Here is a 57,671-nt window from a genome sequence, read left to right as displayed (position 1 = left end):
GCTTACAGTACACACGAACAACACGACCACAGTACCCAAATCGGGCTGTAATAGGATCAACACAGCGAACAAACCGTAAACGCCAATCGGTTTGTAAAAGCCTTTACGGTTTTCACGCAATTCACCATGACGACGAACTAAGTAACCCGCCATGTAAACAATAAATACAAACTTGGCCATTTCGGCGACTTGGATCCTAATGGGACCAATAGACAACCATCGACGCGCACCATTTACCGATGTGCCAATAAACAGCACAGCGATCAATAAGACCAGTACTCCAAGCATCAGCATGCCGCTATTTTTTTCCCAATAGCTGACTTCGAACTTAAGCACCACAAATGCAATCACCACACAGCCAACAAGATAGAGCACATGGCGGTACATAAAATAAAATGGATCGCCTGTCAGCTTAGTTGCTTCAGGCATTGACGCGGACATCACCATGACAAAGCCAAAACACATCAAACCGACTATCGCGACGAGAAAACTACGGTCGTACAATGGCATATCAGGTGTTTGTTCACCTGATAATAACGAGGGTAAAGTCCAATTAAGGCCCCGTTTAAACAAGCTCAGTTGCTGCTCGTTATTCGCCATCGGCTAATGACTCCACACATTTTCTAAAATCATCACCGCGAGCCATAAAATTCTTATACATATCTAGACTGGCACACGCCGGAGACAATAATACGATATCACCAGACGATGCTAACTCAGCGGCTTTTGCAACGGCCTCAGCCATCGATGTGACCTCAATAGCTCCTGATTTTAATTTGGCTATTTTGCGCCCATCTCGGCCCAAGGTAATCAATTGAGTAATATTGGAAAGCGGTTCTGCAAGGGGACGAAAATCGCTGCCTTTACCATCGCCGCCAGCGATCAAGTATAAATCGCCTAAATGCGAGTTAAGCCCTTCCAGTGCGGCAACTGTTGCGCCAACATTAGTCGCTTTGGAGTCATTGATGTACGTCACACCTTGTTTCACACCGACAAGCTCACAACGATGGCTTAAACCAGCAAAGGTTTTAGCCACTTCAATCATGGACTCTTTACCAACCCCGCAAGCATCCGCTAATGCCATTGCGGCTAATAAGTTAGCGTGATTATGACTGCCAATTAAGGTCACTTCATTTAGATTCATAATTTCGCTATCACCATGAAAAATCTTGCCATCACTTAATCCCCACGCATCACCTTCAGGCACGCCTAAACCAAAATTATTTTGATTCATTGGTTCAATTGGATAAGTTAATTCATCATCGCGGTTATACATGACAAAACGGCTTTGTGGATATAAACGTAACTTTGCTTCGCGGTAGGAGTTTAGGTCGCTATAGCGATCCATATGATCTTCGCTAATATTAAGGCATGTAGCCGCAATACAATGTAACGAAGCAGTGGTTTCAAGTTGAAAACTCGACAGTTCAAGTACAAAAAAATCAGCATTTTGAGGCAATAAATCCAGCGCTGGCGTACCAATATTGCCGCCAATAGCCACCGACTTACCGGCCGTTAGCAGCATGTCATATACTAAGGTCGTTACTGTAGATTTACCATTTGACCCAGTGATACCAACAACACACGGTTTTCTATCCGCTATCTCTCGGGCAAATAACTCAATATCACCAATCACTTCAATGCCCATGTCTAATGCCGCACGCACTTCAGGCGTATCAACAGGCACACCTGGGCTAATGATAATTTGGCTAGCCTGAACTAAATAACGACAATCAAACCCACCGGCTAATAACTCAATATCGGCAAACTCTTGCGCCAAGGTATCTGCACCAGGCGGATGACGACGACTGTCCATCACTAAAGGTTTGATGCCTTTAGTCGCTAAAAAACGCACGACCGAGAGCCCTGTAGCCCCCAAGCCTAAAACAATGTGCGTGTATTGAGTTTGCATAATACTGACCTTTATTAATTGCTTAGCGTAATTTTAACGTCGCAAGACCTAGTAACACTAAAAACAACGAGATAATCCAAAAACGCACAATAACCCGCGGCTCTGGCCACCCTTTTAACTCATAATGATGATGGATCGGCGCCATACGAAAAATGCGTTGGCCGCGTAATTTATATGAGCCCACCTGCAGGATCACCGATACGGTTTCCATAACAAAAACGCCACCCATAATCACCAGCAAAATTTCTTGGCGAACTAAAATAGCAATCACACCTAAAGCTGCGCCCAGTGCTAATGAACCCACATCGCCCATAAACACTTGCGCTGGATAAGTGTTAAACCACAGAAAACCTAAACCTGCGCCTACCATTGCGGTACACACAATCACTAACTCACCCGCTAAAGGTAAATGAGGGATATGTAGATAACTGGCAAACTGAGCATGACCAGATAAGTAAGCGATTAATGCAAAAGCTGCGGCGACCATTACGGTTGGCATAATCGCTAGGCCATCTAAGCCATCTGTTAAATTCACCGCATTACTCGCACCAACAATGGTGAAGTACGCTAAAACAATAAACATCATGCCTAACTGAGGCATAATATCTTTAAAAAACGGCACCACTAATTGGGTTTCCCCACCCATGGTCGAGGAGCTATATAAAAACACTGCCACCACTAACGCAGCGATAGACTGTAGAGCATATTTCCAACGAGCAATCAGGCCTTTAGTATCTTTTTTTACCACTTTACGGTAATCATCAATAAAGCCAATCGCACCAAAAGTGGCTAATACGAATAAGGTAACTAACACGTAACGGTTAGATAAATCACCCCATAACAGCACACTGATAAAAATACCCGCAAGGATCATTATGCCGCCCATGGTCGGCGTACCACGTTTGCTAAAGTGTGACTCAGGGCCATCACTTCGAACCACTTGGCCAATTTGCAGCATTTGCAGGCGCTTAATTAATATCGGCCCCCACCACAAACTAAACACCAATGCGGTTAACAAGCCTAAAATAGCCCGAAACGTTACATATGAAAAAACGTTAAACCCAGAATAAAACTGGGTTAAATACTCGGCTAGATAAACCAGCATTTACACTAACTCCCCACGCCCATAGGCATCTAATAAACTGTCCACAACTCGCTCCATGGCGGCGCTGCGGGAACCTTTAACTAAAACTGTGATATGACCTGTGGTGCTTGCTAACTGTTTTTTTAATGCCACGATCAATGCTTCTTGAGCTGGAAAATGCTCACTACCGAATGCTTCACTGGTATTGGCCGATAACTGACCACAACAAAACAGCGCCTCGATTGTTGCATTTTTAGCCTGCGTTCCAATGCTAGCGTGCAAAGGGGCGGCATTGTCGCCTAATTCGCCTAAATCTCCCAGCACTAAACAACGATATCCATCACGTTGTTGCAACCAATCAATTGCTGCACTCACGGATGTTGGATTAGCGTTATAACTATCATCAATTAATAACACTCGGCCAAGTTCATGTGGCTGCATACGCCCTTTTACGGGAATGAGTAAATAAAAGCCTTGGGCAATGTTAGTAAGCGATAATCCCAACGCAATCGACATTGATGCCGCGGCAAGAGCATTACTCACTTGATGCATTCCAGCCAATGGCAAATGTACCTGCACATGCTGGCCGTTAAACGTCAATGTAAATTGATAACAACCATTGGCATCGGCCACGATATTTGTCGCGGTAACGTCTGCATCAACATTCATGTCACATGAAAAACGTAATTGTTTATGGTCTTTGGAGCGTTGCAGCATAAAATCGGCAAACTTATCGTCAGCATTAATAATCGCTGTGCCATCTTGTGAAAGATGATTAAATATCTCCGATTTTGCCTGTGCAACGCCTTCAAGCGACCCAAATCCTTCAAGGTGAGCACTGCCGACATTATTCACCAGTGCGACTCGTGGATGGACTAATGATGAGGTGTAATCAATCTCACCACTATGATTTGCACCAAGCTCAAATACCCCGTATTCGTCGCCTTCACTTAAACGCATCAAGGTTAATGGCACGCCAATTTCGTTATTAAAATTACCTGCAGTAAATAACACTTTATGGTGCTGAGCTAAAATAGTGGCTAGCATTTCTTTAACACTGGTTTTACCGTTTGATCCGGTCAATGCCACGCAAATAGGTGCCACAGCTTGACGAACAAATATGCCTATCTGACCCAGCGCCTTTTGCGTATCGGCGACCACAATTTGCGGGATATCGGCGCCAAAAGGGTGATCCACTAATAAATGATCAACCAAAAGCGCTTCTGCACCATTGTTTATGGCTGTTACGGCAAAATCATGGCCATCAAAACGCTCGCCTTTTAAAGCAACAAATAAGCATTGCGCGCTAATATTACGGCTGTCAGTACTGACATTGTTAATCAATCTATCTTGGCCTGCTAACATGCCATTAAGATGCTGAGCCAATTCCGACAAAGTGACGCTAATCATGATGCCTCCTGAGACAAGGTTAATGCTAACGCACGTTCATCGTAGTCAATTCGCTCACCAGCCACTTCTTGATAGGTTTCATGGCCTTTTCCAGCAAGCAGTACAATATCGTCAGCTTGTGCCAATGACACTACACGGGTAATCGCTTCAATACGGTCAACCTGGCTAAGCACATTTTGCGGTTGACTAATGCCCTGCAAAATATCATCGATAATAGTTTGCGGATCTTCACTGCGAGCATTATCGCTAGTGATCATGACTTTATCTGCATACTGTTCTGCGGCTTGTGCCATTAAAGGCCGTTTACCTTTATCACGATCGCCGCCACAACCAAATACACACCATAATGTGCCTTTGCAGTGCAGTCTTAACGCTTTTAGTGCTTGTTCAATGGCATCTGGAGTATGAGCGTAATCGACCACTAAAGTAGCCTTATTCATTGAGGCAAAACGCTCCATACGACCAGCCACAGGCACCAGTTTTGGAATGACGGCCAATATCGATGCCATTGCCATTCCTTGAAGGTACAAAGCAGAGATCGCGGCCAAAAGATTCGATAAATTAAAGGCACCTAATAACGGTGAACTAAACGGCGTACTTACTCGTTGGCCGCTATCGATCTCGACAAAATGTAGCGTTGCAGTAACACCAGCATCATGATATTCAATAGCGTCACAGTAAAAGTCGGCTGTAGTATTACCCTTAATACTGAAAGATTTATGCTTATCATTTGCCAGTTCAGTCAGCCATTTTGCGCCAACAGCATCATCAATATTAATCACCCCGTGTTGGACACTAGGAAATTGAAATAGGCGTTTTTTAGCCGCAGCGTAGGAGTCCATATCACCGTGATAATCTAGGTGATCACGGCTTAGGTTAGTAAACACAGCAATCTCAAACGGCGCCGCTTCGACACGCCCTTGGACTAAGCCATGGCTTGAGACTTCCATGGCACACACTTCTGTGCCTTGAGCAATAAATTCACCAAGCTGACGCATAATGGTGATCGCATCGGCAGTGGTATTACCGCTGTCAACAAGTTGCCCCCACAAACCATTGCCTAATGTGCCCATAACAGCGGCTTGATGACCAAGTAAGGCAACTATTTGCGCGATAATTTGGCTGACCGAAGTTTTGCCATTAGTTCCTGTGATACCAATTAATGACAACGACTGACGGTTGGACAAATAAAACTGCGCGGCAACGGCCGATAACTGCCGACCTAATTGAAAAAAATACACTAATGGCACGTTATACTGAAGGCGATCGACTAAGCCATGTTCATCTGGATTATCAGTATGGATAAGTATTGCTGTAGCGCCTGCTTGAACCGCTTGAGAAATGAATGATCGACCATCAACTTTATAGCCAGGCAGGGCCACAAATAAACTGCCAGCTTGCACTTCACGGCTATTTAGGGTTAAACCACTAATCGATTCGCGACCAGAGTAATGGAACCATGGCGCTAATAAATCATTTAATAACATTGGTCTGCGCTCCTCGCGCAGTAGCCAAATGAACGGCTTCCTGCTCTGAAATAGGTTCAACATTAAGCATTTGTAAAGCACCAGACATAATTTTAGCAAAGGCGGGACCCGCTACGTCGCCACCGTAATACTTGTCACCTTTTGGTTCATTAATGACCACAGAAATCGCTAAACGAGGGTTATGAACTGGAGCCACACCGGCAAATAAAGCAACATAATCATCGCCATAACCACCCGCTACCGCTTTACGGCTAGTACCGGACTTACCGGCTACAGGGTAGCCATCAATATGAGCTTTAGTTCCCGTGCCTCCCGTTTCAGTAACCCCAACGAGCATTTCCATAACGTCATAGGCGACTTTACGTGAAATAACCTGCTTACCTTCGGGCGCCTGTTTCAGTTTTAAAATAGACACAGGATACAATATTCCACCACTGCCTAAGGTGGCGTACATACGGGCAATTTGTAACGGAGTGGCAGTAAAACCATAACCAAAAGACAGAGTGGCACGCTCAAAGTCAGACCAACGATGACGATTATGAATTAACCCAGCACTTTCACCGGTTAAATTGATCCCTGAATAATTGCCGACCCCCATAGATTGGTAAGTGCCTAATAATTGTTCAATGGGCATAGACAAGGACAGTTTACTAATTCCTACGTTACTCGACTTCACCAGAATTTTGGCTAAGGTCATGTCACCATAATTACTCGAGTCACGCACTTGACGCCCGCCAATGCGCATCCAACCAGGCGATGTCGATATCAATTCATTGACTTTCACTGTGCCAGCTTCAAGCGCGGCAGCAACAACAAAAGGTTTAATTGTTGACCCTGGCTCAAATGTGTCAGTTAAGGCACGGTTACGCATGCGGTGTGGCTGCAAATTATCACGGGCATTAGGGTTATATGAGGGAGTATTGACCATCGCCAACACTTCACCGGTATTGACGTCTATCACCACCACAGACCCAGATGTCGCTTGGTATACTTCTGTTGCACGCTTTAATTCACGGTAGGCTAATTGCTGAATACGCTGATCGATACTGAGCACTAAATCGTTAGAGCTTTCGCCCTCTTGGACCATATCTAAACGCTCAACCACGCTGCCATCGCGAGATTTACGGACTTTTTGCTTAGAGGGTGTGCCTGTTAACCAGGTATTATAAGTATTTTCAATGCCTTCAATGCCGACATCGTCGATATTGGTAATACCGATTAACTGAGCGGCAATTTCACCTGAAGGATAATAACGGCGAGATTCTGCTTTAAGGTAAATGCCACCGATTTTCAACTGCTCAATGTAGTCTGCAACGGCGGAGGTTACCTGACGTTTTAAATATACAAAGCGCTTATTCGGGTGATTTTTAACTTTATCCACCAGCTCATCGACTGGCTCTTGCAGTACATCGGCAAGAGCTTGCCAACGGCGCATATCTTTAAATGCATCTTGGTCATGAGCGTGCTTAGGATCGGCCCACACCGCTTGCACAGGTACACTGACTGCGAGCATATCGCCATTGCGATCAGTGATTAAACCTCGCTGAACTTGGTTACTGGTTGTGCGTAGGGTGCGCATATCACTTTCGTGACGGAGTTTATCTGGCTCAATAATTTGAATATAGGCTGCACGGGCAACTAAACTGCAAAATAATAGCAATACGAATCCCACCACAACGTATAAACGCCATGGGATGAGTTCGTGACCTAATTTCTGCTTCGCTTGTCTAGCCATATTCCCTATGCTCACTGGACTCGAATGATAACTTCCTCCTTAGGAAGCGGCCGAGACATGTTTAGTTCTTTGGTTGCAATTCGAGTCACACGACTGTGCTCTGATTGCGATTGTTCTTCTAATAATAAGTTTCGCCATTCAATATCTAAGCGATCTTGCTCTTGCAACAATTGATCCCACTGAGTGATCAATTTACGCGTTACATGACTGGTATAAACTACGGCTACACCATTGATTACAATTAATAAAATAAGAAGCAACACCCATTTGTGCTGCCACATATCGAGTAATACAATTCGAGGTAAATTTAATGGTGATTGGCTCACATTACCCTCGATAGTTAGTAATCCAGACGCTCTGCAACTCGTAACACTGAGCTGCGCGCGCGTGGATTTAACTCTAATTCTGCATCAGAAGGCTTTAGTGCTTTACTCACCGCCTTTAATTTACGCGATTTATTAAGCTCGGCCTCCATGATAGGTAATCCATGTGGCACGCTTTCACCTTGGCTATGGCGGCGTATAAAACGCTTAACCATACGATCTTCTAAAGAATGAAAACTGATCACTGATAAGCGACCTTGGGGAGCTAGCACAGCTAAAGCACCTTCAAGCGCTTGATCTATTTGCTCTAATTCACTGTTGATATAAATGCGGATAGCTTGAAACACTCGCGTGGCAGGATGCTTATTTCGCTCTTTATTTTTGGTGATCCGCGCGATCAAATCAGCTAAGTCTTTCGTGCGTAAAAAAGGCGTTTTTTCACGATCGGCTGCAATGCATCGTGCAATATGGCGCGAATTTTTTTCTTCACCATAAGTTTTAAATACCCATGCCATGTCTTCAATTTCTGCACGTGCTATCCACTGGGCTGCAGTTTGACCTTGGCTATTGTCCATACGCATATCGAGCGGGCCATCGCGTAAAAAACTAAAGCCGCGTTCTGCATCATCTAATTGTGGCGACGACACGCCAAGATCAAGCAATACACCATTGATTTTGCCCGTCAGGCCAAGTTCTTCGACATATTCAGCTAATTGACCAAAGCCACCGTGAACAATTTGAAAGCGTGGATCATCAGCAAACTGTTTAGCTGCCTCAATCGCTTGCGGATCTCTGTCAATCGCAATTAGGCGACCGTTTTCACCCAAATGGCTTAACACATGACGCGAATGCCCACCACGGCCAAAAGTGCCATCAATGTAGATGCCATCACTTTGGATGTTGAGTCCGTCTACGGTCTCATTGAGTAATACAGATAAATGGGCAAACTCTTGGCTCATTGGGTTCTTCTAACCTTTTAGATAACTACAGTGAAAAGTGTGCCAAGCGTTCATTGCTGGCTAAATCTTGGCTTTGAATGAGCGTATTGCCATCATCCATTTGTTGTTGCCAAGCTGACTCTTCCCATAATTCAAATTTATTCAGTAAGCCCACCAGCATGGTTTTCTTTTCTAAGCTGGCGAAACTTCGCAATGCCGGCGGAATCACAATACGTCCGTGGCTGTCTAGTTCACAATCTTGTGCATGACCTAGTAATTTTCGTTTAAAGGATCGCTCAAGTGGATCAGTGTCAGAAAGCAGTCTCAACTTTGCTTCAATCTGCTCCCATTCGTGTAACGGATAAATCAACAAACAAGCGGCATCAATATCAACGGTCATAATCACAGTGCCGGCATGCTCCACACGTAACGCATCACGGTATCTCGCTGGAATTGCGATCCGTCCTTTTGCATCCATGTTGATTGCACTGGCGCCACGAAACACGTTATTTAGCCCTTATTGTTATCATTTGATCCACAATGATCCACTTCTTCCCACAAATGCTAAGTTTAGGGACTCTATGCAAGTGTTGTCAAGCAATGGACAGATATATTAAATCCATACCCCAAGCGGGTTAGCAGCAAATTAATATCAAGCGGGATGAATGACAGAGCCGTCTGAAAAAAACAGCTAAAAATCAGGGTAAATGAGTTAAACCAGAGACATAACGGTCACTTTATCGGCTAAAATAGACTGGAGATCTTTTTTATTAAACTTACTTTATGGTTCGAATACTCCATCTTTATATCGTAATACTGCTCAGCTACTCGGTTTTAAGTTCATTAAAAATTAACAAATAGTCGACTGGGTCTACTTTATATGGCTAAAAAACCACTTAATCTTACCTTTATATCTACCCATTGCTCTCGATAGCAGTATGTAACGCGCAGTTTGTAAAGCACACAAACTCATGATTAACCTTAATAGACATTTTGCTTAAATAAGCAGGGTCGCAATACTTAAGCAATTAATCATCATCAAATTATGGTTAACATCCACGGTTAAATATCACAATGTTGGACATTAAAGGCCCTATGTTAAGGGCAAGCATTTTATCAATTCATCTCGTAATCACAGTTAATTTTTCTTAATGCCTCAAAAGGTACAAGGTTGAATTAGCTCAATGGATAAATAGTAAAAAGCGCTCATGAATGCAAGTGAACGACAAGGTGAATACGCAAAGACTACATCCAGCTCGCGCTTAATACCTGGCTGAGTTGAAGTAGGAAAGTGTCGCGATGTTGGTATTATTCTGCTAGCGTGGGGTAATGGTTGAACAAATTTAAAGCAATTGAAGATTAACATGGCTCATCATATCTACTTTCGGCAGTGGGTAGCGATAACGCCAATGATCCACCTGATAAAAGCGCTTCCTAAATGAGCTTCTATCTAAAAGATTACATTTTAATCAATTTGTGCCGATAAACAGTTAAGGTGGTTAACAATCACATTCATTTAACCAATATGGGAGAGCATCATGAGTATCGATAGCATTTATGCCATGTTGGCTAGGCCAGTACAGGCGGTGAGTGAGCGTAAACGGATTGTTGAAAACGTCAAACATACCAGTGCTATCAGCGCCGACAGCCACGAGGCGCCACAGTCACAATTGCCACCTAATATTGCTCATAAAGTCCCGATTCAACGCCAAGAGGCCCCTCGTCAAGAAAGGCGTTCTAAACCGAGAACCGTTAATGAGAAAAAAAATGGCGCTAGCCGAATTAGACCAATGAAAACGGATAAGCGATTCTCCACCCGTGGAGAAACCACCAGCCAGCATATTGATATTGAAGTGTAATGCTTACTTCGTTAAGCAAAGTTACCGTTTGGGCTGACTTGCGACACAGCTTGCTTCCACCCCTGGTACAACTTTGCTCGAGTAGCTTCGTCCATAGTTGACGTAAACTCGCGCTCAGTAGACAACATAATCTGCAACTCATCAGTCGACTGCCATACCCCAACAGCTAAACCCGCTAGAAATGCAGCCCCCATAGCAGTCGTTTCAGTGACCCGAGGACGAATAACCGTTGCACCTGTAATATCAGCTTGAAATTGCATTAAAAAGTCATTTGCCACCGCACCACCATCGACTCGAATTTGTGTTAACGGCACATTAGAATCTTTACTCATGGCATCCAGCACGTCACGAGATTGATATGCAATGGCTTCTAATGCGGCTCGAATAATATGGTTTCGATTAGCGCCGCGGGTTAAGCCTATGATGGCACCTCGGGCATCAGCATCCCAATAAGGGGCTCCTAAACCCACAAATGCTGGCACCAAGTAGACGCCATTCGTGTCATCCACTTTGTCGGCAAAATATTGGGTGTCACACGCATCGGCAATAAGACCTAACTCATCACGGAGCCATTGAATAATAGCGCCCCCCATAAATACCGAACCCTCTAGGGCATAATTCACTTTTGTGTCAGCCCCAATCGCAATGGTCGTTAATAAACCATGAGTTGACTCAACGGCTTTGTCACCGGTATTCATTAACAAAAAGCAGCCAGTACCATAGGTATTTTTTGCCATACCAGGCTCAATACACAATTGGCCAAATAATGCCGACTGCTGATCGCCAGCCATCCCAGCGACAGGAACTGAGTTGCCTGCAAGTTCGGTATAGCCATAAATGGCGCATGAGGGTTTCACTTCAGGTAACATCGAACGAGGGATATTAAACAGATTGAGTAACTCTTGGTCCCACTGTTTAGTGTGAATATTAAATAACATGGTTCTAGATGCATTGGTTGGTTCGGTCACATGAACTTCACCTTGGGTGAGTTTCCACACCAGCCAAGTATCAACCGTGCCAAACAATAGATCACCGGCTTCAGCTTGTTCACGGGCCCCTGCAACATTATCTAAAATCCACTCAATTTTTGACGCCGAAAAGTATGGATCTAGTACTAGTCCAGTTTTTTGGCGCACCATATCTTCAGCCCCTAAGGCCTTATGATGCTGACATATTGTCTGGCTGCGGCGACATTGCCATACAATCGCATTACATACTGGCTTACCAGTATGCTTATTCCAGACTATAGTGGTTTCACGTTGATTAGTAATCCCTATTGCAGCGACATCATGACGACTAATTCCTGCTCGAGTCAGTACTTCCACCAACACTGAACTTTGTGAAGACCATATCTCCATAGGATCATGCTCTACCCAACCAGCTTGCGGATAATGTTGAGTAAATTCACGATGAGCAACGGCGACAATATTTGCTTGATGATCAAACACAAGGGCACGAGAACTTGTCGTGCCTTGATCTAATGCGACAATGTATTTTTTGGCAGCCATCTGAGTTCCTATATCATTTTAATATGATTATTTTTGTATTATTTGTCTATTTAATAAACCCATATCACATACTAGATCGACAAATATAATTATTGCAGGCAATTGCCTTTACTAATATCCAAGGGGTTAATTATCTAGTCACACCCGCAGGAATGTAAATTACGGTGTTCATGGTTTGAAAGCATAGTACCGCGCGACTCAAGTTATCACTGTTATTACGATAAAAATAATCTTACGTTTTATCACTATTTAACTAATAAAAAGGCCTCGCAACTGCGAGGCCTTAACGATCAACACTAGCAGAGCTGATTACATCTTATAGTTTAACTGAATACCGGTTAACCATACATCGCCAGTTGCTTCACCAGTAAAGTTCACTGCAGCAAGGCCTACTAGATCTTGGTTCTCAGTAATCGGTGCATCACCATATGTGCGAATGTAAGTCACACCCAGATCAACATTCAGATTTTTAGACACTTGGTAACCAGTACCCACACTGAACCATAAACGGTCAGAATCAGGAATGGTTGTAGTACGGTGTTGATCATCAACCGCCGTTTTATCTAGCGCCATACCAGCACGTAATGTCCATTGGTCATTAAGGGTATAAGTAGTACCAAGGGCATAACGCCAGTTGTCTTTAAAGTTCTCTTCTTTAACTACGTCTGACTCTAGGTTACCTACAGGCTTAACATCACCAGGAAAATACGCCACCAATTGCTCGAATACGCTCCATTCAGTCCAATTCACACTGGCATGCATAGCCCAGTTTTTAGTTAACTGATGATAAGAAGCAAGCTCTGCAAATGCAGGCAATTCAACCGGTAAGTAACCTTCGATTTCAATGTTTTGGCCGCCATTATAAATTACACCAGACACATGACCGTCTAATTTAAGATCGACACTACTGTGATAAGCCAAACCGATGCGGTTAGCTGAGTTAATTTGCCAGCTCGCGCCCGCTTTCCAGCCATAGCCAACATCATCACCTTTCATTGACTTTAACTCGGTTCCACCAGAAGGTAAGCGCGCACCAATACTTGCAGGTAAGTTAGGGTTAGCTTTAATCGCATCAATCCAACCAGGAGCGGTTGCACCAACTTCACCTTCGCCATATACCACTCGAAGACCTGCGCCAACGGTAAATGATTCATCTACACGGTAGGCTATATTAGGATTAAATTCGACCGTAGTAATTGAGGTTTTACTGCCAAAAATAGCCGCCGCATCCGCTACCGGAATATCGGTGGCTAAACCATAGTTAGAATTAATCGCTAGACCCCAAGTCCATTGATCATTCAACTGATTTGAATAATAAAAGTTCGGTACTAGGGCATTGTCGGCAACATCATATGCGTCAGCACCTATGACTAATGGCTCTGAACCTAATAATGGTGAAGAAATAGCCACATCACCAACAACATCAACATTCGGCATAACATAGATGCCACCCGCTGACACTTGGCGGCCTTCTAGATAAGCCAGCATGGCTGGATTACGCGCTTGAGTTGACGCATTGTCTGCAATAGCAGCTTCACCAGCAAATGCACGGCCTAAACCTGTTGCTGAATATTCTGCAAGTTGGAAACCTGCGGCGTTCACTTGAGTTGTTGCCCCAAATACAATGGCGCTTATCGCCAGTGTTAACACTGTTTTTTTCATTATGATTCTCTGTGTTTAGATTCAAACTGCATAAATCGACTGATATAGAGCAAAAGCTCGATTTAAATGAAGTCGTCAGTGTACTGATCCAAAAAAGCTTTGCAACAGCACAAAGAGACCGAACAAGAAGTGAGTGATTGAATTTCAAATTGTGATCGTGATCAAACTTTTGATTTAATGATTTTTCGGGGAAGGATAAAACGGTATGGCTGTACACTTAATTCATCAATGATGCGAATCGCTAAAATTTTAAAATTAAAAATCAGTATCTTATAAAAAATATATCGTACAGAGGTAAGCTAAAATAATTAACCGTATTGATCTAAACTCTGACGCTAAAAAAATTGTGACACAAAATGGTTACATAAAACTTTTTACAATTAAAAAGTAAAAAACCTCTTCATGATGTAATGAAGAGGTTTTTAATCAGTGATTCATCAGATATAAATACACCCTAACACACTCTGTAATAAAAGATTATGCGTACCAAGCCGGTATATGCGCTTCGTAGTCACTAATCTGTTGCTCAAATGACAGTGTTAATCCGATTGCGTCTAACCCATTAAGCAACTTATGCCGTGCAGACTCCACAATAGTAAAACTGAATACACAACTAGAAGGTGACGTCACCGTTAGCGCTTGTAAATCTACAGTAATTTTCGCACCTTGTATGGCAGACACTTCATCAATCAATTGCTGTACTTCTGTGGATGTTAACTTAACCGGTAATAAGCCATTATTGATCGAATTACCGTAAAAAATGTCCGCAAATGTCGGCGCAATGATCACTCTAAGGCCAAAATCCGCTAACGCCCAAGGCGCATGCTCACGAGATGATCCACAACCAAAGTTTTCCTGGGCGATTAAAATTGAAGCACCTTGATAACGAGGCTGGTTTAATACGAATTCAGGATTTGGCTTATCACCGGCATCGTCTAAATAACGCCAATCATGAAATAAATGAACCCCAAAACCGTCACGCGTAACTTTAGACAAAAATTGCTTGGGAATAATTTGGTCGGTATCAACATTAGCGCTATCAATGGCTACCGCTAAACCGGTATGTGCTGTAAAAGCTTGCATAAAAAATCCTTGTTTAGCTCGTTAATAAGGTTGACGAATATCAACAAAGTGCCCAGCAACAGCTGCAGCAGCAGCCATAGCAGGACTCACTAAATGGGTGCGACTGCCACGGCCTTGTCGACCTTCAAAATTACGGTTACTGGTTGATGCACAGCGATCGCCCGCCTCTAAGCGGTCATCATTCATCGCTAAACACATAGAGCAGCCCGGTAAACGCCATTCAAAACCTGCTTCAATAAAAATCTTATCTAAGCCTTCCGCTTCTGCCTGTAACTTCACCTGGCCAGATCCTGGCACGACAATCGCGACTACGCCTTCTGCCACTTTACGATTTTTAGCATGCGCAGCAGCTGAGCGTAAATCTTCAATACGTGAGTTAGTACAAGAACCAATAAAGACTTTATTAATGCTGATATCTGTCATCTTGGTACCCGGCGTAAGACCGATATACTCTAATGCTTTCACCATACTGGTTCGATTAGTTACATTGCTTTCTTGCTCAGGGTTAGGTACTACGCCATCAATCGCCACCACTTGCCCAGGGTTAGTACCCCAAGTTAACTGCGGTGCAATATCGTTAGCGTAAAGCACCACTTCAGCATCAAATACCGCATCAGCATCTGTCTTCAATTGCGACCAAGCTGCAACGGCTTGCTCCCACATGGCGTCTTTAGGTGCAAACTCACGCCCTTTAAGGTAATTAAAAGTGGTTTCATCAGGTGCTACCATACCGGCTTTCGCGCCCATTTCGATGGCCATATTACACAAGGTCATCCGTCCTTCCATGGTTAATGCTTCAATAGCTTCACCACAAAACTCAACCACATAACCTGTACCACCATCCATGCCTAAAGTACCGATAATCGCTAATACGATGTCTTTCGCTGTTACACCATCGGTCACTTTACCGCGAACTTCAATCTTCATGGTTTTGGCTTTTAACTGACGTAAAGTCTGTGTTGCAAGCACGTGCTCAACTTCTGAGGTGCCAATACCAAATGCCAATGCACCAAATGCACCATGAGTCGCAGTGTGTGAATCGCCACAAACAATCACAGTACCTGGCAGAGTAATCCCTAACTCGGGACCCATTACATGGACAATACCTTGATTTGGGTGATGAATATCATATAAGCGCACGCCAAACTCTTTACAATTTTGCGCTAGAGTGTCAACTTGAGTGCGTGCCATAGGGCTAAGCGCATCAAGACTGGCACTGCGGGTCGAGGTGTTGTGATCCATTGTCGCAAAGGTTTTTTGTGGCGCACGTAGCTTACGTCCAGCCACTTTTAAACCACTAAAGGCTTGTGGAGATGTCACTTCATGGACTAAATGGCGATCAACATACACTATTGGCGCTTCACCTTCTGGGCTAGCAACAATATGAGCATCCCACACTTTTTCATATAAGGTTTTACCGGTCACTTGGGCCATTACACACCATCCTTAATTGCCTGAGTGATAAAGTCACCCATTTGAGCTGTCGACTTTGCTTCGCTGCGCTTATCGGCAGAAAGCAGTTCCCCAGTTAAATAACCACTTGCTAGTGCTTTTGTTACTGCACGTTCAATAGCGTTTGCGGCATCTTCTTGCTTTAAGCTATGACGCAACATCAATGCGGCAGATAAAATCTGCGCCACTGGGTTCGCAATGCCTTTACCAGCAATATCAGGCGCACTGCCACCTGCGGGTTCAAATAATCCAAAGCCAGTGCTATTCATACTTGCAGAAGATAACAAGCCCATAGATCCGGTTAACATGGCAATTTCATCGGATAAAATATCGCCAAACAAGTTAGAACATAACATCACATCAAATTCATCAGGGCGACGTAATAACTGCATAGTCGCGTTATCAATATAGATGTGCTCTAAGGTAACGTCAGGAAAATCTTTAGCCACTTCCTCTACTACTTGGCGCCATAATACTGAGCAAGCCAGCACATTGGCTTTATCTACTGAAGTGACCTTGTTTTTACGTCCACGGGCGGCTTCAAAAGCAATACGGGCAATTCGGCTAATTTCACGACGGCTATAACGCATAGTGTCGAAGGCTTCCTCATCTTCCCCCTCTCCTTGGCGTCCTTTGGGTTTACCAAAATAAATGCCACCGGTTAACTCACGCACACACAAAACATCAAAACCACGGGCGGAAATATCACTACGCAAAGGTGACATGTGCTCTAAACCGTCATGTAATTTTGCTGGGCGTAAATTACAAAATAGCTCAAAGTGACCACGTAACGGTAATAATGCGCCGCGTTCAGGTTGATCATTTGGCGGCAAGTGCTCCCACTTAGGGCCACCCACACTGCCAAATAAAATCGCATCCGCGGCTTCGCAGCCTTTTAAAGTAGCGTCAGGTAAAGGACAACCATGGTTATCAATGGCAATGCCGCCAACATCATATTCGGTATAGTTAATGTCTAATCCAAAACGCGCTTCTACTGCACTAAGCACTTTACGCGCTTCAGCCATCACTTCAGGACCAATACCATCACCCGACAAAACTGCTATTTGATAACTCATACGCTACCTAACTCCCTTTCTTTATGGATCTGTTGTTTAAAATCAGCAACCTTATCTGCGCGGTATACTAAGTTCATCACATGGACTAACGCTTTAGCTGACGCTTCAACCACGTCGGTGGCTAAACCAACACCGTGGAACATCTGCTCGCTATATTTGGCAGTAATATCGACTTGCCCAAGCGCATTTTGACCTTCGCCTTTGGCACTTAATTTATAGTTAGTAATATTGATCTGACGACCAGTGGCACGTGCAATGGCATTATAAGCCGCATCGACTGGTCCGTTTCCTGTCGATGCTTCGGTAATATCTTGACCATCTACCGCAATACGCACTGTCGCGGTGGCAACTCCTTCAGTCGAATCTGAATGCACCATCATATGCTGTAGCTGATACTTATCATCGTCTTGTGCTTGCGACTCCATAAATACCAATGCTTCTAGATCGTAATCAAATACCTGACCTTTTTTATCCGCCAAGGTTAAAAACTGCTCGTACAGGCTATCCATATCATAATCACTTGGCTGATAACCCATTTCTTCCATACGATGTTTAATCACATGGCGGCCAGAGCGTGAGGTCATGTTCATATTGTTACGATTCAAGCCAATGCTTTCTGGCGTCATAATTTCGTAAGTATTTTTAGCTTTTAACATGCCATCTTGATGAATACCCGATGAGTGAGAAAACGCATTGGTTCCCACAATAGCTTTATTAGCTTGAATGGGCATATTACATAATTGACTGACGAGCGATGAGGTTCGGTGAATTTCTTTGGCGTTAATACCACACTCAACATTAAGCAAATCTTTACGGGTCGCTAAAATCATAGCTATTTCTTCTAGCGAACAGTTCCCGGCGCGCTCACCAATACCGTTGATAGTACATTCTACTTGGCGTGCCCCCATTTCAACTGCGGCAATAGAATTAGCAACCGATAAACCTAAATCATCATGACAATGAACCGAAATCACCGCTTGGTCGATATTCGGTACTCGATTAAATAAGGTTTGAATAATGCCACCAAACTCACTTGGCACGGTATAACCCACTGTATCGGGAATATTAATCGTACGAGCACCCGCTTTAATCGCTGCTTCTACCATTCGGCATAAATTATCGATTGGGGTTCGGCCGGCATCTTCACAGGAGAACTCAACGTCATCAGTAAAACGTCTAGCATACTTTACCGCATTGACCGCCATCTCAAGTACATCGTCAAACGAGCGCTTTAATTTGCTTTCAACATGAATGGTCGAAGTTGAAATAAAGGTATGAATTCGAAATTGATCGGCAACCGATAATGCCTGGGCGGCAGCATCAATGTCCTTTTCAAGTGCACGAGACAATGCACACACTCGGCTATTTTTGATGGTCTTAGCAATGGTCTGCACCGAGTGGAAATCACCAGGAGAAGAAACCGGGAAACCCACTTCCATCACATCAACACCTAAACGTTCAAGCGCCAAGGCAATTTGCAGCTTTTCTTTAACGGTTAAACTTGCTGCTAGTGCTTGCTCACCATCACGTAGGGTAGTATCAAAAATTATGACTCTATTGGACATCGAATTTCTCCATCGACCATCATGTATATTTACCTAACTGTAAACATCACAACTAGTACATTTCAAAAGGGCTAGAAACAAAAAACCCCGCGGCTGTTAGCGCGGGGTTTGTGTATGCTTAATGAATTATTTTGCATGTAACACAAAGGACTCCGCGCAGGGTATGCGTGAGAGGAGAAGGAGTCCGAGTAAAGTTGATTGTGTGTTCATGCCGTTAATATTCACTTTTAATAACTAAATATGCTAATTGTGCGACATACAATTATGTCTATACCTAATATGTAACGCGACCAGCCTTCTGTGTCAACCCTAATTTAACTAACGTGAAAAAGATGATAGCGTACTAGTGCCTCATTACAGTTAAACAACGACGTGATCAGCCAATATTGATTTGCTTTCAATTAATGAACTTACCTCTCAAAGTACAAATAAACATCAAGCTAAGTGGCTGCATCAATTATATTTTTATGTTTCTCAAGATAAATAATCGTATACTGCACGTACCCCATATAAAATTGATATATGACGATGACGTTATCAAGAAAGAGTATTGAATATCATGGTAGTCGCATTTTTGCTTTAATCTTCGGCCTAACTCTGCATTTAGTCGCAACACCAGCCTTAGCACAACCATCGCAATCTTTATTACTCTCCGGCGACATTATTAGCCAAACTCAACAGTTGAGTGTTCGTGAGCAGCTCAATGTAATCAGTAATATTAATTCTCAACGTTCCGCGGAAGCAAAAGCACTAATTGAGTCACTTGAGCAACAACATAATCAACAACCATTAGCCAATATCAACGCACTGCGCTTAACGCTACTTCATTGCTTTAATTTGCTGGAATTTGGTGAGTTTAATCAGGCAATCACCTTGGCAAAACAAGGGGAGATGAAGGCCAGACAGTTTAAATACGATACCGCTCGCCCTTATTTCATTCAGTGCCAAGCCGATGCACACCAAAGCCTTGGCAATACGCTACAAGAACAACAACTCACCGAAGAAGCGCTTCGTTTAGCCAAGCGTTACTCTGAGAAGCAAGCAATTGTAAATAGCCTTTATGCCAGAAGTAGACAAAATACTAGCCTAGAAAATTATAATTCGGCCATTGAAGACTTGCGTTTTGCGTTAGATATTTATGATGAAGCACAAAACCAATTTCAGCATTGGTACTTGTTGCCCAAATCATTTATACAATCAGAAATATCTAATGTATTTTTCTCTATGGGAGATTATGAAGATGCTCTACATTTTTCCGAAGCGGCTTATAAAGATACTTCCTTTTTTGGAAAAATAAAATCCACAGTGACAATCAATCTAGCACTTATACATATTGCGCTAAATGATAAAACCAAGGTGCTGTATTATTTAAATTTGGCCGAAAACTTCAGTAAAGATTTAGATATAAGCTCAGAGAGGGATGCAGCAAATCAATATGCCTTACTTGCAATAATTCATTTATACGTTGGCGATTATGATATTGCTGAACAACTCGCACATTCGAGCATCGCTCTTTTCATGAAATACCAAGAGCCTCTTTACGTTATGCGCATCAAGCGCACCTTAGCCAAAGTGTATTTTGCACAACATAAAGATATTCAAGCATTGTCGCTACTTAATGAGATTATTGAACAAGCAACTGAACTTAAACAATTTTCTGATTTAGAAGAATTTAACCAAATTATCAGTCAATACTACGCTGAACAAAAGCAGTTCGAATCCGCTTACCAGTTTCAAGTGCAGCGTTTTGATGCCGCCAAACAAGCTGCAGCTAAGTTAAACAATGCTCATTTTATGCAGTATAAAGCCAGAATCACCGCGCAAAGTGAAGCCAGCACAATACCAGAAAAACCGCTCAATAATATCAACCAAAATTTAACCATTGCAGTGCTAATTATTTTATTCTTATCCGTTGGGCTAGTGCTGTTTTTAGTCAGAAAACCAAAGCATCTTAATATTGAGGAGCAAGAAGAAAGCCAACAACAATGTATCGATAATATGTTAAATAGTGCCAAGCAAGGGCACTATCAACTGACGTTATTACTACTCAATATCAATCATATAAATACCATGGACTTGGCATTTATCATCCCACGCCTCAAACATACTCTCAGAGAGCAAGATAAATTGTTTCGTCATAACACTGATGAAATCATCATCATACTGCCACACACATCCCCCGCCGGGGCCGCAAGAGTGGCAACCCAAATTGAACAAGTCCTCAGCGAATGGAAAACGGCCCTCAAAGTCAATATCGGCATAGCGGGTTTACAACAACTCGATACTTTTGACGTACTAGTAAAAAAAGCGGTAATTAATCAACTGAATAAAATAAAGTCTCAGGAAACGTCTTATTCTCATGACGAAAATTAACCGCTTAACCTTGGGTCAAATATTCAGTGATTTCATCTAAAAACTCGCCGCCAAAGCGATCAAGCTTTATTTGACCAATGCCGTTTACCGCCAACATTTCTCCTGGACTGGTTGGCAGCATGGCGCACATTTCAGCCAGTGTGGCATCGTTAAAGACTAGGTATGGAGGAATGTCATTTTTCTCAGCCAGTTCTCGGCGCAATAATTTTAACCGAGCAAATAATTTACGATCATATTGCTGTGGAGCGCGTGAATTAGGCTTACGCTTAACATCAAGTAATTGAATCCTTGGTTCCGCTAACATGAGCGATAGCTCAGCTTTTAACACTGGTCTGGCGGCAGGATTGAGCTTAATCGCAGAGCCGCGGGTAATATCCTGACTCATCAAACCCAAATGGATTAACTGACGAATAACACTGAGCCAAAACTCAGTTGATTTATCTTTACCAATACCCCACGTCGATAATTTATCATGGCCTCTATCGACAATATTAGCCGCTTTAGAACCACGTAATACTTCAATAACATGGTGAATGCCAAAGCGTTGCTGCAAACGGTAAATACAAGACAGCACTTTTTGCGCATCTTCAGTGCCATCGTATCGTTTCGGCGGTGCCAGACAAATGTCACAGTTACCACAAGGCTCAGAGGCGACTTCATCAAAGTAATTTAGTAACACTTGGCGGCGACACGTTTGCGCTTCAGCAAATGCAGCCATTGTATGTAATTTATGAAATTCGACCTGCTGCTGTGGGCCTGGTTCAGATTGCTCAATTAAATGCCTGACTCGGCCTATATCTGCTGGATCAAACAGCATATAAGCTTCAGCATCTAAACCATCACGGCCAGCTCGACCGGTCTCTTGATAATAGGCTTCAATGCTTTTAGGAATATCGTAGTGCACCACAAAGCGTACGTTAGATTTATTAATCCCCATACCAAAAGCAACCGTCGCGACCACAATATCAATTTGATCTTTGAGAAATTTATCTTGAACGTTACTGCGCTCTTCTTGACTTAATCCGGCGTGATAAGCTTGAGCATTAAACCCTTGCAAGCGTAAACGTTCAGCCACTTCATCTACTCGGCGCCGACTACTGCAATACACAATACCATTGGTGCCATTTTGAATAGTTAAGAACTGACGCAGCTGATTGGTTGCATTGAGTTTTTCTGCCACGGTATAACGAATATTAGGGCGATCGAAACTCGATAATAAGGTATAAGGCGTCACCCTTAAGCGCTCGCAAATGCTCAAACGCGTGGCATGATCTGCAGTTGCAGTTAAGGCCATTAAAGGTAAATAAGGAAAATATTCTTTTAACTGACCTAATGCAGCGTATTCAGGCCTAAAATCATGACCCCATTGGCTAATACAATGCGCTTCATCTACAGCAAACATTGAAATATTTACTGATTGAAGACGCTCAATAAAATCAGGACGCAACAAACGTTCTGGCGACACATACAGTAATTTAATCTCGCCAGAATGAAGTTTACGTAATACCTCAGCACTTTGTTCACGCGGTAAAGATGAATTGAGATAGGCGGCGGATACACCACTTTGCATTAAACTGTCGACTTGGTCTTTCATCAACGAAATTAACGGCGATACCACTATAGTCACGCCAGGCAGTACAATAGCAGGCAATTGATAACACATACTTTTGCCGCCACCGGTAGGCATAATCACAAGCGTATCTTGGCCTTGTAAACTTTGCTCAATGACTTCTCGCTGCCCTTCACGAAAGGCACGATAACCAAAAACTTGCTGTAAGCTTGCAGCAAGTACATCTTGCTCTGTCGTCAACACATCTGAGGACGCAATATTGGTCGAAATCGGAGTATCCATTCACACAACATCATCATTAAAGGGGCTCTCATTTTAAAGCACTCAGCCGCAGAAGTCTTGGGCCAAAACACCTTTGTCTGTTTTCAGACAAGATAGATGATTGAGTCAAGGTCACTTTAGGGTTAGATTAAATACTCTATGACAGTACGTTTTTCAAACCAACGTTCACTATAATAATAATAAATCGACAAGGATTGCTCATGACCACCTCTATTCAAACTCAGGCTTTACAGCAAGTTGCTGATATTTTTGATCAACATGTCCCATTTCATAATCTACTCGGGTTAGACATTAAACATTACGACATCAATGGGGTTGAAGTCGTAATAAAAATGAAGCCCGAGCTAATTGGTAATATTCATCAAAACATTCTTCATGGTGGGGTTACTGCAACATTGCTTGATGTTGTCGGCGGGCTAACAGTATTTGCGGCTCTAGTAGCGAGTAAAGAGGATTGGACTCTTGAAGAACTGCAACAACGTTTAACCACCTTAGGTACCATAGATATGCGAGTCGACTTTTTACGTCCAGGTCGCGGTGAAGTCTTCACTGGTACTGGAGCGGTTATCCGTTCAGGTAACCGAGTATCGGTATGTCGGATGGAATTACATAATGAGCAAGGAGTTCATATCGCCTTTGGCACTGGTACTTATATGGTGGGATAAGCGCAATATATAAACCAAACAACCAGCTTATAAAAGAATTAGCTTAATCACTTGTGTCATCCAAAATGGCGACCTACAATCGCCATCTATTATTTTCCTGCCCATTATTGACTCACTATGCCTGATTTAGAATACCGTAAAGGAGTGTTACTGGCAGTTTGCGCTTACACCATTTGGGGTGTCGCACCACTGTATTTTAAACTTTTACATCATGTCCCCGCGACAGAAATATTAATGCACCGTGTAATTTGGTCATTCATTTTTATGATTATCATGATGCAGTTTATTGGTGGTTTTGGCCGTCTACGCCTGATACTCAAACAACCTAAACAACTTTTAGTACTGTTTGTCACTTCAGTGCTAATTGCAGCTAATTGGCTTATTTTTATCTGGGCGGTCAATAATGACCATATGCTTGATGCCAGTTTGGGATATTTTATCAATCCGCTTTTTAACGTATTGCTTGGTATGGTATTTTTAGGTGAACGTCTGCGTAAATTACAATGGGTTGCAGTCAGTTTAGCCAGTATTGGCGTACTGGTTCAATTAATATCTTTTGGATCAATTCCATTGCTATCATTGGCATTGGCTGCCAGCTTCGGCTTTTATGGTTTATTACGAAAAAAAGTAAATATCGATGCTAAATCAGGATTATTAGTCGAAACAGCCATCTTATTACCTATCGCCCTCGGTTATCTATTCATCACTTTAGACAGCTCGACAACAAGCATGCTGGCCAACACTCTCGACCTCAATTTACTTTTAGTCGCTGCCGGCATTATTACCACTATCCCATTACTATGTTTTGCTGGAGCGGCGGTCAGAATTCCCTTTTCAATTTTGGGTTTCTTTCAATATATTGGCCCCAGCATCATGTTTATCTTGGCGGTGAAATTATTTAATGAACCGTTTGATATTGAGAAAGGTATTACCTTTGGCTTTATTTGGGGTGCATTGATTATCTTTATCGGCGATATGCTACTGCAACGTCAACGACGCAATACTGTAGCAAAAGCCCAAGCATAATAGGCCATTTATAACCATTTAATGGCAAGTCACAAAATTGAATCAAAAAAATGCCGGATTTATCCGGCATTTTTTTGAGCTGTTTATCCTATCGTCGACACTATAAATCTAAAGCAAGGATCTTCGAGCGACGCTGATAGTTATAAAGCTGCTTTTTCTTGTTCGGCAGTTCTTCAACATCGACAATACTAAAACCATGCTCTAAAAACCAATGAATGCTACGAGTGGTTAACGCAAATAAACGGGAATAACCGCGCACGCGTGCCTGACCAATAATATTATTGAGTAACAAGCTACCACGGTCTGCATCACGATAATCAGGGTGCACCACAAGACAGGCAAACTCACCGGCATTATCTTCTTCAAATGGATACAATGCCGCACAGCCGATGACTAAATTGTCACGCTCAACAAGCATAAATTGCTCTATTTCCATTTCAAGTTGCTCACGAGAGCGACGTACCAAGATACCTTGCTCTTCTAAAGGTCGAATCAGGTTTAAAATGCCACCGATATCGCTAATGGTTGCGCGGCGTAAACGCTCAGCACTTTGAGTAACAATTTGCGTACCTATGCCTTCGCGCGAGAATAACTCTTGTAACAAGGCGCCATCTTCTAAATAACTCACTAAATGACAACGTGGTACGCCTCGGCGGCACGCTTCAACACTGGCTTTTAAGAAAGCGATAGTCCCCACTGAAGTATGATCATCCTCAGACATTGTCTTGAGCATTTCTTCGATATCATCTGGCATAAGTTCGGCAATCACTTCGCCATTTGCGCCTAAAATACCGTGGCTATCACTAAAACCAATAATCTTATCGGCCTTTAACTTAATCGCGACTTGGGTCGCCACCTCTTCAGCGGTCAGGTTAAAGCTTTCACCAGTAACAGAAGCCGCAATCGGCCCCATTAATACAATACCGTTGTTATCTAATTGGCGGCGTAACCCTTGTGCATCAATACGACGTACTTTGCCACTTAAACAAAAGTCGACACCGTCATCAACACCCAGCGGTTGCGCAATAACAAAATTACCACTGACTAAGTTAATTTGTGCATTCTGCATTGGCGTATTACCTAAGCTCATCGACAGCCTAGCGGTAATATCAAATTGAGTCGCCCCCGCAACCTGCTTGATAATCTTTAAGGTTTCATCATCAGTAATACGAATACCATTATGGTATGCAGGCTCAATTCCAGCAGCCTTTAAGCCGGCATCTATCTGTGGTCTTGCACCATAGACTAATACCACTTCAATCCCAAGCGAGTGCAACAAAGCCACATCATTCAAAATACCGCGGAATTGTGGATGCGCTAATGCTTCGCCACCCAACATGACGACAAAAGTTTTACCTCTATGCGCATTAACATAAGGAGCAGAATGACGAAATCCATCAACTAATTCAGTGGTTCTCACGGGCAAATTCACCTCGGTATAAATTTGATGTGCATTAATGATTATGACAAAAAATGTCACACAATGATTTGTAGTGCCAAAAGGGAATGGTATTGCATTTTAATTCACTTTTAAAGCATTTTATTTCACTTAAAGTAAAACAGAGTGTCTCAAATTTATATGAAAAAATCATTACAGCCAAAAAGTTAGCTTATTTTTACTGTGAATAATACTTTACGCATATATTTATAACATTACATTAAACTTTAATAACAATCCTCAAACATCATCACATAATAATAATGACCACAGAGCTTGATTCAATGCCATAAGATTAATCATGCACCACACATAGTAAACAACTACGCAGTACTGACAACTCAGCAGCTTAGTCACCATTTGAGTTCACCTGCTTATGCAACAGTTTAGTATAGACTATTTTCAAACGGCCATAAAAAAAGCCCCAATTAAGGGGCTTTTTTAAGAATCAAAAATCAATTACTTGATTTTAGCTTCTTTGTACATAACGTGCTGACGAATGACTGGATCAAATTTCTTGATTTCCATTTTTTCAGGCATGTTACGCTTGTTCTTTTCAGTAGTGTAGAAGTGACCAGTTTTAGCAGTAGATACTAATTTGATCTTCTCACGATTACCTTTAGATTTAGCCATTTTCTATTATACCTTCTCGCCACGGGCACGAAGTTCTTTAACAATCACTTCGATACCTTTCTTGTCGATAATACGGATACCTTTAGTAGATACACGTAATTGCACGAAACGCTTTTCTTCTTCTAACCAAAAACGGTGGTTTTGTAGGTTAGGTAAAAAACGACGACGAGTCGAATTTTTTGCGTGCGAACGGTTGTTACCAACCATTGGCTTCTTGCCAGTTACTTGGCATACTCTTGACATGTCAATCTTCTCCAAAACAAATTTTTAACGCTCGAGCATTAATGTGCCTCGTATGGCCGTCGCCCGAGGCACAAAGAGGGCGCATTTTATACACGATTGACCATATAAGATCAAGCAGTGTTTATACAATCCACCCTCGCTCGGCAAAGGAGACTATCTCCTGATCACCTACAACCATATGATCTAACAAAGAAACATCTATGGTTGCCAATGCATTTTTTATTCGCTCAGTTATTCGCCGATCTGCCTGACTTGGCTCAGCAATGCCAGACGGGTGATTGTGACACACAATTACCGCTGCCGCTTTTTTTTCCAAAACAAGGCTTACAACCTCGCGAGGATAAACAGAAGCAGAATCGATGGTGCCACGAAATAATTCTACAAATTGAATGACTCTATGTTGGGTATCCAACAATAGTAAGGCGAACACTTCATAGGATCGGTCTGCCAATTGTCTCATTAAATAGTCCCGAGTTAAATCAGGATTTGTCAAAATTTGTCCTCTTTGTAGATTTTCATGCGCAATTCGCTTAGAAATTTCCGCTGCAGCCTGTAATTGAGCATATTTTACCGGTCCAACACCGGCTAATTTACAGACTTGGCTTTTAGGTGCACTCAATAAACTGCGCAAACCACCAAACTGATGAATCATGTTTCGGGCTAAATCCACCGCATTTTGACCTGCCAGACCATTACGTAATATTACCGCGAGCAATTCTGCATCCGAAAGATGTCCTGCACCCTTAAGCAATAATTTTTCTCGCGGCCCTTCTCCTTGTGGCCAATCTTTAATTCCCATGAATGTCCCTTATATTCAATGTGGCATTACACTTAGCGTACTCAATCGACTCAAGTCACAAAACAATGACCCATCACAGCATCAATAAGCGGTCACTGTCATTTTCAAAAAGAGTTCGAATCAATTACACAGTATGGTCGATATTTTTGAGATTGGATCTACGTAACTTGTCACAGGTTTGTGATATTGTTAGCCGAAATTAGATTTGAGTCGGATAATGTGCATCATGCTGACAAATAAAAAAGTATTACTCGGAATTGGTGGCGGTATTGCCGCTTACAAAAGTGCAGACCTTATTCGCCGCTTGAAAGAGCGTGGCGCAGACGTACGTGTCATTATGACCCAAAGCGCCATGGAGTTTATTACCCCATTGACCATACAAGCGCTCTCTGGCAACCCAGTAGCCTCTGATTTACTCGATCCCGCAGCAGAAGCGGCTATGGGTCATATCGAACTCGCTCGTTGGGCTGACGTTGTTCTATTAGCACCTGCTACAGCTAATTTAATTGCACGTATTAACGCTGGTATGGCGAATGACTTACTAACCACCACCTGTTTAGCCACCAGTGCGCCTGTTATTGTATGCCCAGCAATGAATCAACAGATGTACCAAAACATCACCACTCAAGAGAACCTAGCCAATTTAGCCCGTAAAGGCCTCATCATCTGGCAGCCAGCATCTGGTAATCAAGCCTGTGGTGAAGTCGGCCCAGGCAGAATGCAAGAACCCACTGCGATGGCAGAACAATTAGTACAATTTTTTGGCCCTAAATCACTCTGCGGCCATAACGTGATTATAACTGCGGGCCCAACACGTGAAGCCATAGATCCAGTGCGATATATCTCGAATCACAGCTCAGGGAAAATGGGTTATGCATTAGCGCAAGCAGCGGCTGAAATGGGCGCCAAGGTGACATTAGTCTCTGGTCCAGTCAATTTAGCCACGCCTTCAGGCGTCACGCGTATTGATGTTGATTCAGCACAGCAGATGCTCGAAGCTGTAATGGGCCAAGTTGAACAACATGATATTTTTATCGGCTGTGCCGCAGTGGCTGATTATCGAATTGCAGCTGTCGCGGATCAAAAAATCAAAAAATCAGCTGAACAAATGCAACTTGCGCTGGTACGAAATCCTGATATCTTAGCCGCGGTAGCTCAGCACGCTATCCGACCTTTTACGGTCGGTTTTGCTGCTGAAACAAACGATGTCGAACAATACGCTCGCGGCAAACTACAGCGCAAAAAGCTTGATATGATTGCCGCCAACGATGTTTCTATTCAAGGCTTAGGCTTTAATGCCGATAGCAATGCACTACAGGTATTCTGGCAAGATGGCAGCCAACAACTGCCGGCAACAGATAAACTGACCCTAGCGCGCCAATTACTTACATTGATAGAACAACAACTAAAAAAATCATGAAAACACCCATTGAACTAAAAATTATCGACTCGCGTATTGGCAGTGAGTTTCCATTACCCGCCTACGCAACTTCAGGTAGTGCAGGCATGGACTTACGCGCCATGACCGACGCGACTATGGTGATTGAACCTGGTCAAACGGTATTAATTCCAACCGGTATCGCTATTCATATTGCCGACCCCACCCTTGCGGCGGTAATTTTGCCGCGCTCAGGCATGGGCCACAAGCATGGTATCGTTTTAGGCAATTTAATCGGATTAATAGACTCCGATTATCAAGGGCAATTAATGGTGTCATGTTGGAACCGAAGTGATAAACCATTCACACTCGAAATAGGCGACCGTTTAGCCCAATTGATGTTTGTACCCGTTGTACAGGCAGCATTTACACTAGTGGATGAGTTTAATAGCTCAGATCGTGGAGAAGGCGGATTTGGTCACTCAGGCACCAAATAACCTTTTCAAGTAGTCACTGAGCCAAGGAACAGATAATGGCTGAAAGCCCTAAAATAAATCGCCGTGAGCATATTTTACAATGCTTAGCACAAATGCTCGAAACCAGCCCTGGTCAACGTATAACTACAGCCAAACTGGCCGCAGAAGTGGGTGTATCTGAAGCCGCACTTTATCGACACTTTCCTAGCAAAGCACGGATGTTCGAAGGCTTAATTGAGTTTATTGAAGATGCTATATTATCGCGTTTAAACATCATCATGGACGAAGAAAAAGACACTATGGTTCGCTGCCAATTAGTGCTGCACTTATTATTGGTATTTTCTGAACGTAACCCAGGGATCTCGCGAGTATTAAATGGCGATGCGTTGTTGGGTGAAAACGAACGTTTACGCAGTCGTATCGATGTGCTTTTTGCAAAAATAGAAACCCAAATCAAACAAATTTTACGAGAAAAAACCTTACGTGAAGGCGTAGGCTTTAATATCGATGAAGCCATTCTGGCTAACTTGTTACTCGCCTTTGCCGAAGGCAGAATTTCACAATTTGTCCGCAGTGAATTTAAACAAAAGCCAACCCAACACTTTGATGAACAGTGGACCTTTATTCAGCAACAGTTGTTGAGAAGTTAACCGTCTTTAGGGCTGTATGCTGTTAACATGTAGCCCTAGATGTTAAATCATTTAAAACCTATATCCACCTAATTCTGCTGAATAATTAGTCGACAACTCTTGCCCCAAAAACTCAGATAAAATACAATGCCGTTACATTTTTAACATTAATTACACGGACTGTATTTATGCTGCGCATTTTATACCTCACATGTTGTTTGCTCGTTCTATTTACCACCCACACTTTTGCTGCTCCACAAATTAAAGACTTTAGTGCTGATTCAGAGTTTTCTGGCGTTAAAATTTCACCCGATGGTAAGCACCTTGGTGTGATCCTAATCGAAGATGAAAAACGCACTTTGCTCATCCTTAACCTTGAATCGATGAAGCCAACGTATGCGGTTAAATTCAGTGGCGATGAAGAAGTGGGCAGTTATTATTGGGTCAATGAGGAAAGGGTTGTGTTACAAAAACTCTATAAACATGCTCAACGTGAAGTGTCCGATTACTACGGTGAACTATTGGCAGTCAATTTTGACGGCAGCAAATCAAAATACCTATTTGGTTACAACAGTGATACATCAGCAAGTACAAAAATAAAAAGTAATGGTGGTATTCAAGCGACTGCATTCGTATTAGATACTTTAAAGGATGATAAAGACGATATCCTTGTAATGGCTTACCCTTGGAATAAGCAGAATTATACATATACAGAAGTTTATCGCGTCGATGTTTACTCAGGTAAACGAAAACGCCTTACCACATCACCGGTCGCAAATGCAGGTTTCTTAGTTGATAACAATGAAAACGTGCGCTTTAGTTTTGCCAGAGACAAGAAAAACAATGATCAACTCTTCTACTATGAAAATGATGAATGGGTTGATGCTGAGAGAATTAAAGGCGGACTAACCGATTTCTACCCTCTTTCGTTCACCGAAGACAACAAATCGATTTATGCTATTGCTCATGGTGAAGGCGCGACTAGCGCTATCTATGAAGTCGAACTCGCTACAGCTAAACATAAAAAAATCATCCAACATGATGTTGTCGATCCATTTATGACATGGGTAAGTGACCAAACAAACACCCTTTACGCGGTAGAGTTTGAAAACGGATATCCTGAGTATCAATTTGTCGACACTGAGAGTGCTAAAGCCAAAGCATTGCAACAGCTAATGGCTGCAATTCCTGATCACCGTATTCGTATCGTCAGTGAAACTATTGACGGTAATACCCTTATTGTTATGGCAATGAATGACAGAAACTCTGGTGACTATTATTTATTTGACCGTAAAAAGCTCAAACTTAAATTCTTGTTCGCTGAAAATGCTGCCCTAGACCCTAGCGATATGTCTGAAGTACGTCCAATCAGTTTTACTAACCGTGATGGTGTGACGATTCATGGTTATTTAACCCTACCTCGTGGCATGAAAGAACATAAAAACATGCCTCTAGTGGTTAACCCTCATGGCGGCCCACATGGCCCGCGCGACTTGTGGGTATTCAACTCTGAAAACCAACTGTTAGCACAAAATGGCATTGCCGTATTACAGGTTAACTTCCGCGGTTCGGGTGGGTACGGTAAAGCATTTGAAGAATCAGGCTACTTGGCTTGGGGAAGCAAAATTCAATACGATATTATCGATGCGACCCAATATGTTATCGATCAGGGTTATGCCGACAAAGATAGAGTGTGTATTTCTGGCGGCAGTTTTGGTGGATACTCAGCGCTAATGAGCCCAATGCTCGCGCCAGATATGTTCAAATGCGCAGTAGGCGTTGCCGGTGTTTATGATTTAGAACAAATGTATAAAACCGGTGATGTTCCTGAATCTTATGGAGGAGAAGCATACTTGGAAGAAGTGTTAGGTACTGATATCCAACGCCTTCGTGAAATGTCGCCAACTCACAATGTTAATAAACTGAAAGCAAAAGTGTTATTAATTCATGGTGAAGAAGATGAGCGCGCGCCTATTGAGCAATTTGAAGCAATGGAAAAAGCGTTAAATCAAGCCAACTACCCATTCCAAAAAGAGATATGGAAAAAGGAAGGCCATGGTTTTTTTAACGCCGAAAACCGAGCAAAATATTACGAAATCACACTCAAATTCATCAAAGAAAACCTAAACGTAAAGTAGTTATCGCTTAAACGTTTAACCACAAAAGGCCGATACCTGACTAAAAGGGTCGGCTTTTTTGTTACCCGTAGTATTAATTTAGCGCAAATCGCGTTATTCTCCTCGTCCCTTAACGGGCACCCAAGTGGGTATTAACGTACACTCATATAAACAGTGATATTGAGTAGTTGGAGGATATATGGCACTCAGTGAAGCCGCAATAAAAGTACAAGCAGCACTAAAAGACCGTGGGCTAGAAACCCCGATGTTGCCAAAAACTTCCACGCCAGAACAACGTAAAGTCAAAATTGAACACCATATGCGTGAAATTTTGACCTTAATGTCACTCGACTTAACCGATGACAGCTTGGCTGATACTCCACGCCGCATTGCTAAAATGTATGTCGACGAAATCTTCTCGGGGCTTGATTACGAAAACTTCCCTAAGATCACGGTTATCGAAAACAAAATGGGTGTTGATGAAATGGTCCGCGTACAAGATATCAGTCTTACCAGCACCTGCGAACATCACCTAGTGACCATTGATGGCTTTGCCACTGTGGCCTATTTGCCCCGTAGCAAAATTATTGGCTTGTCTAAAATCAATCGTATCGTGCGATTTTTTGCCCAGCGTCCACAAGTGCAAGAGCGCCTAACCCAACAAGTGTTAGTGGCGTTGCAAACATTACTTGAAACCAAAGACGTAGCAGTAAAAATGGATGCGGTACATTACTGCGTAAAATCTCGCGGCGTAATGGACTCAACCAGCTCGACCACGACCACTGCATTGGGTGGTATTTTTAAATCAAACCCTGCAACCCGCGCCGAGTTTTTACACCAAGTAAAATAATGTGTGTAAACAAAACGCCAATAAAAACGCAGCCACCTAATTTAATAATCTAGGGGCTGCGTTTTTGTATTCATGGTGAAAAAAGACTAAATCCCGTATTGCTCACGATAAGCGCTAACTGAAGCAAGTTCTGCTTCCATACCCGGCTTTTCAGACAAGTAACTGATTAAATCAGCAAGCGTAATTATCGACACAATCTGACAGCCAAAATCGCGTTCAACTTCTTGAATCGCCGACAACTCGCCTTTGCCTTTCTCTTGGCGATCAAGTGCAATCAACACGCCTGCAAGTTGGGCATTGTGGGCATTAATAATTTCCATCGATTCACGAATAGCCGTACCAGCAGTGATCACATCGTCCACCAACATCACTTTGCCTTTTAGCTCGCTGCCCACCAAACTGCCACCTTCGCCGTGGGTTTTGGCTTCTTTACGGTTAAAGCAATAAGGAATATCTACATCGTGATGATCACACAAGGCAACAGCCGTAGTAGTCGCAATCGGAATACCTTTATAGGCTGGGCCAAATAACAAATCGAATTCAATTCCTGAATCCATTAACGCCGCAGCATAAAAGCGGCCTAAACGCGCTAAGTCTTTACCCGTATTGAATAATCCGGCATTAAAAAAGTACGGGCTCGTACGGCCAGATTTAAGGGTAAACTCACCAAAACGTAATACTTGGCGGGCTAAAGCAAACTCAATAAATTCGCGTTGATAGGCTTTCACGGTTATTCCTCTTTCATCAAATTTTAGACTAAAAAAAAGGACCGTAATCGGTCCTCATTTTTCAACAGCATATTAACTTAACGCAGCTTTTTGCACATCGACAATTTCGCGAATACTGTTTTTAGCTAACACTAACAACTCAAGTAACTCTTCATGGCTAAATGGCTCGCCTTCTGCAGTACCTTGAATTTCAATAATTTTACCCGTTTCAGTCATCACAACGTTCATGTCAGTTTCTGCAGCGCTGTCTTCAATGTATTCTAAATCACTGATCGCTTCGCCTTTATAAATGCCCACACTAACAGCAGCAATTAAAAACTTAAGTGGGTTAGCTTTAATAATGCCTTTACCACGAGCCCAATTAAGTGCATCAACTAATGCGACACAAGCACCAGTAATAGCCGCAGTACGCGTACCACCATCAGCTTGAATAACGTCACAATCAATAACGATGGTGTTTTCACCTAACAATTTCATGTCCACAGCGGCACGTAATGCACGACCAATTAAACGTTGAATTTCTTGGGTACGGCCAGACTGCTTACCACGAGCCGCTTCACGGTCCATACGGCTATGAGTTGAACGCGGTAACATACCATATTCAGCAGTTACCCAACCTTGGCCTTGGCCTTTAAGAAAACGCGGAACGCCTTCAGTGAAACTGGCAGTACATAATACTTTTGTGTCGCCAAACTCAACTAAAACAGAGCCTTCAGCATGTGCAGTAAAAGAACGCGTAATAGTGATAGGGCGAGTTTGAGCTGGTGTACGGTTACTTGGGCGCATGAAAAGTCCTGTAGTCGAATTCATATCAGATTTGAGCACATATTATAGAGCTTCACGCCGTTAGATGCCATGGTAAGCAGCGATAAGCCACAAATCTATCGACTAATCCTTTAATCCGGTTGGCTAAAACGGCTATAATCACTCCACATTCGCGTAATAACATAACAGGACACTCCATGATCCAAAGCATGACAGCCTACGCTCGTATCGAGCACAAAGCACAATGGGGCACCGCCTCATGGGAAATCCGCTCAGTCAACCAGCGCTACCTAGAAACCTACCTGCGCCTACCTGAGCAGTTTCGCAGCTTTGAACCTGTCTTACGTGACCGCTTACGTAAACGCCTGAATCGTGGCAAAATCGAAGTTAATTTACGTTATGAACTTGCCGACAACAGCAGTAATGAATTACAGCTAAACCAAGCGCTAGCAAAGCAGTTGTTAAGTGCTGCAAACTGGTTAAAACAAGAAGCAGGACAAGGCGAACTCAGCTTAACTGATGTGCTGCGTTGGCCTGGCGTGCTGTCCGCTGCAGAACAAGATATGGATAGCATCGGTGCCGATTTAATGATCGCGTTTGACAGTGCTATCGATCAGTTTATCGAAGCGCGCGGCCGTGAAGGTGAAGCCATTAAAGACATGCTACTTACCCGTTTAGACGGTGTAATGGAGCAAGTAAAGGTTGTGCGTGACCACATGCCAACCGTCATGCAGTATCAACGCGACAAACTGACTAACCGCTTAGCCGATATCGCAGGCGAATTAGATCCAGCCCGTATCGAACAAGAAATGGTGTTATTAGCGCAAAAGCAAGATGTCGCCGAAGAAATGGACCGCCTTGAAGCTCACGTAGCAGAAGCTCGCCGCATTCTTAAAAAAGGTGGTAGCGAAGGTCGCCGTTTAGACTTTATGATGCAAGAGTTTAACCGCGAATCAAACACCCTGGCGTCTAAATCAATCAGTGCAGAAATCACTTCTGCCGCTGTAGAATTAAAAGTATTGATTGAGCAAATGCGCGAGCAGATCCAGAACGTAGAATAAATTTTTAGCCTGTTTTAACAGGCTAAAAATGACCAATAAAACCCAGCATTTGCTGGGTTTTATGTTTTTGCAGGAGTTTGATGGTTTACTATTGTTACGTCAAAATTGGTGACTAAATTAAACTAGGATCTGCACTACAAATAAATCTGGGAAGCATTTTCCCCTACTTGTCCTTCCGTTGGCGCTACAACCAAAAAGTTTGATCGCAACGCACTTTAGATGACACTTTACCTTCACCTCATTTTTCTACGTGTTGATGACCAATGCTTAAGCTACAGCCGATTAAAATTAATCACTTAAAGGTTTTGTTTTTAGATAATAGCGTTGAAAAACGCGCAGGCGCACTAATAGGAGCTCTGTTTATTAACCTTAGGTTTAAAAAACAACAGATACAATAGTTTACTTAAACCCCAATAGGCAAAAACACTAGCTAAAATGGCGATAAATGAAAACTGCGCAGGCAGCCATTGAGTTGCATTATCTTGATGAGAAAAAGAGAGTGATAGCAACCCACCATTATTATCCAGCCAAATGCCAACTTCAGGGTTGAATATATGCATTATTCCCATAATAAAAAAGATAAACGAAATAAAATATCCAAAGCCAAAAATAGCAGTTAAAGACAAGTGTAATAAGCTTTTTTGAGTAATTTGTAATAAGCTTTTTAATATCGCTTTTGGGTGCCCTTTAGCGACACTTTGCGCATGCAAAATATCTGAAATTAATGGTGTCAGGTATAAATCAGGCTCACCTAAACGGTCAATAGCATTAATAATTCTTTTTTCTTCACTTTCAGCGCCATCATTTAAAGCTGACTCATATAGATGGCTTAAAATTTCCATCTTAATATCATCTTTTTCACTTACCGATAAAGGTGCTAACTTGTGATTAAGTTCGCGCTCAAAGTTACTCCATAATTTTTTAGATGTTTCACTTTTAATAGGAAATTGATGTGTCATGATTGCATCACCATTTTTAGCACTGAGCTATGCGTATTAGTCCAAATTACTTTCATTTTATCTAAAGTCTCAATACCAGCGTCGGTAATTTGGTAATACTTACGTGGTGTACCAACCTCGGCTGTTTTCCATTCTGTTTGAACTAATCCATCACGCTTTAAACGGTTAAGTAACGGATAAAGCGTTCCTTCGGCGACTTCTATTGAAGTAAGATTTTTAATCTCCGACGCTATTTCGTAACCATAACTCATGTTTTGTTTTAACTTTAATAAGATAATAAATTCTAGTAAACCTTTACGAAATTGAGGTAACCATCGGTCAATGATCTGATCAGAAAGCATGGCATAGTTATCTTTAATAATTTAATCATGCCTACATAGTAAAACGATATACATACCATTGCAATTTCTGTTCGGTATTACTTTAAAAATGTTGTTATTAGTCAAAGATAACCTAGGTCGCTTTATAAACATATCATCTAAACTCCATGATTACTATGCCAAATAAATTTAACTACGTACATTGTATTGCTATGTATATTTTATTGAACTAGACTACCTAGCAATGCAATGTACATAGTATGGATTTTAGGTGATCAAATGAATATTAAAAATATAGCCATTATAATTCTAACCTTGGGTTTAATAAGCCATGTCCAAGCTAATGAATATGACGTAACCGAAATATCAAAATTAATGGCTTCATATGAGCAACTTGGTCGTTTTAATGGTGCAATAACGATTAAAAAAGACGATAAAATTATTTATAGCCGGGGTTATGGATCCGCGAATGTAAAAACTGAGGTTAACAATGATAGTGATAAAGTATTTGCAATAGGTTCAATTTCAAAGCAATTTACCGCTAGCGCCATATTATTATTAGCCCAACAAGGTAAATTATCATTAGCAGACCCCATAGCGACATACCTACCCTATTATCAAAATGAAGTGGGTCAAAAAGCGACTATTTACCAACTGTTAACTCATACTGCAGGTATTCCAGATCCTATGGATACGGGTAAAGGTATTGACGGTGATAATGATCCACTCATGCACGAGAAAACCTTACCTATAGCAAAGAAATCATTAATTGATAGCTTTAAAGATCTGCCTAACTCATTTGAACCAGGCAGCCGTTATGAATACACCAATACCGGCTATATTTTATTAGCTGACATTATTGAGCGAACATCAGGAAAAACTTACGCTGATTACCTAAAAACCTACCTTTTCGAACCTGCTGGCATGAAAAATACTAGTGCATTCAGACCTGACAATAGCCCGCTGTTAGTCGAGAGCTATAGCGGCATAGGTTCCGACAAAGTACACACCACTAAAATAGACAACAGTTGGTTAGTCGGTGCAGCAAGCCTTTATTCAACCACAGGAGATTTGTTCAAATGGGTAGATGCAATGAATGCCCATAAAATATTCAAAGACAAGAAGTTTGATTATTTACTCTCTAACCCTGTGGATTTGAGAAGAAATAATGAGTTTTATGGCTATGGCATGGAAATGACAACATTATGGGATCAAAAAGCCTATCGCCATGATGGTGCAACAGCAGGCACAGTGGCAGATTTCATTTACCTTCCAGAGCAAAATATCACCATTATTATATATATGAATCATGTACATAATGTTAGTAATATTGACCTCTCAATTGATATGAGAAAAAAAATTATTCAACAAGTTTCAGGCATTTTGTTAGCCCATAAAACGCCCGACATAGTGTCTTTAGTAAGCAATAACACCATAGATTTACAGCAATATGTAGGCCGTTATGCGTTTGATGATGACCATCAAATAGCGATAACACTCAAAGATAATACTTTGAAAATTAACACCATTGGCTTAAAAAATTGGACATTATATAACTTAGCGCAAGTGACTCACCTACCACCAGATCAACTCACTGACACAGCCACAAAATTATTTAACCTGCTTAATACCAATGAGTTAACTAAATTAGCTGAAATTTTTGATGAACAAATGGCCTCTGCACCGCTCGATGTTTTTCAAGGGTTTTGGCAGCAATTAGAAGCAGAACTGGGCGCTTTAGAAAGTCACTATAGCTTTTCAAAAAGTAATGATAATGACGAGATCCAGCAGCGACTAATTTTTGAAAAAGGCATTGTAGATATGTCGGTCTTTTTCGATAAAGATGGAAAAATTAAAGGCATTCAAAACTCCTCACCAATCCCCAAAGAAGAGAATGGTTTTACATCTAAACTGCTCAGCATAGAGGGTGATAAGTTACTCATTGACGGATATGTTATAAAGCAGCATCAAGATTTAATTCTTAAGTTTACCCGTAATAATAAAAATCAAATCACTGGCTTTAGCTACAACCAAATGGTCGAACATCAAGCAATTAAGCAATAGTAACTTCCCCCCCGTGACTTCACTGTGATCACGGGGGGCTTCTCGACATATTTGACTTACCGCCTTTTACTACATCTTCCAAAGCCTTATCAGATAATGATCTTTTAACATCAGAGGCTGGCTGCTGATGTCCCACTAGCAGTAATGCTCCAATACAGTGCGCCTCAATGGATTTTTAAAGTAATAATCATCCATGCTAACGCTGGCCACTCAAATGAATCGAAATGGTCTGCCTTTTTACTCTACTAATTAATAATACCTACCCATAATGATAACAAATGGTTAAATAAATGATGCTTAAATGTTAAATGAGACCATACTCACGTACGAATTCCAATGCACATTGCTAAGTTAAAGGAAAAGTATGTCTACTAAATTTACGCTCTCATTTGTTGCCCTTATTTGTGGGTTGTTGCTTGTGGGCTGTAAAGATACAGCACAAGACCCTGTTGCCATTGAAAGTATAAAATTAACCACAGATTTACGAAGTATAATTGAGGTGCAATCCTTAACGGGTGAACCTGCAGTAGGACGCGATTTGCCACAAGTCGACTCTCCAATTGTGACACTTGGAATGCAATTATTTTTCAGCCAAGCATTGAGTGGTGAAATGGATGTCGCATGCGTGAGTTGCCATCACCCGGTATTAGGCGGCGGAGATGAACTGGCATTATCAATAGGTGTTGAATCTGTCGAACCACTGCTATTAGGATCTGGCCGTGAACACAGTTCTGCTGGAACCGCATTTGATGGTGGACCAACTGTGCCACGCAATGCACCAACAACTTTTAATATTGGTTTATATGACAAGGCAATATTTCACGATGGCCGTATCGAAAGTATTGAAGGTAATATTGGTACTAATGGCACTGGCACCCAAATTTTAACTCCAGATTCACCGAATAGTAGCACGCCAGACCTTAAAGCAATTAATTTAGCAGCTAGTCAAGCTAGCTTCCCTGTGACGTCCAATGAAGAGATGAAAGGACACAAAAAAGGTGCGCTAAATAACGAGGGGATCCGTGATTATTTAGTAACACGACTTCGCGGAGATAACGATGATCTGCCTACCAATGAATGGTTAACGGCATTTAGAGTTGGTTTACAAGATGAAAATGGCACCGCTGAAGAACTCATTACTCAAGCAAATATATTCAATGCTATTGGTGAATATGAGCGTTCTCAAGTATTTGTCGATAGCCCTTGGAATTCGTTTGTAAAAGGTGAAGATGACGCTATAAGCTTAGATGCTAAGAAAGGGGCTAAGTTATTTTTTGCCACTTCAGCAGATGGCGGTGCCAATTGTGCCAGTTGCCACAGCGGCGATTTCTTTACCGATGAGAATTACCACAACATAGCAATACCACAAATTGGTCGAGGCAAAGGCGATGGTGTCACTGGCACTAATGATTTAGGTCGTTTTAGGGTCACCAAACAAGAGGCTGATAAGTTTGCATTTAGAACTCCAGCATTATTAAATGTCGCAGTAACATCACCTTACGGCCATAGTGGAGCTTATCAATCGTTGGAAGCTGTGGTTCGTCATCACCTTAACGTAGAATCCGCAGTAACTAACTACGCCTTATCTGATAATGTGAGTCAAATGGGCATACAAAGTAATGATCTGATGCCAAATACCCTAGAGGCATTAGATAAATTAGCCAGCGACAGAATCGCAGGCATACCAGGCCAGATTGAAAATCTCGATTTAACCAACGAACAAGTCACACAGTTGGTAACGTTTTTAAATACCCTTACAGATAACTGTGTATCAGGCGCAATTGATGCGACTTGCTTAAGTCAATGGGTGCCAAATAACAACACGCCTGATCCTGATGGATTGCGGCTAGTAGCTAAATTTCAAGATTAACCAACTAGATTATCGAGTTAAAAATGGTGTCTATACATCAGCCAAACATAACATTGTGATCTTGGTTATTCGCCTCAAAAAATGAGGCGAATAACTTTTTTGCATGCTTTCAAGAATAATCCCAAAACAACTTCATAGCTTAATTCATTAGTCATTTATCCATACAACAATGATATTTAACGCAATCGTTCAATTCTGACCAATGTTAACTCAACTATTATTCACTGGGCATTTTATGGCGCGACCGTTTTAATAGCCGTGAATATAAAAGCCGACCGTAAAAACCAGTGTTGGTGACTGCAAAACCTGCACGGCCAATTCCACTTTCCCTCCCCAACAGAAGTGCCACAACACAATATATGCGCTTGTATAGAATGTTGTTCACGTTTTAAACATTTATCTTCACATCCCATTCAATAGCTTGAGTTAAATCACGAACCTCAAAGAGAGAGTGAGATAACTTCAAAAGGCTAAAAATAATAACGACCTACATGGGGAGAGAACACGATGTTTTATGTACACATGCTGCTGTTATTAGCGGTGATATTTGTTGGTATTCGCCATGGCGGAATCGCCTTTGGTTTATTGGGCGGGTTAGGTGTTTCAGTACTCGCTTTTGTATTTGGCATTGCCCCAGGCTCACCGCCAGTCAGCGTCATGTTAATAATTCTGGCCGTAGTCGCAGCCTCTGCAACATTAGAGGCCACAGGCGGTTTAAAGCTGTTGGTCAAATTTGCTGAAAAGCTGTTACGCAAACACCCTGAACACATCGTTTTTCTAGGCCCACTGTGTACCTATTCGTTAACCGTACTGGTCGGCACTGGCCACTCCGTTTATCCCCTGCTTCCCGTTATTTATGATGTTTCATACAAGAAAGGTATCCGCCCTGAACGCCCATTAGCCATGGCAACTGTGGCATCACAAATGGGCATTACCGCCAGCCCTATTGCTGCCGCCGCTGCCGTAGTGCTTGCCACCGCCGTTGATAACAATCTTGATATTAACTTACTTGATGTACTCATGGTGACCATTCCCGCCACACTAACAGGCTTGCTGGTGGCGTGTACCTGGAGCTTAAAGCGCGGTAAAGATTTAGATAAAGATGAAGAGTTTCAGGCACGTTTAACAGATGATGAGTTTCGTGAATCATTAACCGATCCCAAAGCGGATGAAGTGCAAACGCCACAGGCAGAATCAACAGCAAAGAAAGGCTTAACAGTATTTTTACTCGGTATCTTTGCCGTTATCATGGTGGCAATGTTTAGTAAGCAAATACTGCCAGCTGGCGTAAAAATGTCGGTAGCAATTCAGTTTATGATGCTGTCTGTCGGTGGGATAATTTTACTTGCCACCAATATCTCACCGAAAAAAATTGTCACCAGTAACGTGTTTACCGCCGGTATGACAGCGGTCATTATCATTTTTGGTATCGCATGGATGAGTGACACCATTATTGAGCACCATAAAACCTATTTGGTGAGCGCGGTAAGCGACATTGTCAGCGTGTATCCATGGACATTTGCTATCGCGATGTTTGTGTCATCGATCTTCTTAAAAAGCCAGGCTGCGGTATTAACCATTATGCTGCCATTAGGTTTTTCACTTGGCATCCCTGCACCGGTATTAATCGGCGTGCTGCCCGCGTGTTATGCCTACTTCTTTTTCCCATTCTACCCAAGTGATTTAGCCGCAATTAGTTTTGATAGAACCGGCACCACCCATATTGGTAAATACGTACTCAACCACAGCTTTATTATTCCAGGCTTTATTGGCGTGGTAACCGCCACATTTGTTGGTTACTTTATATCGATGGCTATTAACTAATCTCAGCGAACATTTTGACTTTGAGCTTTAGGCTAACAACAACGCGATTAACCGCTAGTGAATTGACCAAAACAAGTCGCTAGCATCAACAAAAATGGCAGCCAAACTGGCTGCCATTTTTATGTTTATTACTAGATGACAACTTGAATGCTAGGCAACTCCAACCACTAGTAGATAGTAACAAAACCTGAAATTAAGATGTTGATAATTAATATAAAATATAGAGTTTAAAATCTTGTATAGCGAACTCTATTTTTACTAAAAAAGTAACTCGTAACCCTATAAAAATAACGATTTAAACTATAATAAATGTACCTTAAAAAATATAAGCAATATGATTATGCAGCCATATTTACAAGCTTTTGGAACTCAGTTTAATTTGGGATTTAACCCTAATGATTATCCATTTTTAATCGATAAAAGTTACGGTAACGATACTTGTGTAAGCTTCTATTTTAAACAGAATAACCAATACAATATATTATGGGTAGAGCATGAATTGTCTAACAACCGTGAAATAGAAGGTGCTCGTTATACTATCGTATCGGCCACTAATGAAGGTGATGATGAGTTCCCTGAAATATATGCTGGTGCTGAAGCTGTTAACCTCTTTGAGTGCGAAACAAGTGAAGATCTTATCACTCATCTTAATCTAATAACTCTTTAGCTATTCCGCCCACCACATCGTCCTCTGCAACACGCCGTAAACCCATCCATGGGGGCTTAACGAAAACATCCTGTTTTCAACAGTTGCATATGCCTATATGGCAGGCTTTGCCAAGTTCATATGAATTAACCCCCCTCAATAAATCATCACTCTCGGTGTTTAAAGCAGCCAATGTGACTCATAGTCCGTGGACTCCTTATTGAAGAATACTGACAATATCGCATGTAATTCATTGGAGATAACGCCATGTGTGATAATTCATATACCGAAGTAGTTGAAGATACTATTAATGGCTTTGATATTTATATAGAACCTAATCCCGACCATTACAATGAAGGCTATATTTGGTCAATTTCGAAAAATAATGAAGAGTTAGATACTGGGTTTGCTTTTACAGTGGAAGATGCAAAAAATAAATTATTTAAGTTTATCAACACAAATCACCAAGTGAGCCTTTAACATCTAAAATCTGTTGAAAATTTAACTATCAGAAATCCCCCTCAGCGACTTGGAAACAAGTCAAGCCTAAAGAACGCCACATTTTTACTACTTTATCTCTATCATCAAACACACAAAGAACTTCCTCTTTATAGTTAGGATAGTGTGACAATAACCAGGATTTTTTTAATTCCTCGTCAGGAGTAAATGAATCCATTTCTCTCATCGTCAATTGATGATAAGGGATCTTATACCTACCTAACCATTGAATCGTCTTTTCGCGCACTATGTCACCACGAGCTGAAAATATATGAATATTATATCCACTCGCTACTAATGCCTTAAGTGATTCGATAACTGGCATATGTGGTTTGTCTTTATCACAAGCTTCAAAATATGATATCCAATCTGGCTTATTTACTATGCCCTTATCAATATAATGAAAACGATGCTTATTCAAAGCTAATGTACCATCTAGATCAACAATTACTGTTCTCATGGATTTACAACTTTATACAGTTCAAGTGCCAATAATTTTTTTATTTTATTTTTATAAATGTGAATATTATTTCTTGTTTCATAAAACCAGTCAGCATTAAATACTGTGGTATCTTTCGCACTGATCAACTTGATTTGATGAGTATCGATATCGTAATCTGGGTAAGCATGAGCTAAAATATTCCGTTTCTCTAAAATATTTTTTTGAAAATTGCTAGTCGTGAAATCTATGTCTCTTATTTTCCCCTTCATCTCTTCGTTTATGATTTTTGGATCCTTTAATAACCTTCCGATAAACTGCTGCTTAGTTCCAAGCCCAAATGACTCACCTCCTTTATTGATAATAGAATCTCTAAAATAAGCGCTATTATCTTTAAAACATTGAGAAATCAAATCATTCAAAAGGCTCTCCAAATCAATAAACTCAGATAGAAGTAAACCCCTCATAAAAGCCGGATGGTTGTATTTTCGAAATGCTTGGTCGGCAACATTTTCAATTACGTCATTAAAACTATCACGTGGTGTTACATGGGAGAAATGATTATCAGCTTGAACCAACCTCAAATTGTTTGCGTTCTCAGAGTAAAAAATAATATGAGAAAAGCATCTTTGTGATCTTAACTCTAAAATAAATTCGTTCCCATTTATACCTGGTAAATTGCAATCAATAATTAATAGGTCTAAGTAATTATTATTAATTGCTTCTCTCACTTCATCATTAACTAGCGTATATTCTTCAATGATTGGATCAAACTTTGCTTCAATAAATGCTTCACGCATAGTGTCCCGAACAGAATTGACCCATCCCAATGAATCATCTATCCATATAATTCTAAATTTCATATAACTACCTTGTAAATATTAATAAAAACTTCGCCTGTTCATCTTCAGTATCTAGAAGCTCAATGCTACCGTTATTCTGTCTCATAATGCTTTTTGCATGATGCAAACCGAGTCCAGAACCTTTAGATGTTGTAAAACCCATATCAAAAATTTTATTACGGATAGACTTTTTAATCCCTTTGCCATCATCCTTAATTAATATTTCTAAAGTATCGTCAACAAAAGTAATCTCGAAGGTTATTTCCCTAGCTTTGGCTTTTACAGCATTATTAATAAGCGTGTCGAGAACCATTGCAACCTCTAAGGGTCTAAATTCCACAATAAATTTTAAATTCTGTTTCGCAACCCACTTAAATTTCATATTTGTTCGAAAATCACCATCTACTTTTACTAGTCCAGAGCATATATTCAAAATATACTCGTGAATATATACGTAAAGATTTTCTTTTATCAACTCAGCTTCTAGATTAAAATTAGCCTTCGTTGCAAAATTTGTCGTAGCTTTAATTTGCCTCGCTACATATGATATTTCATCTAAAACATGTAGAAATGTTTCAGTTGATACAGCTTTTCCACTTCTAATTTTATTGCTTACATTACGCACATAATTTTCTATAGTCCCAGCTGCAATACCAATATGATGATGAAGAGCAACAACATTATCTAGATCAGAATTAACCATTGATCTTAAAAACATAGACTCTTTAGTTATTTCTTCTGCTTTTTCTTCTGCATCTTGTGCCCTTAACTCAGCTAATAGAGCTTTTTGTGCTTCTTGTTTAGCTTTTTCAGCTTCTAGTCTTGCTTTCTTTTCAGCCTCTTCTCTTGCTTTCCTTTCTGTTTCGGCTTCCATATCTGAATCTAATGCTAATTTTTCAAAGTCTGAAAGGCGGGACTTTATTTTTTTTACTTCTTGATCTAACTCTGAATTATTTGATTGTACTGCAATCCTAGATAAATTCTTTAGAATTGTTTTTAAGCTCTTCTGTGAAGAGTCACTAATAATATCAAAAATCTCAGGATTATAACTAATATCAATAATGTCTTCACTCTTAGTTAAAGCCTCAATAAAACTTAATGCTTCATCTTGAGCTATACTATTTTTAAGATCATTAACATCAATATTGTCAACATTACCAAACTTAACGACATCGATTGCATATCGCTCTAATCGTTTTAAAGCTTTTTCTTTAAATAGTGAAGTTAGAGTTTCAAATGTTTCATTTCTTTCTAAACCACCATCACGACTTGATGCTTCTTTTAATTCTTCATTTAATCCATTAATCTCAACGCGACCAAATAAATCACGAGTACCAAAATATCGCATTTGCCCTTGTTGTTTTCTATTGTCAAGACCAAATACGTCGCCTCGTCCTACTTCACCTATAGGCAAAACCCTAAAGCCATTTTTATAAACAAAAACGGAACCAAAATTAACAAGTCTAACACCCATGTGTTTTGTAAAGGTTGTTTTTGTCACTTGATTTAAAGAAAACAAATTTATTTTTATATTATTTAACTTTATATCATTAGTGATAAATATATTGGTTTCAGTGAGCTTATAAATAAAAACCCCTCGATCAAAAAGCTTCGTTATAATATTTGAACCATCATTATCAATCGAAACTTCTATTCTAGTTGTCTTTAAATCTAGCTTTTCAAAAAGAAAGTTTTTTATTGGGCCATTAACTACCTCATGCTCTTTCCCTATTTCTTTTTTACTTTTATCTTGTTCTAGTAACTCAGGGGCATTGAGGTAAATAGAGAATTCATCGTTGTTATTTTGGGTTGGGTTTATTAGTTTTTCTAAAGATTGACGTAATTTTATTAACTTGTCACTTCCCCAACTAGCTCTTAATTTTTTTATTTCTAAAATAGTACCAACTGACAATTCATATGGGCATGTTTCAATTAACTGAAGATCGATATTAACTTTATCAAAGCTTTCTCGCATATCTCCTTCGAATCTGACCCAATCTATCGTCAATTTTGCATATTTATCAGAAATATTTCTTCTCGAATAAATAATCAACTTTGAGCCCAATCTATCGCAAGAAAAACGACCTATGCCTTTAGCTCCAGCATGTATTCGACCAGATTTTATTTCGTCCCTATAGTCTTCTGTACCTTCTTTTTTTGCTGAATAAGCAACAAAAAGCCATTTATTATCAATATCATCAAGATCCATTCCCTTACCGTCATCTTGAATAATAATCTGTCCATCACCTTCAAGAACATTTAGAAAGGACACCTCAACATTCTTCGCATTTGCATCAAATGAGTTTTTTACCAATTCAAATATTGCTACAAAGTCATCAATAATAAGGTCTTTACCAATAATATTTTTTAAGGCTGAACTTACTTTAAAATTCTTTTCCATAAGATTTATATATGTTCCTTCATTTTAATTATTAATTGACCAAGAACCTCGCCTAATAAGGGCGGCACAGCATTGCCTACCTGTGTATAGCGGGGGCATTCCTGAGTTCGCCTCTCTCCACCAGTTGTGTATTTACCTCGAAATTCAAAACTATCAGGAAACGATTGAATTCTTGCACTCTCTCTTACTGTTAATATTCTTGGTTCAGAATAATGCAATAGGTCATCTGGTAGAGTAGTTAATGTCTTAGATGGTGCCTTAGGATCAAGTACGGTTCTTGCTTGCTTCTTAGTGCCAAGTAAAGCTTGCTCTGCTTTACTTAAGGCGATACCAGGTCGACACAATAACTGGGCACGAATAAATGAATCTACTGTCGTAGGTTTATGCCTCGCAAGTCTTAAGCTATTAGGCTTACGTTTACCCATACCCTTTCGCATAAGTTTTTGATAAACAGTAAGAGACTTAGGTGGTATATAATCAAGTTTTTTAAATCCACTAACTAAACTACCAGAGTGATGTACAAGCGTTGCATTCGATATCTCTAAATCACTGATTGCATCCTTGGTAGACATTTCTGATAGAGGTAAGCCGTTGTTCTTCAAAAATATAGGCCGAATATCCTCAAGAATACCAAACGGTTCTACCTGCGATAGATCATTTCGGACACCTATCATAATAAAACGCACACGCTGTTGAGGTACGCCGAAGCGCTTGGTATGAACATAATCGGTATAGACTTTATACCCAAGTTTTTCTAGCCTTGCTTTTACAACCATTGAATAAGGTTTTTTGGCTTTTTTACCTTGAGCATTGATAAATTTGCTATTAAAACCACGAACATTTTCAAGTACAAGATATTTAGGTTTAATAAGCTCAACCATCTTTATATATTCATTTGAAAGCTGATTTCGTGGGTCTTTAGGATTACGGCGTCCCGCCATTGAAAACCCCTGGCAAGGTGGGCCTCCAGCAATTAAATCAACTTTCCCAGATAATGAAGCTAATTGTTCTAGATAATGCTCGAGAAGATCTTGAATTGTTGTTTCTTTTTTAGGTAACCATTCAGGCCAATCAAAATGTCCATGTTTACTATCAATTAGGTTGTGTCTGAAAGTATCAAATGCCATTGCATCTTTTTCAACGGCAAAAATCCCTTTCCAGCCAGCCTTTCCCAGGCCTAATGAAAAACCACCACATCCAGAGAATAGGTCAATGTACGTCCCTGCGTTCTTATCTAAATCTGCCATTAAAGCGGTAATCCAAGAAATTCAACACCTTAGCTAAGGTTGTTTTTATAGTATTCTGTTTGTAGATATCATACGCTAAAGGTATGTGTAGTCAAAAATTTGTACTAGAAATGATAAGGATATATCCATGGCAATAGTTAGAGATTTAATTAAATTAGAAATGGAAAAACAAAGTGCACATAGTGAAGTAAAAGCAACATATTCTGTGTTAACAACAGAAGATGGAACATGCTTGCAGATTGATACATATGGATCTATTACGCGCGAACTATTGGGCAAAAAGAGCCAGTCCATTCGTCTCACAAAAGAAGCACTCTCACAGCTCGTTCAAATTATTAATGAGAATAAATTGATTTAGAGTTAAATTACATTTTGACGATATTTCACTACAGCAGTTTAAACAAGATCTAGATAACACATACCTTGTACTTCTACCGCCTGCGCCAGTTTTGGCTAAACACTGTTGATCCACAAGTTGAGCCAAATGTCGGGTGGCCGTGGCGCGGCTGACTTTAGCCACTTTTTGATACTGGCTACTACTGATCCCATCATTAAAGTCACCATCAAGTAATCTATTTAGCACTTTCACTTGTTCTGTGGTTAACGCTGGAGTGAGTAAGCGTTGGTTCACTCGACGCCAAAATTGGGTTTTAGCAGTAGTTTGCTCAATGCTATTGAGCGTGTGTTGAATAGCGTCATTTAAGGTGTCTAAAAACCACAGCAGCCAAGGTGTGATATCTAAGCCACCTTGCTGGGTAGACTCTAATATTGCGTAATAGGCTTTGCGTCGCTCAAGAATACTAACTGACATGGCGTAAAAATGAATCGAGCGATGCTCAGCTTGCGCGAGTGCTAAGTCGGTGAGTAAACGCGTTATACGTCCGTTACCATCATCAAGCGGGTGCAAGGTGACAAACCACAAATGGGTGATGGCTGCGCGCACGAGCGGGTCGACATTAGGTTGATTTCGCGATTGATTAAACCACTCAAAAAACTGCGTTAAGTTAAGATCTAGTGTATTGCGTGGAGGCGCTTCAAAATGCACTGTAGGTTTGTCTAAACGGCCAGATACTACTTGCATAGGTTCATTACCACGTAACTTACCGCCAACAAAAGGATTAAACCCCGTTTGGTTTTCTGGAAATAACATTGAATGCCAACCTAGAATCCGCGTTAAACTCAGCGGATGTTGCCAGTTTTGTAGCGCATCTAAGGTAATATCTGCTAAACCATCAGTTTGCGTCGTGGTGGGATAAGGTTTTTCTTCACTCACGCCAAGCTTATTCGCCAAAGAGGAACGTACAGAAAATGCGTTAAGCTTTTCTCCTTCAATAGCACTTGAATGAACGATATTGGCCAGCATGGTATCGAGTGTCCATTGACTCGCGGATTCAGAACCCATTTTACCCAGCAGCAAACCCTGATTAAATTGAATTTGCCTCAATAGTGCACTTATACGAGCATTATCCCATACAAACTCTGGCCATTCTTGCTGTTGCCAAATCCACATAGTAACTCCTGTTTAGCTGACTAAAATACTGTATTGATGCACATACCCAGCTATTCTACTTACAACATGAGGCAAATAGCAATCTATTCACCTCACAACATGAGGCGAATAGAGTGGTTAATTGCCTCATGGCTCCCATTAGCAAGCTCGATAACACCTTGGCAAGCATTTCGGTATAATCGTTTACTGTCTCTATAACCTTTAATTTATATAACCCAATGCGACTGTAATTAATGACATCTAAGCTGACTGAAGTATCGATAGCGCCACAAACCACTAAGCCACAAGCCGCTATGCCTAAATCGACTTTGGCAAATGAGCTGGCTAGTAAAGTGTTTATTATTGGTTTGCCGCGTTAGTAGTACCTACATTTGATGTGCATATACGTTTAAATTTTACAATTCCTCACTCTATCTAACTTGTAGTAATGACCATATATAAACTATATTTATTTAACTTATGAAGATTTCTATGCTATACAATTGAAGTGAATTAAGTAACACAACGGTAAATTAGCTACTATATCTAATTCAGTTAAAATCAGTATGTCTTTGGCTAGTCTACTGATACACATGGTAAAAAAGAGATTATAAAATGAACATTGTGTACTGTAATTTCACAACGTCAAAACGTTCAAAATTGGCAAGATTGAAGGGTGACATTCCACAGATGTTCAATAATGACACTTCACCATGTGTCGAAGTAAATCAGTATCTGAGACAATTAGCTTTAAAAAATAAGCCCAAGAGCTTACAAACAAACGCTGAGCATCTTAAAGAATTTCTGCTTTGGGCTAATTCATCCTTGAATAACATTGGTTCAATAACAGACGATACATTCGACTTTTACATTGATGCATTGTGTGAATACACAAAAAATAATGGAGAAAGACTCTCTTGGAATACAATTAATTCTAGAGTAGCTGGTGCTTACCGCTATCTTATTTGGTCATATGAAAAGGGATTGTCCCCTTACCTTAATCCACAGGAAATACAAGGTTTAAAACTATCTTTGAGTCAGCGATATCAATCTAAAGGGCATCACTCTCAAGCTGTTTCAGAACCTATAAAGTTCATGCTATTAGAGGATGCCTTAAGATTTGTCTCTTCAGTCGGAAAGATCTCAGGCAAAAGAAATGCGCTAGTGAAAAAAAGAAATGTATTGTTGACATCATTTATGCTCCAGACAGGATTAAGAGTATCTGAAGCCTGTAACTTTCCTCTTCGTGATCTGCCAGAAGTTAATAGTCGAGGGAAATTTACGCCAGCTAGAGTTATTGGAAAAGGCGGAAAGGCAAGAGTGATATTAATACCTAATGATTTACTTTACCAAATTTGGGAGTATGTAGACATAGACAGAGAAAAAAAAATCGATGCTATTACACACATAGATCCGAAAGATTGCCTTACATTATTTATCACCCTAGATGGACAACCATTAAGCATTAACTGGGTTCAAAAACTATTTAGAAAAACCAGTAAGCACATTGGAGTTAAAGCTCACCCGCATCTTTTAAGACACACTTTTGGGACATATCATTATTTACTTAACCACGATCTAACTGGTCTTAGTAAACTACTTGGCCATGCAAGTGAAGAAACAACTAGAACATACTACGTGCATATAGCCACCTTAATAGCTTATTCTGGCTCATATAATGCTTTTCAACGTCAAATTGATATAGTGACAGAGGATTCTATTAGTGACAATTAAGTACGTACAAATTACTAAAATCACTGCTGATGAAGCTCGAGCATATCGTGATTTAAAATTTACCATAAAGTGCAAAAACACCGGTCACCCACATACCTATAATCTTAACAATGAGTGCGAATTGGGCTCTAAAAAAATTATCAGTCTTTTTTCATGGGCTATGTACAAAAATAGACACTCTCAAGGGCATTTGACACGCATATCTGTTAAAGAGAAATTTCGAATGTTCCTCCAATTTGCCTCCTTGCAGGATATTACATCTCCTTCGGATCTTGATGGCACGGTCCTCATAAATTTTTGCCTTTGGCTAAAGAACGAATCCGGCCTAAAATACTCTACAGCAGGAAGTCTGTTCCGTTGTATAAGCAGTATTTTTAAACAATGGCAAAAGCATAAATCGATTTCTCCAACATTTATAATTCCGGAAAATATGTTCCCCAAAAGTAGTGGGTTATCTTCAAGTAATGAAGGATACGATATGGAAGAAATAAGGGAAATATCAACAGCTGTACAACAATCACTAATTATCACATCGAAGCGTCTTGAATCAACATATAAACCACAATGGCTAGGAAAGGAACCTCCTATTACTGATGTTGCACCCGTTATCACAAATAAAAAAAAGCGTTCCGTATGGGCAAGCAAAGATTATTGTATTTGGTTTTGGGTAAATGAACTGCACTGTGAAAAATTAAATATCGAAAGTCTCTATAAAATACCTAGAGGTCAATCTTTTTTGAAAGGGATATCTAATGGAACAACTTATTACGCCAAAGCACTAAAAAAATTCTATAAAAGTGTCAGTGATACTGACTATTACATAAATAATTTTGCAGGAAAACCGTCTCCAATTAAGTATAATTCACCTTGGCAAAAGACTGATTACCTGGTTTGGTACTGGGAAAATATTATGCAATGTCAGGTTTTAAGTGATGCCGATACCCTTAAAAAGTACCCATTGTTTTATCATGGTTTCAGACACCGACAACCAGGTTGGTTAACCGCATTCTATAATGAGAACAACCTTAAGCTTTGGGTCTCTGCATCAGATTTAACCCCTTATTACCTAATGTTACTTATTCGAACTGGATTAAATCCAAGCACTATCTCTAGACTTACATTAGACTGCCTTGAAGTAGACCCTCTGGATTCTAATAGAATGTTTATTCGGTGGGAGAAGTACCGTTCCAACAAAAAGGATAAAACAATCCCATTAATAAAAGGAAGTGATAGTTGGCCGATTAGAATAATTCAACGAGTAATAAAAATCACTGAATCGTATAGACCTAAAGGACAACAAGCGTTATGGATTAGTAATGCTAGCTCTGATCAAGTTCCCAGAGTAATAACAGTAAGAAGATTTCAGCAAGCTATTTACGATTTTGGAGTGCAGCTTAACCTAAAACGCCCCAGTGATAACAAGCCCATTACGTTACAAGCAAGTTTATTTCGACCTACAATGGCTTGGCAAGAATACCTTCGTACAGAGGATTTAACATACTTACAAGCACTCTTAGCGCATACTAGGTTAAAAACTACATCAGATTACTTGAGAAAGCTTAACGACCCCATATTTAAGGCTCGAAGAGGACTCCATCTAGAAGCTATGTTACTTGGATTGGAAGGCGATAATGATGACCCATTCTCTCGATTACCAACTGAAATCGATAAACCTCAAGAGAATCTATTAAATCATTGTAAAGATCCTTTAAACTCGCCTCAAAAGAATCAATCTGTAGGAGTATATTGTAGCTCAGCGACAGAGACTTGTCTTGGTTGTCAAAATCTTGTTATTACACAGCTTGATATAAAAAAATATTTCAGTTATTTAAACTATCACCAAACCCTTTTAGCATTAGGTGAAATTAAACAAGATGAATTTAATTTAGCTACTCAGGAGAAACAGTATATGTGGGATACATATATACTCCCTAAATATGATAAATCTATTGTTGAAATGATTCGCAGCGATGCAATCCACAACCCTGTTCCTGAATGGTCGATTAACAATATAGGTTAAGTCCATGATAAACATATCGAATCAAGAGAGAAATGCAGCACCAGATATAAAAAATAAGCAGATTTCAAAACACTCTAAATATTCTGATAATAAGTGGGACTTTAGTTACGAGAACCCAAAATTAAAGAAATGTGATGTGACATTTAATTTTGAAAAGTTAGTATTTAACGATGGAACAAACGTATGTAGTCAACATAATGAACAATATCTTGCTGTTGCAAAGGATTTTATAGAGCAATTAATCTTTAACCCCCTCCCCTCCAACCCCAAAACATCAACATTGACAAAATTACTCACTCATGGGTTAAAACGTATACTTTCATATATGTATGATAATAAAATTTTAAAATTATCAGATATTACTGAATTTGATGCCTCATGTATTCAAAGTGAAATTCTGAATGAAACTCATAAAAATGGCCTTGAAATAACAAACAGAACTTTATTGAGTCGAGTTCGTGGGTTTGGCCATTTACAAAAGCAATCTCACAAGATGAGAGACGGTTTGACGGTTCACTTGCTAGAAGGTATGTCTGAATCTGAATGGGCTAGAATTAATGCAAATAAGGTAATTGGTCGACAAGAAAGAACTACATCTGAAATGCCTGATTCTGTAGCCAAAAAACTCTATCATGCTGCTATCAGAGATATTGAAACTTACAAAATATTACATGAAGTGAACCTAGCAAGAGAAAAATTTATATCTATTAGAAAATACAAAAAGAAATACAGAGATGACGGTACCGTATACTACGAGCCTACTGTTAAAAAAACATTTCCATATTCCGATTTCGGGTTTACAAACCATCATGAAATAAATTTTTTTCAAAACAGATTGATGTCAGCTGGTTACATTCTCATTGCATTGTTTACCGGCATGAGAATCCATGAGATTTTGCGTATCAGGAATGAACACAATTTCAAATCTGAAACTTTGAACTACAATGGATACGAACAGGTTATTAGTTTTGTTATTTCACAAACAACGAAACTAGAAGCAGAGCCGACAAAATATAAATGGCAAACATTGCCTTTTATTAAACAAATAATGGATAAATTAAAACTAGGCTTGAGTAACCGTTACACCTCAAATAAGGACTATTTATTTGTTCAAAAGGCTAATCGAAGTCCATATCCAGTATCGAATATGAGTATGAATACTATGTTACGTCAATACCTCAATCACAATAACATTACATATAATAATGAGGTCTGGTACATAGCAAGCCACCAGTTTAGAAAAAAATTCGCTAGAATTATGACTCGACAAGGCTTGGGAATCAAAGCCATCCAAGATCAACTCAAACACTATGACCCCGAAATGACTAAAATATACGGTGACCCAAACATTTATATTGAGTTACAACAAGAAAAATTTATACTTTCTGAAGAACTATATGCAGAACTTTATTCGAATCAAATACCTATAATTGGTGGCGGTGCCGATGAGGTAAAGCAACTTAGAAAAGAGTTTAAAGGGATGACTAAGGCTGAGCGTGAAATTTTTCTGCAAAGTCTTCCTAAAAAAGCTCTTATTGAGCAAACGGATGATGGTCTATGTATGTATAGACCACAAAAGGCTCTTTGTGGTGGTGATAAAACGGCTTGCAGGCCCGCTGATTGTAATAATTCAGTAATATCAGCGGATGGTATGCGCAGAACCCTATTGTGGCGTAAACGTGAAAATGAGAGATTGTTAACATTTTTTAAATCAAGTTTGCCTAAGACATCCTATTTAAACTCTAGGAACATTGAAATTAACAAGCTGATTGAACAGCTAGATAAAGCTGAGGTCACTAATGTCTAAATCTTTGTCACGTGGTAATCACAACGGCCTACTTAAGAACAGAGAAGAAACAAAACATAATAATACTAAAGCGTTATGGCAACAGGTAGAGCTACTGCATAAAGCTAAGCCTGAGGTTACATGGACGTATAAGGAAATATGGAGTGGTGCTGGTCTAAAAAGTAATATGGCGCTAAATAGCCCTTGGAATGCGCACATTCGAGAAGCCATTGAGACACATAATAAACTGATTAAAGAGGGGTATAGCCATAATAAATTTCTCGAAACGAATAAGCACAGATCTTTAAGAGATGACAATAGGTACTTACGAAATCAACTAAAGGATATGACAAGGCAGCGTGACAAAGCTTTACAAAGTATTGCTTTCTATCAAGCAGAAAGGGATGACCTCGAGCAAGAGGTTAAAATATTAAAGTTAAAAGTTGATAGATTAATGATGAGCAGATAATCATGCTTCACACAATTTTTTTGAAATCGTTCTTTCGGCTTTAATCAAGAAGTAAACTTATAAAAACTAGCAGGCAAGAAGCAGTTTTGACCGCAAATTGGATGCCAAACGCCGTTAGAAAGCTCCTTGAAAGTGGCTTATCATTAAGTCAGGGCTACCGCATGAGTGCTTAATTTTGACCGAGCTACTAAATCCAGCCTTTAATACTGCTTCAAGCATCGATGGATTCATCATGCATCGCTTTTGTTTTCCAACAATGCTTATCTTGGTCGACTCGGCTCGTAACATATTCAAACTCATATGACGCAGGCATGACAGATTTTCGGCCCCGTGAGCGTTGTAGATTTGACATGCATCCTCACTCATACTGACATCAAGCACCCAATGCATTGATTCGATACCCAAATGCTCTCGAACGGCTATCGCTGCTTGTTCGGCACTTAGCCCCTTAGAGCTGATGTAATAACGGTACTCAAGCTCGATTGGTTTTCCTTTCTCAAGGCGACAATTTTCAACCATAACGATATTTTTTAACCCTTTTCATTTTGAAAAGTCACCGACTAAGTTTGTACTGTCAATAACATAGCACTGGCGACACTCTGTACGCCCATGACCCTGTTCAATTGTGGATTTGTCCGTATTGCTGGAGCGCTGGAAAGAGAAGGCTTTTACTATCGCTTCGCGTAATTTCCCCTGGTTACTTTTAACCGCTAGCAGATAGTCACCGCCCTGTTCCACAATGGTTTTGGCTATTTTTGTTTGACAAGCCATAGCATCGATAGTCACTAAAGCCCCTTTGATATCTAACATATTTATCAACTCAGGAATGGCAGTTATCTCATTGCTTTTTTGTTCTGTTTTAAGTTGGCCAAGTACTAATTTGTTTGATGAAGCATAAGCACTAATCATGTGTATGGTACTGGCTCTGTCTTGACG

Annotated in this window: 50 protein-coding genes and 1 pseudogene (1 of these 51 running past the window's edge); 21 read left to right on the top strand and 30 right to left on the bottom strand. The window is 40.6% G+C overall.

The window, feature by feature from the left end; translation table 11 throughout:
• The 9 genes in view from ftsW to mraZ are tightly spaced (at most 25 nt apart) and all read right to left on the bottom strand, a layout consistent with a single transcriptional unit that may run on beyond the window.
• Positions 1 to 600: the 5' portion of a cell division protein FtsW gene (ftsW, locus tag H5123_RS18585; protein WP_124018376.1), read on the bottom strand. The gene continues 615 nt to the left of window position 1, outside the view; 600 of the gene's 1,215 nt are visible here — the first part of the coding sequence; it begins with the start codon at positions 598 to 600; the stop codon falls past the left edge of the window.
• The gene (murD, locus tag H5123_RS18580) at positions 590 to 1,912 is read right to left on the bottom strand and encodes a UDP-N-acetylmuramoyl-L-alanine--D-glutamate ligase (protein ID WP_182698917.1); all 1,323 of its coding nucleotides are present in this window, start codon (positions 1,910 to 1,912) and stop codon (positions 590 to 592) included. Before murD ends, ftsW begins: the two co-directional genes overlap by 11 nt.
• A 22-nt stretch (positions 1,913 to 1,934) precedes the next feature.
• The gene (gene mraY / locus H5123_RS18575; RefSeq protein WP_124018374.1) at positions 1,935 to 3,017 is read right to left on the bottom strand and encodes a phospho-N-acetylmuramoyl-pentapeptide-transferase; all 1,083 of its coding nucleotides are present in this window, start codon (positions 3,015 to 3,017) and stop codon (positions 1,935 to 1,937) included.
• Complete coding sequence (murF, locus tag H5123_RS18570) at positions 3,018 to 4,406, bottom strand: UDP-N-acetylmuramoyl-tripeptide--D-alanyl-D-alanine ligase (protein ID WP_182698916.1); 1,389 nt, start codon at positions 4,404 to 4,406, stop codon at positions 3,018 to 3,020.
• Positions 4,403 to 5,893, bottom strand: a complete 1,491-nt coding sequence (murE, locus tag H5123_RS18565) for a UDP-N-acetylmuramoyl-L-alanyl-D-glutamate--2,6-diaminopimelate ligase (RefSeq protein ID WP_182698915.1) — start codon at positions 5,891 to 5,893, stop codon at positions 4,403 to 4,405. Before murE ends, murF begins: the two co-directional genes overlap by 4 nt.
• A complete protein-coding gene (locus H5123_RS18560) occupies positions 5,880 to 7,628 on the bottom strand; it encodes a penicillin-binding transpeptidase domain-containing protein (RefSeq protein WP_124018371.1) in 1,749 nt (582 codons plus the stop codon). The genes murE and H5123_RS18560 overlap by 14 nt, the downstream gene beginning before the upstream one ends.
• An 11-nt stretch (positions 7,629 to 7,639) precedes the next feature.
• The gene (ftsL, locus tag H5123_RS18555) at positions 7,640 to 7,954 is read right to left on the bottom strand and encodes a cell division protein FtsL (RefSeq protein ID WP_124018370.1); all 315 of its coding nucleotides are present in this window, start codon (positions 7,952 to 7,954) and stop codon (positions 7,640 to 7,642) included.
• Between the two features lie 14 nt (positions 7,955 to 7,968).
• On the bottom strand, positions 7,969 to 8,910 hold the full coding sequence (gene rsmH, locus H5123_RS18550) for a 16S rRNA (cytosine(1402)-N(4))-methyltransferase RsmH (protein ID WP_011639222.1): 942 nt from the start codon (positions 8,908 to 8,910) through the stop codon (positions 7,969 to 7,971).
• Between the two features lie 25 nt (positions 8,911 to 8,935).
• Positions 8,936 to 9,394, bottom strand: a complete 459-nt coding sequence (gene mraZ, locus H5123_RS18545; protein WP_124018369.1) for a division/cell wall cluster transcriptional repressor MraZ — start codon at positions 9,392 to 9,394, stop codon at positions 8,936 to 8,938.
• 1,033 nt (positions 9,395 to 10,427) lie between these two features.
• Between mraZ and H5123_RS18540 the strand changes: the two genes are divergently transcribed.
• Positions 10,428 to 10,748: a hypothetical protein gene (locus tag H5123_RS18540; protein ID WP_124018368.1), complete on the top strand. Its 321-nt coding sequence runs from the start codon at positions 10,428 to 10,430 to the stop codon at positions 10,746 to 10,748.
• An 11-nt stretch (positions 10,749 to 10,759) separates the two neighbouring features.
• On the opposite strand, the gene glpK is transcribed toward H5123_RS18540, so the two are convergent.
• The 6 genes from glpK to leuA all read right to left on the bottom strand — a co-directional run bounded on the left by glpK (position 10,760) and on the right by leuA (position 19,094).
• Positions 10,760 to 12,256: a glycerol kinase GlpK gene (gene glpK, locus H5123_RS18535; RefSeq protein WP_182698914.1), complete on the bottom strand. Its 1,497-nt coding sequence runs from the start codon at positions 12,254 to 12,256 to the stop codon at positions 10,760 to 10,762.
• 309 nt (positions 12,257 to 12,565) lie between these two features.
• Entirely contained in the window at positions 12,566 to 13,918 is a 1,353-nt protein-coding gene (locus H5123_RS18530; RefSeq protein WP_182698913.1) for an outer membrane protein transport protein, read from the bottom strand.
• Between the two features lie 477 nt (positions 13,919 to 14,395).
• Positions 14,396 to 15,001 carry a 3-isopropylmalate dehydratase small subunit gene (gene leuD, locus H5123_RS18525; RefSeq protein WP_182698912.1) on the bottom strand — a complete coding sequence of 202 codons (606 nt, stop codon included), beginning with the start codon at positions 14,999 to 15,001 and terminating at the stop codon, positions 14,396 to 14,398.
• Positions 15,002 to 15,022: 21 nt separating this feature from the next.
• Positions 15,023 to 16,435, bottom strand: a complete 1,413-nt coding sequence (gene leuC, locus H5123_RS18520) for a 3-isopropylmalate dehydratase large subunit (protein ID WP_182698911.1) — start codon at positions 16,433 to 16,435, stop codon at positions 15,023 to 15,025.
• Positions 16,435 to 17,529, bottom strand: coding sequence for a 3-isopropylmalate dehydrogenase (gene leuB / locus H5123_RS18515; protein ID WP_182698910.1), 1,095 nt, complete (start codon positions 17,527 to 17,529; stop codon positions 16,435 to 16,437). The genes leuC and leuB overlap by 1 nt, the downstream gene beginning before the upstream one ends.
• Positions 17,526 to 19,094: a 2-isopropylmalate synthase gene (gene leuA, locus H5123_RS18510; protein ID WP_124018362.1), complete on the bottom strand. Its 1,569-nt coding sequence runs from the start codon at positions 19,092 to 19,094 to the stop codon at positions 17,526 to 17,528. Before leuA ends, leuB begins: the two co-directional genes overlap by 4 nt.
• A 528-nt stretch (positions 19,095 to 19,622) precedes the next feature.
• Here leuA and H5123_RS18505 point away from each other — a divergent pair.
• Entirely contained in the window at positions 19,623 to 21,467 is a 1,845-nt protein-coding gene (locus H5123_RS18505; protein ID WP_182698909.1) for a diguanylate cyclase domain-containing protein, read from the top strand.
• A 4-nt stretch (positions 21,468 to 21,471) separates the two neighbouring features.
• On the opposite strand, the gene recQ is transcribed toward H5123_RS18505, so the two are convergent.
• On the bottom strand, positions 21,472 to 23,319 hold the full coding sequence (recQ, locus tag H5123_RS18500; protein WP_165870194.1) for a DNA helicase RecQ: 1,848 nt from the start codon (positions 23,317 to 23,319) through the stop codon (positions 21,472 to 21,474).
• A 200-nt stretch (positions 23,320 to 23,519) separates the two neighbouring features.
• Here recQ and H5123_RS18495 point away from each other — a divergent pair, with 200 nt between their 5' ends.
• Together H5123_RS18495 and rarD are read left to right on the top strand one after the other, a co-directional pair.
• Positions 23,520 to 23,984 (top strand): thioesterase family protein, encoded by a 465-nt coding sequence (locus tag H5123_RS18495; protein ID WP_124018360.1) that lies wholly within the window; start codon positions 23,520 to 23,522, stop codon positions 23,982 to 23,984.
• A 117-nt stretch (positions 23,985 to 24,101) separates the two neighbouring features.
• Positions 24,102 to 25,010: an EamA family transporter RarD gene (gene rarD, locus H5123_RS18490; RefSeq protein ID WP_182698908.1), complete on the top strand. Its 909-nt coding sequence runs from the start codon at positions 24,102 to 24,104 to the stop codon at positions 25,008 to 25,010.
• Positions 25,011 to 25,110: 100 nt separating this feature from the next.
• On the opposite strand, the gene argA is transcribed toward rarD, so the two are convergent.
• The 4 genes from argA to radC form a co-directional block, all read right to left on the bottom strand.
• A complete protein-coding gene (gene argA / locus H5123_RS18485) occupies positions 25,111 to 26,430 on the bottom strand; it encodes an amino-acid N-acetyltransferase (RefSeq protein ID WP_124018358.1) in 1,320 nt (439 codons plus the stop codon).
• Positions 26,431 to 26,907: 477 nt separating this feature from the next.
• Positions 26,908 to 27,081, bottom strand: coding sequence for a 50S ribosomal protein L33 (gene rpmG / locus H5123_RS18480; protein WP_124018357.1), 174 nt, complete (start codon positions 27,079 to 27,081; stop codon positions 26,908 to 26,910).
• 6 nt (positions 27,082 to 27,087) lie between these two features.
• A complete protein-coding gene (rpmB, locus tag H5123_RS18475; protein WP_011639236.1) occupies positions 27,088 to 27,324 on the bottom strand; it encodes a 50S ribosomal protein L28 in 237 nt (78 codons plus the stop codon).
• Between the two features lie 121 nt (positions 27,325 to 27,445).
• Complete coding sequence (radC, locus tag H5123_RS18470; protein WP_124018356.1) at positions 27,446 to 28,123, bottom strand: DNA repair protein RadC; 678 nt, start codon at positions 28,121 to 28,123, stop codon at positions 27,446 to 27,448.
• Positions 28,124 to 28,340: 217 nt separating this feature from the next.
• Between radC and coaBC the strand changes: the two genes are divergently transcribed.
• The 5 genes from coaBC to folE all read left to right on the top strand — a co-directional run bounded on the left by coaBC (position 28,341) and on the right by folE (position 33,573).
• A complete protein-coding gene (gene coaBC, locus H5123_RS18465; protein ID WP_220487689.1) occupies positions 28,341 to 29,543 on the top strand; it encodes a bifunctional phosphopantothenoylcysteine decarboxylase/phosphopantothenate--cysteine ligase CoaBC in 1,203 nt (400 codons plus the stop codon).
• Positions 29,540 to 29,998 carry a dUTP diphosphatase gene (gene dut, locus H5123_RS18460; protein ID WP_182698907.1) on the top strand — a complete coding sequence of 153 codons (459 nt, stop codon included), beginning with the start codon at positions 29,540 to 29,542 and terminating at the stop codon, positions 29,996 to 29,998. The genes coaBC and dut overlap by 4 nt, the downstream gene beginning before the upstream one ends.
• 35 nt (positions 29,999 to 30,033) lie before the next feature.
• Positions 30,034 to 30,627, top strand: a complete 594-nt coding sequence (slmA, locus tag H5123_RS18455) for a nucleoid occlusion factor SlmA (protein ID WP_182698906.1) — start codon at positions 30,034 to 30,036, stop codon at positions 30,625 to 30,627.
• Between the two features lie 167 nt (positions 30,628 to 30,794).
• A complete protein-coding gene (locus tag H5123_RS18450; protein ID WP_182698905.1) occupies positions 30,795 to 32,744 on the top strand; it encodes a S9 family peptidase in 1,950 nt (649 codons plus the stop codon).
• A gap of 178 nt (positions 32,745 to 32,922) precedes the next feature.
• Positions 32,923 to 33,573, top strand: coding sequence for a GTP cyclohydrolase I FolE (gene folE / locus H5123_RS18445; RefSeq protein WP_124018352.1), 651 nt, complete (start codon positions 32,923 to 32,925; stop codon positions 33,571 to 33,573).
• Between the two features lie 86 nt (positions 33,574 to 33,659).
• Here the strand turns inward: folE and pyrE are convergent, their stop codons facing one another.
• Together pyrE and rph are read right to left on the bottom strand one after the other, a co-directional pair.
• The gene (gene pyrE, locus H5123_RS18440) at positions 33,660 to 34,301 is read right to left on the bottom strand and encodes an orotate phosphoribosyltransferase (protein ID WP_124018351.1); all 642 of its coding nucleotides are present in this window, start codon (positions 34,299 to 34,301) and stop codon (positions 33,660 to 33,662) included.
• Between the two features lie 72 nt (positions 34,302 to 34,373).
• Complete coding sequence (gene rph / locus H5123_RS18435) at positions 34,374 to 35,087, bottom strand: ribonuclease PH (RefSeq protein WP_011639245.1); 714 nt, start codon at positions 35,085 to 35,087, stop codon at positions 34,374 to 34,376.
• 176 nt (positions 35,088 to 35,263) lie between these two features.
• Here rph and H5123_RS18430 point away from each other — a divergent pair, with 176 nt between their 5' ends.
• Positions 35,264 to 36,127 (top strand): YicC/YloC family endoribonuclease, encoded by an 864-nt coding sequence (locus H5123_RS18430; protein ID WP_124018350.1) that lies wholly within the window; start codon positions 35,264 to 35,266, stop codon positions 36,125 to 36,127.
• 344 nt (positions 36,128 to 36,471) lie between these two features.
• On the opposite strand, the gene H5123_RS18425 is transcribed toward H5123_RS18430, so the two are convergent.
• Positions 36,472 to 37,086 carry a hypothetical protein gene (locus H5123_RS18425; protein WP_124018349.1) on the bottom strand — a complete coding sequence of 205 codons (615 nt, stop codon included), beginning with the start codon at positions 37,084 to 37,086 and terminating at the stop codon, positions 36,472 to 36,474.
• The gene (locus tag H5123_RS18420; protein ID WP_124018348.1) at positions 37,083 to 37,427 is read right to left on the bottom strand and encodes a PadR family transcriptional regulator; all 345 of its coding nucleotides are present in this window, start codon (positions 37,425 to 37,427) and stop codon (positions 37,083 to 37,085) included. The genes H5123_RS18425 and H5123_RS18420 overlap by 4 nt, the downstream gene beginning before the upstream one ends.
• 258 nt (positions 37,428 to 37,685) lie before the next feature.
• Here H5123_RS18420 and H5123_RS18415 point away from each other — a divergent pair, with 258 nt between their 5' ends.
• The 5 genes from H5123_RS18415 to H5123_RS18395 all read left to right on the top strand — a co-directional run bounded on the left by H5123_RS18415 (position 37,686) and on the right by H5123_RS18395 (position 44,290).
• Complete coding sequence (locus H5123_RS18415) at positions 37,686 to 39,470, top strand: serine hydrolase (protein ID WP_182698904.1); 1,785 nt, start codon at positions 37,686 to 37,688, stop codon at positions 39,468 to 39,470.
• Between the two features lie 364 nt (positions 39,471 to 39,834).
• Positions 39,835 to 41,340, top strand: a complete 1,506-nt coding sequence (locus H5123_RS18410; RefSeq protein ID WP_182698903.1) for a cytochrome-c peroxidase — start codon at positions 39,835 to 39,837, stop codon at positions 41,338 to 41,340.
• Positions 41,341 to 41,847: 507 nt separating this feature from the next.
• Positions 41,848 to 43,164, top strand: a complete 1,317-nt coding sequence (locus H5123_RS18405; RefSeq protein ID WP_124018416.1) for an anaerobic C4-dicarboxylate transporter — start codon at positions 41,848 to 41,850, stop codon at positions 43,162 to 43,164.
• 340 nt (positions 43,165 to 43,504) lie between these two features.
• Positions 43,505 to 43,831 (top strand): hypothetical protein, encoded by a 327-nt coding sequence (locus H5123_RS18400; RefSeq protein ID WP_182698902.1) that lies wholly within the window; start codon positions 43,505 to 43,507, stop codon positions 43,829 to 43,831.
• A gap of 246 nt (positions 43,832 to 44,077) precedes the next feature.
• The gene (locus tag H5123_RS18395; protein ID WP_182698901.1) at positions 44,078 to 44,290 is read left to right on the top strand and encodes a hypothetical protein; all 213 of its coding nucleotides are present in this window, start codon (positions 44,078 to 44,080) and stop codon (positions 44,288 to 44,290) included.
• A 28-nt stretch (positions 44,291 to 44,318) separates the two neighbouring features.
• On the opposite strand, the gene H5123_RS18390 is transcribed toward H5123_RS18395, so the two are convergent.
• Genes H5123_RS18390 through H5123_RS18375 form a run of 4 tightly spaced genes read right to left on the bottom strand, consistent with a single transcriptional unit; the run spans position 44,319 to position 49,237 of the window.
• A complete protein-coding gene (locus tag H5123_RS18390) occupies positions 44,319 to 44,768 on the bottom strand; it encodes a hypothetical protein (protein WP_182698900.1) in 450 nt (149 codons plus the stop codon).
• Complete coding sequence (locus H5123_RS18385; RefSeq protein WP_182698899.1) at positions 44,765 to 45,610, bottom strand: response regulator; 846 nt, start codon at positions 45,608 to 45,610, stop codon at positions 44,765 to 44,767. Before H5123_RS18385 ends, H5123_RS18390 begins: the two co-directional genes overlap by 4 nt.
• Before the next feature lie 4 nt (positions 45,611 to 45,614).
• Positions 45,615 to 47,990, bottom strand: coding sequence for an ATP-binding protein (locus tag H5123_RS18380; protein WP_182698898.1), 2,376 nt, complete (start codon positions 47,988 to 47,990; stop codon positions 45,615 to 45,617).
• Positions 47,991 to 47,995: 5 nt separating this feature from the next.
• A complete protein-coding gene (locus H5123_RS18375; protein WP_182698897.1) occupies positions 47,996 to 49,237 on the bottom strand; it encodes a DNA cytosine methyltransferase in 1,242 nt (413 codons plus the stop codon).
• Positions 49,238 to 49,364: 127 nt separating this feature from the next.
• On the opposite strand from H5123_RS18375, the gene H5123_RS18370 reads away from it, so the two are divergent.
• Positions 49,365 to 49,595: a methionyl-tRNA formyltransferase gene (locus tag H5123_RS18370; protein ID WP_182698922.1), complete on the top strand. Its 231-nt coding sequence runs from the start codon at positions 49,365 to 49,367 to the stop codon at positions 49,593 to 49,595.
• Here the strand turns inward: H5123_RS18370 and H5123_RS18365 are convergent.
• On the bottom strand, positions 49,554 to 50,747 hold the full coding sequence (locus H5123_RS18365) for a Fic family protein (RefSeq protein WP_182698896.1): 1,194 nt from the start codon (positions 50,745 to 50,747) through the stop codon (positions 49,554 to 49,556). The genes H5123_RS18370 and H5123_RS18365 overlap by 42 nt on opposite strands.
• Before the next feature lie 233 nt (positions 50,748 to 50,980).
• On the opposite strand from H5123_RS18365, the gene H5123_RS20715 reads away from it, so the two are divergent.
• The 5 genes from H5123_RS20715 (at position 50,981) to H5123_RS18345 (ending at position 56,735) form a co-directional block, all read left to right on the top strand.
• Positions 50,981 to 51,106, top strand: coding sequence for a hypothetical protein (locus H5123_RS20715; RefSeq protein WP_259395701.1), 126 nt, complete (start codon positions 50,981 to 50,983; stop codon positions 51,104 to 51,106).
• A 235-nt stretch (positions 51,107 to 51,341) separates the two neighbouring features.
• Positions 51,342 to 52,460 carry a site-specific integrase gene (locus H5123_RS18360; RefSeq protein ID WP_182698895.1) on the top strand — a complete coding sequence of 373 codons (1,119 nt, stop codon included), beginning with the start codon at positions 51,342 to 51,344 and terminating at the stop codon, positions 52,458 to 52,460.
• Positions 52,450 to 54,480, top strand: coding sequence for a site-specific integrase (locus H5123_RS18355; RefSeq protein WP_182698894.1), 2,031 nt, complete (start codon positions 52,450 to 52,452; stop codon positions 54,478 to 54,480). Before H5123_RS18360 ends, H5123_RS18355 begins: the two co-directional genes overlap by 11 nt.
• Positions 54,481 to 54,484: 4 nt before the next feature.
• Positions 54,485 to 56,287 (top strand): tyrosine-type recombinase/integrase, encoded by a 1,803-nt coding sequence (locus H5123_RS18350; RefSeq protein WP_182698893.1) that lies wholly within the window; start codon positions 54,485 to 54,487, stop codon positions 56,285 to 56,287.
• Positions 56,280 to 56,735 carry a hypothetical protein gene (locus tag H5123_RS18345; protein WP_160054393.1) on the top strand — a complete coding sequence of 152 codons (456 nt, stop codon included), beginning with the start codon at positions 56,280 to 56,282 and terminating at the stop codon, positions 56,733 to 56,735. The genes H5123_RS18350 and H5123_RS18345 overlap by 8 nt, the downstream gene beginning before the upstream one ends.
• A gap of 114 nt (positions 56,736 to 56,849) precedes the next feature.
• On the opposite strand, the pseudogene H5123_RS18340 reads toward H5123_RS18345, so the two are convergent.
• A pseudogene (locus H5123_RS18340) lies at positions 56,850 to 57,671 on the bottom strand (ISAs1 family transposase); the annotation flags it as partial.

The sequence above is a fragment of the Shewanella sp. SR43-4 genome (assembly GCF_014163845.1).
In the GTDB taxonomy this organism is placed as follows: domain Bacteria; phylum Pseudomonadota; class Gammaproteobacteria; order Enterobacterales; family Shewanellaceae; genus Shewanella; species Shewanella vesiculosa.
The sequence above is the reverse complement of the archived record's forward strand: the minus strand, read 5'-3'. Positions and strand labels throughout refer to the sequence as shown.

Coding starts and splice junctions, on each gene's coding strand:
- murD (WP_182698917.1), bottom strand. CDS start 1,912: ATGCAAACTCAATACACGCACATTGTTTTAGGCTTGGGGGCTACAGGG.
- mraY (WP_124018374.1), bottom strand. CDS start 3,017: ATGCTGGTTTATCTAGCCGAGTATTTAACCCAGTTTTATTCTGGGTTT.
- murF (WP_182698916.1), bottom strand. CDS start 4,406: ATGATTAGCGTCACTTTGTCGGAATTGGCTCAGCATCTTAATGGCATG.
- murE (WP_182698915.1), bottom strand. CDS start 5,893: ATGTTATTAAATGATTTATTAGCGCCATGGTTCCATTACTCTGGTCGC.
- H5123_RS18560 (WP_124018371.1), bottom strand. CDS start 7,628: ATGGCTAGACAAGCGAAGCAGAAATTAGGTCACGAACTCATCCCATGG.
- rsmH (WP_011639222.1), bottom strand. CDS start 8,910: ATGAGCCAAGAGTTTGCCCATTTATCTGTATTACTCAATGAGACCGTA.
- H5123_RS18540 (WP_124018368.1), top strand. CDS start 10,428: ATGAGTATCGATAGCATTTATGCCATGTTGGCTAGGCCAGTACAGGCG.
- glpK (WP_182698914.1), bottom strand. CDS start 12,256: ATGGCTGCCAAAAAATACATTGTCGCATTAGATCAAGGCACGACAAGT.
- H5123_RS18530 (WP_182698913.1), bottom strand. CDS start 13,918: ATGAAAAAAACAGTGTTAACACTGGCGATAAGCGCCATTGTATTTGGG.
- leuD (WP_182698912.1), bottom strand. CDS start 15,001: ATGCAAGCTTTTACAGCACATACCGGTTTAGCGGTAGCCATTGATAGC.
- leuC (WP_182698911.1), bottom strand. CDS start 16,435: ATGGCCCAAGTGACCGGTAAAACCTTATATGAAAAAGTGTGGGATGCT.
- leuB (WP_182698910.1), bottom strand. CDS start 17,529: ATGAGTTATCAAATAGCAGTTTTGTCGGGTGATGGTATTGGTCCTGAA.
- leuA (WP_124018362.1), bottom strand. CDS start 19,094: ATGTCCAATAGAGTCATAATTTTTGATACTACCCTACGTGATGGTGAG.
- H5123_RS18505 (WP_182698909.1), top strand. CDS start 19,623: ATGACGTTATCAAGAAAGAGTATTGAATATCATGGTAGTCGCATTTTT.
- recQ (WP_165870194.1), bottom strand. CDS start 23,319: ATGGATACTCCGATTTCGACCAATATTGCGTCCTCAGATGTGTTGACG.
- H5123_RS18495 (WP_124018360.1), top strand. CDS start 23,520: ATGACCACCTCTATTCAAACTCAGGCTTTACAGCAAGTTGCTGATATT.
- rarD (WP_182698908.1), top strand. CDS start 24,102: ATGCCTGATTTAGAATACCGTAAAGGAGTGTTACTGGCAGTTTGCGCT.
- rpmG (WP_124018357.1), bottom strand. CDS start 27,081: ATGGCTAAATCTAAAGGTAATCGTGAGAAGATCAAATTAGTATCTACT.
- rpmB (WP_011639236.1), bottom strand. CDS start 27,324: ATGTCAAGAGTATGCCAAGTAACTGGCAAGAAGCCAATGGTTGGTAAC.
- radC (WP_124018356.1), bottom strand. CDS start 28,123: ATGGGAATTAAAGATTGGCCACAAGGAGAAGGGCCGCGAGAAAAATTA.
- coaBC (WP_220487689.1), top strand. CDS start 28,341: ATGTGCATCATGCTGACAAATAAAAAAGTATTACTCGGAATTGGTGGC.
- dut (WP_182698907.1), top strand. CDS start 29,540: ATGAAAACACCCATTGAACTAAAAATTATCGACTCGCGTATTGGCAGT.
- slmA (WP_182698906.1), top strand. CDS start 30,034: ATGGCTGAAAGCCCTAAAATAAATCGCCGTGAGCATATTTTACAATGC.
- H5123_RS18450 (WP_182698905.1), top strand. CDS start 30,795: ATGCTGCGCATTTTATACCTCACATGTTGTTTGCTCGTTCTATTTACC.
- folE (WP_124018352.1), top strand. CDS start 32,923: ATGGCACTCAGTGAAGCCGCAATAAAAGTACAAGCAGCACTAAAAGAC.
- rph (WP_011639245.1), bottom strand. CDS start 35,087: ATGCGCCCAAGTAACCGTACACCAGCTCAAACTCGCCCTATCACTATT.
- H5123_RS18430 (WP_124018350.1), top strand. CDS start 35,264: ATGATCCAAAGCATGACAGCCTACGCTCGTATCGAGCACAAAGCACAA.
- H5123_RS18425 (WP_124018349.1), bottom strand. CDS start 37,086: ATGACACATCAATTTCCTATTAAAAGTGAAACATCTAAAAAATTATGG.
- H5123_RS18420 (WP_124018348.1), bottom strand. CDS start 37,427: ATGCTTTCTGATCAGATCATTGACCGATGGTTACCTCAATTTCGTAAA.
- H5123_RS18415 (WP_182698904.1), top strand. CDS start 37,686: ATGAATATTAAAAATATAGCCATTATAATTCTAACCTTGGGTTTAATA.
- H5123_RS18410 (WP_182698903.1), top strand. CDS start 39,835: ATGTCTACTAAATTTACGCTCTCATTTGTTGCCCTTATTTGTGGGTTG.
- H5123_RS18405 (WP_124018416.1), top strand. CDS start 41,848: ATGTTTTATGTACACATGCTGCTGTTATTAGCGGTGATATTTGTTGGT.
- H5123_RS18400 (WP_182698902.1), top strand. CDS start 43,505: ATGCAGCCATATTTACAAGCTTTTGGAACTCAGTTTAATTTGGGATTT.
- H5123_RS18395 (WP_182698901.1), top strand. CDS start 44,078: ATGTGTGATAATTCATATACCGAAGTAGTTGAAGATACTATTAATGGC.
- H5123_RS18390 (WP_182698900.1), bottom strand. CDS start 44,768: ATGAGAACAGTAATTGTTGATCTAGATGGTACATTAGCTTTGAATAAG.
- H5123_RS18385 (WP_182698899.1), bottom strand. CDS start 45,610: ATGAAATTTAGAATTATATGGATAGATGATTCATTGGGATGGGTCAAT.
- H5123_RS18380 (WP_182698898.1), bottom strand. CDS start 47,990: ATGGAAAAGAATTTTAAAGTAAGTTCAGCCTTAAAAAATATTATTGGT.
- H5123_RS18375 (WP_182698897.1), bottom strand. CDS start 49,237: ATGGCAGATTTAGATAAGAACGCAGGGACGTACATTGACCTATTCTCT.
- H5123_RS18370 (WP_182698922.1), top strand. CDS start 49,365: ATGGCAATAGTTAGAGATTTAATTAAATTAGAAATGGAAAAACAAAGT.
- H5123_RS18365 (WP_182698896.1), bottom strand. CDS start 50,747: ATGTGGATTTGGCAACAGCAAGAATGGCCAGAGTTTGTATGGGATAAT.
- H5123_RS20715 (WP_259395701.1), top strand. CDS start 50,981: ATGACATCTAAGCTGACTGAAGTATCGATAGCGCCACAAACCACTAAG.
- H5123_RS18360 (WP_182698895.1), top strand. CDS start 51,342: ATGAACATTGTGTACTGTAATTTCACAACGTCAAAACGTTCAAAATTG.
- H5123_RS18350 (WP_182698893.1), top strand. CDS start 54,485: ATGATAAACATATCGAATCAAGAGAGAAATGCAGCACCAGATATAAAA.
- H5123_RS18345 (WP_160054393.1), top strand. CDS start 56,280: ATGTCTAAATCTTTGTCACGTGGTAATCACAACGGCCTACTTAAGAAC.